Below are 55,902 nucleotides of genomic sequence, written 5' to 3' on the forward strand. Positions count from 1 at the left end.
AACTCGTAAAACAGTGCCGCCTGGTCGACCTGCCGAGGACCCATCATCGATTCAAATCTCCACCCACTAAGGGGAAATGAATCAGCGATCTCCTTCGGCTTCAACAGCCGAGTTTTTCAACAAAATCCGCCAGAAGCAGTCGTTAGCCGATTGTCTTTTGACTGAAGCGGATTTCAGTGATCGAATTCCAATGGATAGGGCCGTGATCTTGTGCTGCCGGGCAATTCGGAAGGACGGCCGGGTTGGGTCGAGCGGCCGCCCATGCGAGGTATGATCATCGCCATCAAACCTTCGCAATAAGTGCTATCCGTTAATCGAACCCCGACGACCCTTCTATCGGCATAGACTGCCCTCACATCCCTCAATTTCAGGCGCAAAGCGAGCAGCCGGATCCCATCGTATACTAACTAGCGTAGCCTCGCAGGAGTCGCTCTTCCAGGGAACATGAATTGACCGACTATGGCTTTCCTTCAGCGCGTGGGTCTCGCTTTATCAAGTCACGGGTGGGCTCCAGGGTTGCGGAGCGCTGCTGTTTCCACATTCCGTATGGTGCAAGAATGTAGCCGCCAATCGCCCAGCCAAACATCCACGACAATGCAAGCCAATCCGGCAACTGAACGAAGGTTCGTGCTCCGGCCGGAACGAACATGCCAGCCACCCAGAGAAGGGCGAATCCCAACGCCTTCATCCAACCATGCTTCCGGACATGAACCAGGTAGGCTCGCAGATAGTCACGAAAATCCTGCATTTTTCCACCCTAGCAGGCTCGCACACATCCGTCACGAGCAGCGATCTGTTCTCAAAGCACGGCATGATGACGCTTCAGGCAGGGAGCGGTTCGGCTCTTGCATTTTAGTATCCGGCTCGGCGAATGCGGTGTCGACCAGCTGCTCCGAGACGTTACCGTTCGGGCTCTTGGTGTGGCTGCCGATGCTCAATTGCGAGCTTTTTGCGATACTCCAGGACAGGAAGCCCTCCCCAGCCCCAATTGCTTGGATCGATTTCGTCGATGACCACGAATGTCGCTTCAAGAGGCTTGTTGAGCACATCGAGCAGCAGCTGACTTGCGCCCTTGATCAGAGCGGCTTTTTCAGTCGCAGTAAGCGATTCGAATCCGCTGAGCGTGCCCTCACGTGTAACCTGTATAGTCACGATAGGCATGATAGTGTCCTCTTAGCAGCTTTGCCGGTTTAGGTATGCTAATGACCGGCGCTCTGACCGCCGTCGACGTGCAGAATCTCGCCGGTGACGAAAGGCGCGTTCTCCAGGTACAGTACGGCGTCAACGATGTCCCGCGGCTCTCCCATCCTGCCGACCGGATGCAGTTTCGACAGGAACTCGTGCGTTTCCGCCGCATGCATCGGCGTCCTGATGACACCCGGCGAGACAGCGTTGACCCTGATCTTGCGCGAGGCGTACTCAATCGCGAGCGACCGCGTTGCGGCATTGAGGCCACCCTTGGTCATTGCGGCAAGGCCTGCGGGTACGCTGCTGTTGGGATGATCAACAAGAGAGGTCGTGATCTGCACGATGTGCCCTGAACCTTGCTTCAACATTTCGGCGGCCACGCGCTTCGTGAGGCGGAAAAAACCACCAAGATTGGTCGCAACGATGGCCGTATAATCCTCCTCCGTGTAATCGACGAAGGGTTTGGAGATGAAAATACCCGCATTGTTGATAAGGGTGTCAATGCGGCCAAAGCGAGCGAGCCCTTCCGAAACGATGCGATCCGCCGTCGCCGGATTGGCAATGTCACCGGCGATGTTCAAAACGTTCGCGTCCGACGACGGCTTGATCGAGCGCGAGTTCGCGATCACGCGGTAATTGTGATCGTGAAATGCCTTGATGAGTTCCGCACCGATGCCTTGGCTTGCGCCCGTGACGATGACGACCTTCTGTTGAGTACTCATGATATCCTCCGTTGTGTTTGAATGGACGGCTTTCCTAAGATCAATACGGTGGTTGCTTGCGCTGCCGCTGCGCCTTGCCGGCCTCGACCCACCACGTCAGGTCGTCGGCAAAGCGCGGGAAGGACTGGTCGAGCGCTTTGCCGCCCTCGCCGGTCGGCTGACTGTCGGCCGACAGAGCCTGTCCGATCGGTCCAACGGCGATCGTGCTCGAGATCACCACCATGCCCATCTCGGACAACGTGCCGTGCCAGGCGGTGGCGGCGCGCGCTCCGGACAGACGCCCGGCCGAATAGCTGACAATCGCGGCGGGCCGCCAGAACCACTCCTCGAGGAAGTGGTCGGTGAGGTTCTTCAGACCGGGCTGGACGCCCCAGTTGTATTCGCCGGTGACGAAGATGAACCCGTCCGCCGCCTTGATCTTGTGCGCCAGTTCCTCAAGCGCCGCGGGCGCCTGGCCCCTTGGGTACTCTTTGTACATGCGGTCGAGAATCGGAAGGTTGATCGCCTTGGCGTCGATCAGCTCGGCGTCGTCACCTCGGCGGCGCAGCTGGTCGACAACGTATTCGGCAAGCCGGATACCCGTCCGGTCAAAGCGATAGGAGCCGTAGAAGACGAGGATTCGGTTGCTCATGGGTGTTACTCCGCAGCTGGCTTGAAGGTGCGGTTCGCCGACGCCGGCGGACCGCACATGATGATGGTTACTTCGGCAGTGGCTTGCCCGCCTGCTCGTTGACGATGTACTCGGCGTACCAGTCCGGCCAGTTCACGTCGCGCTCGCCGGTCAGCTTCTCATGCTCGCCGTGGGCTGCCGCGGCGCGGCGAAGCGTCGCCGCGAGGTCGGGGACCGACGTGAAGGTCGTGTCACCCTCGACCCGGCCAGGCAGACGGTTGGTGACTTCCTGCAGCACCCAGCCATTGCCGTCCGGATCGCTGAAGGACGCGAACGAGTGGTAGGTGCGGCGCTGCGGATCCGGGCCGCTGACCCGGAGACTTCCGAACAGGTAGGGTTCGTCGGTGCCGGTGTGGACGTTGTCGCCGCCGTGGAAGACCTCGCTGACCTTGACGCCGCGCGCAAGCAGCTCCTTCCGGGCAGCCTCGATGTCGGACACGATCAGGTACAGGCCCTGGGAGGAGCCCGGCTTCGCCGGCGTGACGTTCTTGCCGAAGATCACCGACGCGCCGGAGCCCGGCGGCGTGAACTGGATCACGTGGAAGTCGTTGCCATTGGTGAATTCGGCGTCAAAACGCCAACCAAGGTTCGCGTAGAACTCCTTGGCACGCGCAACATCCGAGACCGGGATGACGGCGATCTCGAACTTCATGTCCGCCAAACGGACCTTGGCGGGATTGATTGCTACTGTCATGGTTTTCTCCTGTTGTGTGCTGGGTGTATACGGGCGCTGCGATCACACCTGCGCGGCGACGTCGAGAATGGCCCGTGCGAACGCGCTCGGCGCCTCCTGGGGGAGATTGTGGCCGATGCCGCCGGTGATGTGCCGGTGCTCGTACTTGCCAGTGAATTTTTTCGCGTAGATGGCGGGATCAGGATGCGGCGCGCCGTTGGCGTCGCTTTCCATAGTAATGGTCGGCACACCGATGGTCGGCGCCTCGGCCAGTTGCGCCTCGATCCCGTCGTAAGCCTCTTCGCCCTCGGCCAATCCAAGCCGCCAGCGATAATTGTGAATCACGATCGCGACGTGGTCGGGATTGTCGAAGGCCTGTGCGCTGCGCTCGAAAGTGGCATCGTCGAAATTCCACTTCGGCGATGCAAGCTTCCAGATCAGCTTTGCGAACTCGCGCCGGTTCTTTTCGTAGCCGATACGGCCGCGCTCGGTGGCGAAATAGTATTGATACCACCACTCAAGCTCGGCCTTCGGCGAAAGCGGCATCTTGCCGGCCTGTTGGTTGCCGATAAGGTAGCCGCTCACGGAGACCATCGCGCTGACACGCTGCGGCCAGAGCGCAGCCATGATGTTGGCGGTGCGCGCGCCCCAGTCGAAGCCTCCGACGACTGCCTTCTCGATCTTCAGTGCGTCCATCAGCGCGATGATGTCGACTGCAAGCGCCGACTGCTGACCATTTCGAAAGGTCTCGGTTGAAAGAAAGCGGGTCGTGCCGTAGCCGCGCAGATAGGGCACGATGACGCGGTAGCCTTGGGCGGTCAGGAGAGGCACGACTTCTGCAAAGCTGTCGATATCGTAGGGCCAGCCGTGCAGCAGCAGGACGGCTGGCCCGCTAACGGGTCCGCTTTCGGTGTATCCGACGTTCAGAAGGCCGGCATTGATTTGCTTCAGATGCTCAAGAGACGCACTGATCGCCAGCGTCCGTGTCGTCGCATCTGTAACCCCGGCCAGGCTCAGGTGCGCGGCTGCGGTGCCGGTCAATCCAATGCTGGTTGCGAGCGCAGCAGCAGATGCGCCGATGAACTCGCGGCGAGTCTGGTTGGCGTCCTTGTGCATGGTCTTGCTCCCGTTGAGGCGTCGTCTCTCGAAGGACATCGGCCTCGTGTGGAAGCGATATGCACCGGATCAGCGATGTTGGCTCGTTAAGCGTTGTTAGACGTTGTCAGCGCGACTTCGCAGCGACGGAAAATGCGCGCCGGCAATGCGGCCCGATGGTTCGCCCAGGCGACCCGAAAGCTCGGGCGTCGACGGCCAGCCAAGACATTGAGACAAAAGGATTTTGTTACCCTCTCTGCCCTCCAACAGCGATTAACAACACCTAACGGGCCAATTAGGGGCTTTTGCGCGATTGTCTGAGCTATCAGGGCGAACGCCGAAAGGACCCGACATGATTCCGCTGCTCACCGATGCAATCGAGGCCCATGGGGGCCTGGACCGCTGGAAATCTCACCACACGCTCACCGCGACCATCGTCAGCGGCGGCGACCTTTGGGCACTCAAGGGCGTCCCGCAGGACCCTGTCGCGCGAACAATGCGGGTCGAGCTGCATCGGCAATGGGCCTCGGTAGCGCCGTTCGGAAGTGGCCGGCATACCGACTTCACATCCGATCGCATCGCCGTTCTTGCGGCTGACGGCAGCGTGGTCGCCGAACGGTCCAACCCCCGCTCTTCGTTTGCGCGGCACGACCTGCGGACGAGTTGGGACCCGCTGCATCGCGCTTATTTCAACGGATATGCGCTCTGGACTTACCTCACCACTCCGTTCCTGCTCGCCATGGACGGTTTCAAGGTCGAGGAAATCGAGCCCTGGCGCGAGGGAGCGGAAACCTGGCGCGGCTTGAGGGCCACTTTTCCTGCAGAGATCGCCAGCCACAGCTCTGAGCAGGACTTCTATTTCGGCGAGGACATGCTGATCCGCCGGCACGACTACCACGTGGATATTGCCGGCAGCTTCCCGGCGGCGCAGTACGTCTCCGACCCCGTGAACGTGAACGGCATCTGGATTCCGACCCGACGCAGGGCTTATTTGCGCGCCGACGACCTGAGGCCGATGCTCGATACGCTGATGGTGTCGATCGACCTCCACGACTTCCGCTTCGGCTGACGCAGCGGCTACTTTGAAGCCTCGCCCAGCAGTTCGCGTGCAGCCTTCAGATCGGCCGTTTCGAACCCTTCCGTGAAGCGGGCATAGGTCTCGGCCAGTCCGTCCTGCGGCTTCGCCCTGCGTTGCTTGCGTCGAAATCGGGCCAGCGACGTTTCCGTTCGCAGCCGCCACGACAGCGCGTCCTGTTTTTCGGCCAGCGCGATCGAGGCCGCAAAGCTTGCTTCCGCCGCCTTCAGGTCTCCGCCGCGCGCCTCGAGTTCACCGCGCAGGCGCAGAAGCTCCGGTCCGTCGAAAGCTTCGCCGGCCGGCTCGATGCGGGCAATCGCCTCGTGCAGGATGCGCAGCCCCGCCACCAATTGGCCCAGTTCAGCCAACCCCTGCGAAAGGTCGGAAATGAAGGCGGAGGCATACAGTTCGTAACGGTCCGCATGCAGCCGCGGCAGCACGGCGTGCAGCAACTCGATCCCTTCCTTGAGCTCTCCGCGCGCGATCATCGTCTGCGCGCGAAAGCCGGTGGCCACGGCCTGATAGGGCGCCAGCGCGTGGCTCGCCGCGTGAATAGAAAGACGACCGGACATCTGTTCGACCGTGGACCAGTCGCCGATCCAACCATAGAGCGACGCAGACCAGCACAGAGCAATGCAGTGCATCACCGCGTCCTGCGGCGCCGCCGCAGCGGTGAGCGGGCGGACACATTCGACCGCCTGATCGGGAAACCCGCGCAGCCACAACACGCGCGCGAGCGGAATCTGCGGCGTTCTCGCGTAGGCAAAATGACCTGGCTGAGCGCCGTGGAGCGAACCTGCGCCCGAAACGGCATCATCCAGATGAAGTTGCGCAGCAGCCTGATCACCAATGAGATGATAGGAAACACCGACCAGCGCTTTCGCTCCTGCAAGACCCGCCTTGTCGCCGATCTCGCGCGCGACACGTTCGGCTTCAAAAGCAATCGGCAGCAGTTCGCGAAAGTCTCCGGTGCGCCGATAGAACATGTTCAAGCGAGCCAGCAGCCGGAATTGGTTGGGACGATCGCCCAGGGCATTGGCGATTTCCAAGCCACGGCGCAGCGCCGCTTCGGCCAGATCGCTGTTGCGCTCGGTGAACATGAATGCGTGTCCGAGGGTTGCCTGCAGCTCCAGTTCCCATGCGCTGCCGCGGGTCGAACTGTCGAGCATCGTAAGCGCGCGGCTCGACCATAGGCGTCCCTCGTCCAGCAGATTGAGCTCGACGAACAGCCTGGCGCAGGCACCAGCCAGCGGCACGCGCAGTCCAGCGCCCTCATCATTAGCGAAAGCCCACTTCAGCGCGGCACGCGCGTCGGAAAACAGCAACGTCCGAGTTCGCGAACGTGAAGCCTGGTCGCCACCGCCTGCATCTGCCGCCGTCGTCTCCAGCACGTGCTGGACATAGCGGGCATGCCGGCGTGCGATACTCGTCGCTTCACCGCTGTCGGCGAGCTTTTGCGTCGCATAGGCCCTGGTGGTGTCAAGAAGCCGATAGCGCGTCACGGCGCTGTCAGGTCGCACCGAAATCAATGACTTGGCAACGAGTTGCTCCAACGACTCCACAATGCGCTCGGCCGGATCCGTCTCCTCGCCCGCGACCATGGCCGCGCCCTGCAACGTGAAGGGAGCGGCGAAGATGGCAAGACGACGGAGAACAATCCTTTCGCTCTCGCTGATCAGACCATAGCTCCAGTCCAGCGTTGAACCGAGTGTTTGGTGGCGCGGAGGCGCTGTCCGCCGGCCGCGCCACTCCAGCTTTAGCCGGCCGTCGAGCAGCGTCGCCATCTCGCGCAATCCATGCGTGCCGACCCGCGCGGCGGCGAGTTCGATCGCGAGCGCAATGCCATCGAGCTTGCTGCATATTTCCGCGAGGACCTCGGCGTCTTCGTCGGCAATTTCCGCGCGATGGCCCGCCGCGGCAGCCCGCTCCGTGAACAGGCGCGCAGCCGGATAGGTAAGCATCTCGCTTGCGCTCAACCCTGCACCCTGCGGCGGCCCCTCTAGCGGGACGAGCTCGAAGATCTGCTCGCCTTCCACAAGCAACGACTCGCGGCTCGTGACAAGGATGCTGACACCGGGCGCCTGCTCGTGGATACGCTCCGCCAGCCTGGCGATGGCCTCGACTACATGCTCGCAACTGTCGAGCACCAGCAGTAGGCGACGGTTGCGCAGGTGAGCGACGATGCTGTCGGTCGGATCAGAATGGTGCACCACGAGCCCGAGTGCCCAGGCAATCGTGCCGGCGACCAGCGACGCATCCTTCACCATGCTGAAGTCGAGGAACCGAACCTGGCCGTCGAATTGCGCGGAGAGTTCGTGGGCCAGCGCAACCGCAACGGTGGTCTTGCCGATTCCACCAGGCCCCCTGAGCGTGATGAAGCGCTCGCTCAGCAAACGCTGCGACACTTCCCGCACAACGTCATCCCGTCCGATCATCCGCTCCAGGCGGTGAGGCAGGACAGGCACAGGCGTCTCAGGGATGCCCGACCCCTGCACAGGAAGCGCAACCACCGGATGCGCGTCTGCAATGCGCTGCACCGGTGCGACGAAGCAATAACCGCGGCTGGGTATGTTCGTGATGTACCGCGCACCCTCTTTGCCATCTCCGAGCGCCTTGCGGACCTCGGCGATATGCACCCGCAAATTGATCTCTTCGACGACAAGGCCCGGCCACCCGTGGGCCAAAAGCTCATTCTTCGATACGACATCGCCGGCACGGCTGACCAACAGCCGTAGGATATCCAACGCGCGGCTGCCCAGCTTGACGGGCACGCCATCCCTTTCAAGCAGCCGCGCCTTGTCGTGAAGGGAGAACGGTCCGAAGGAGGCGACTTCTGCATCGTGCAGCGCCTTCACGGGACTCGCGCGAGAAGCGCTCGTTGTTTCAAGCCCGGTCACTGCGCTCACCCTTGTCGATGGCTGGCCGGCGAGAATTACTGTACCGCGTTCGCCGCCATCCAGTTTTTTTTCGAGCAGAACTGCAGAAAATCCGCGGTCTGTGCCGTTGCAACGTCGTTATCCGGAAGGCTTTGCAGTCCGAGAAGTAGCCGCACTTATTGCGACGTGTAAAGACCGTAGTGGAGGAATAAGGCGTTTCGAAAACCCCTGATCCGGGCAAATTGCCATCTTCAACTTTGCCCTATTTCGCCACCTGACCCCGGCCATGGATCCTCCGCGCACACGGGGTTCGGGCGCAACAATTTCTCCAACGTTAGCAATAGGTAACAGCGCTTAACAACACCTAACGAGCAATTTTCCGGTTCTCCGGCGACATTCAAGCCACAGGCGGTGCGCGAACCAGATTGGTCGATGCCCGCTCAGGCAACGGAGAGCAAGATGCACAGGCCGCAGGTTTCCGAAGTTATCGACCAGGATCGGCGCGCTCTGCTGGGCAGCGTGGCGATGGGCATCGCGATTGCCGGCACGGCTGTCCTGTTTCCTCTTCACCGCGCTCTCGCTGAACCGAATGAGGTTATTCGCCCGTTTCGGGTCAACGTCCCCAAAGAGGCACTGGTTGACCTTCGCCGACGCGTCGCTGCGACACGCTTGCCGGACCGGGAGACGGTTGATGACGGATCGCAAGGGCTGCAGCTCGCCGCGTTCAGCGAACTTATGCGCTACTGGGCCACTGAATATGACTGGCGCAATGCCGAAGCCAGGCTCAACGCCCTGCCGCAGTTCACAACGACGATAGATGGCATCGACATCCACTTTATCCATGTCCGCTCCCGTCATGCCAACGCGCTGCCGCTGATCATGACGCACGGCTGGCCGGGCTCTGTGTTCGAGCTGCTCAAGACCGTGGGTCCTCTGACCGATCCGACCGGCCACGGTGGACGCGCAGAAGACGCATTTGATCTTGTCCTGCCGTCGATCCCCGGCTTCGGCTTTTCCGGCAAACCCAAAGGCACGGGATGGGGGCCGGAGCGCATCGCGCGAGCCTGGGCCGAATTGATGAATCGCCTCGGCTACAGCCGCTACGTCGCCCAGGGCGGCGACTGGGGCGCGCCGATCTCGAGCGCAATGGCGCGACAGGCTCCTGCAGGTTTGCTCGGCATTCACGTCAACCTGCCGGCGGCCGTGCCGTCCGAAATCGCGGCGCTGCTCGCCACCGGCGCGCCTGCTCCGCAAAATCTCTCGTCGAAGGAACGTGCAGCGTTCGACGCACTCTCCATCTTCTACAAGAGGTACCGGGCCTACGCGGCAATGATGGGAACGCGGCCGCAGACCATTGGCTACGCGCTGACCGACTCTCCCGCCGGGCTGGCGGCGTGGATGTTCGACTATAACAACGCCGAACCGCTTCGCCTGCTCACCCGCGACGAGATGCTGGACGACGTCACGCTGTACTGGCTGACGAACACGGCTGTTTCATCCGCACGCATTTACTGGGAGACGGCGGGTCAGAGCGTCATTCTCTCCGCCGCGCAGAAGACAGCGGAAATCTCGCTTCCCGTCGCGATCTCCGTCTTCCCGGAGGAAGTGTATCGCGCTCCGGAGAGTTGGGCCCGCCGCGCCTATCGAAACCTCATCTACTTCAATGAGACCGACAAGGGCGGACACTTCGCGGCATGGGAACAGCCCGCACTTTTCTCCCGGGAAGTCGTCGCGGCGTTTCGGCCGCTACGTCAACACTGACCTGAACCAGACATCTCAATCGCTGCAAGACACCAACCTGAACGAGGACAAACTAAAATGAAAACACTCCGCATTATCGCCGCAGCTGTGGCACTGTTCGTCGCCACCGCCTCGACCTTGCCCGTGGCAAAGGCCCAGGAAGTCAGTCTGGGCAACATCAAGCGCACCAATCTGCTCCGCAACGATCTCCGTGCTGCCGGACGCGAGGTCATCCAGGTGCTCGTTGAGTTCGGTCCGGGCGTGAGTGCCGTCAGGCACACGCATCCCGGTGAAGAACTCGTCTACGTCACTGAAGGCGCGCTGGAGTATCAGCTCGATGGCAGGCCGCCGCTGACCGTCAAGGCCGGCGAAGCGCTCTTCATTCCGCACGGAACTCCGCATGCGGTGAAGAACGTCGGCTCTGTCAAGGCCGCCGAGCTTGCCACCTACATCGTCGAGAAAGGCAAACCGCTTCTGAAGCTGAGCGAGTGAGCAGTTCGAGAACGCAAGCAGCGGCACCGCAACTGCGAAGCACGTAACATTCGAATCTGGGAGACAAGCCATGAGCAATAGCTCGGAGAAAATCAACATTCGTCGCCGATGTCACGGCGGCGTCGCGATAGCAATCGCTGCTGCCACGGCGCTCGCCGCTCCAGTATCCGGCTCTTTCGGTGCGCCGGCACACGCCCAAACGCTATCCGCGCAAGAGCATAAGGCCGACGTCAGCTTCCTTGAGATCGACAAGGACATCACGCTACGGAGAATGGTGCTCCGCAACGCGACACCCAAGGGGACCGTTCTCTTCCTGCATGGATTTCCGGAGACGCTGTACGCCTGGAAGGATATCGCTCTTACCCTAGCCAGCGACTACGAAGTCCACGCCTTCGACTGGCCAGGCTTCGGTCTTTCGTCTCGGCCGACGGTCGACAGATTTTCGTACGCCCCAAGGGACTTCGCGCGCGTTCTGAACGACTACATACGCAGGGCGGGCATCGAAACGTCGAAGCTCACGATCTACGCAACCGACATCGGCGCTCTGCCGGCTCTTCTCCTGGCCCAGGAGAAGCCCGGCATCGCGACGTCGATCATCGTCGGCGATTTCGCTCCCTTCGACAGGCCTCAGTATATGTACGAGAGCCTGCAGAGCCTGAAGGCCGGACCTTCGATGGATCAGGCCCGCGACCATCTGAACAAAAATCGCGACGATATCCTCGAAAACGCGTTCAGAAGAGGCCTGCCCAAGGAAGCGCAATTCGATGTGCCGCGCGAATTCAAGGACGACATGTCACGCGCCTGGGGTCACGGCGCAATAACCACGGCAGATGCCTTCTCGCACTACTACGCGCACTTTACGCGGGACCAGAACCACTTCGAATCAAATCTGGAGCGGCTCGCAATCCCGGTGAAAGTCGTGTGGGGCGAGAAGGATCTCTACATCAAGAAGGAGATGGGGATCGAACTCGCCGATAAAATTGGCGCCGAGCTGAGGCTCCTTCCCGGTATCGGTCATTACCCTCACCTACAGAATCCCAAGCCGACCATCGACGAGGTTCGCGCCGCATTTCGGTGACCAGCCAAAGCATCCACCCCCCGCGCCAGTGGCGCAATAAAAGGAGAAGTGCCATGTCCCTCTCTCTCAAAGGTGTCGCAGTCATCACAGGTGCCTCCGCCGGAATCGGTGCCGTTTATGCCGACCGGCTGGCTCGCCGAGGCTACGACCTTATCCTCGTCGCACGCAACCAGGCCCGGCTCAACCAGCTGGCGACGCGCATCGCTGGCGCCACGGGCCGTATGGTCAAGACTGCTGCCGCGGACCTGAACAACAAGGCGGACCTGAAGCGGATCGAGACGATCGTCGCCACGGACCCCGGCATCACCATGCTGGTCAACAACGCAGGCGTCGGCGGACTCGAGCCGCTGTTACAGTCCGACGTCGATGCCATGGAGGAGATGGTCAATCTCAACGTGACGGCGTTGATGCGGCTCACCTACGCCGCGGCTCCCGCGCTCGTCGCCCGCGGAGGCGGAGCAATCATCAACATTGCCTCGGTGGTCGCCATCGCGCCGGAAGTCCTGAACGGCGTTTATGGCGGAACGAAAGCCTTTGTGCTCGCCCTGGGCCAGTCGCTTCACAAGGAACTGGCTGACAAGAACGTGCGGATCCAGACCGTCCTGCCCGGCGCGACAGCCACTAACTTCTGGGACGCAGCCGGTGGCGCCGTCGACAATCTGCCGTCCAACATCGTCATGAGGTCGGATGACCTCGTCGACGCGGCGCTCGCCGGCTTCGATCAGGGTGAAGCCGTCACCATCCCCTCGCTTCCAGATGCATCGGATTGGGCCAACTACGAAGCGGCGCGGCAGAAGCTCATGCCAAACCTTTCCCTCAGCTCAATTCCGGCGCGATACCGAGCCGCGGCTGCTGCGTAACCCATGTCCAACAATACGGAGGCTACCATGTCACTCTTCAATATCTCGGTCTCAACGCCTGTCCCTGGGCCGGTTGCCACTTCCGGTTGGCGCGATCACGCGGGGCAAGTGCTCGTTTACGCCGAACCACTCAGCCGGTATGGATTCTACGCCTCGCTCGCGATCATCTACGCCTGGTTCGGCGGCATGAAGTTCACCGACTACGAGGCACAAGGCCTGGTGCCGCTCGTGGAGAACAGCCCGCTTCTGAGCTGGTTTTATGCGCTGTTCTCGGTACGCGGCTTCTCGAGCTTCCTTGGCTTTGTTGAGCTTGGCATCGGGCTACTGATCGCTCTTAGACTGGCGAACCCGATATTCTCCGCAGCCGGCGGTCTGCTTTCGGCGGGGCTCTTCGTCACGACCATCAGCTTCATGATCTCGACTCCAGGCGTCTTCGTGGCCGAACTCGGACCACCAGCCATTACCGTGGCGCCCGGTCAGTTCCTTCTGAAGGACGTCGGCCTTCTCGCTCTCTCCTTCTGGATCTTCGTCGACTCGCTGAAGGCCGTCGTCCGCAGTTGAGGCGATCTTCGACGTGCAACCGTGCGCCCCGCATCAAGTGACGCGGGCGCACTTCCCTCCTCTGGAAGGAGTCCATCATGAGCATCCGCAAACGACTGACAACCGCAGTTCTCGCCATCGCGATCGCGGCCCCAATCGCCGACTTCTTCTGGAGCAAGTCCATGCCGCAGGCAACAACATCGTGGTTTCAGTGGGCGTCGGCCCGGGCGACCGCCGGCCAGTCGCAACTGACTTCGCTCAAGGGAGCGAACGAATGGCTGAATTCGGAGCCGCTGACGCCGGAGGCGCTACGCGGCAAGGTCGTCCTGATCGATTTCTGGACCTACACCTGCATCAACTGGCTGCGGACCGCGCCCTACGTCCGGGCGTGGGCACAGACGTACAAGGATCAGGGACTCGTGGTGATCGGCGTCCATTCGCCGGAGTTCACGTTCGAAAAGGACATCGACAACGTGCGACGGGCCGTGAAAGGACTGGGGATCACCTATCCCGTCGCCGTGGACAGCGAGCACGCGATCTGGCGCGGCTTCGACAACAACTACTGGCCGGCGCTCTACTTCGTCGATGCTCAGGGACGCGTCCGCCATCATCATTTCGGCGAAGGCTCGTACGACGAGTCCGAGAGGTTCATTCAGAAGCTCCTGGCCGAGGCCGGAGCCGCCAGCATCGATCGCAATCTCGTCGCGGTCGATCCCCGCGGCTTCGAAGTCGCAGCCGACTGGGCAACGCTCAAATCAGTTGAGAACTATCTTGGATACGTTCGCACGGAAAACTTCGCTTCACCGGGCGGCGCCATCCGCAACGAGCCTAAAGCGTATGAGCAGCCCGCTCGTCTGCGGCCAAATGAGTGGGCGCTCGCCGGAGACTGGACGGTGCGCGACGACGCCTCGGTGCTGAACGCATCGGGGGGCGTGCTTGCGACCCGATTTCACGCCCGCGACGTCAATCTCGTCATGAGCCCGCCAGCCTCAGCAACTCCGGTGCGCTTCCGCGTGACGATCGACGGCAAACCGCCGGGCGACGCGCACGGCCTCGACGTGGATGAGCAAGGTTACGGCGCGGTGACCGAACAGCGCCTTTATCAATTGATCCGACAGCCAGGCGCCATTGTCGAGCGAACGGTGGAAGTCGAGTTCCTCAACTTAGGCGTCGAGGCCTTCGCGTTTACGTTTGGCTAAGGCGGCGCCGCACTGGACCTCGCAGACGTTAGCCACTCATTTAGCTAGAATGTCCGGCCAAGCCGAAACAGCCTTTGTGTCGTGAAAGTGACCGGCACTACCGATGCCTGCGCTCGCCACAAGCGTGGCGTTTTCCGCAGCAAGGAAGGTCGCCTCGAACTGGGGCTTGCGGACTATACCGCCTTTCGAAGTGACCATGGGGCGGTCAGAACGACGCTCGCCGCCAGAACCGGACCTTCGTGATAGTTGCCGTTTGATTCCAAGCGTACATGGCGCTTCCTCTTGCCTGCCAGGTTCAAGAAGCTCTCTCGAGTAGCACCCGATTCGCGAAGCCATTTCTTGAGGCGCTTAACTTCACCTTGAACGAAAGACGGATCATTCTGCGCATAAGCCAGTGTTATTGAGCCGTGATAGCCGGCCATCAAGGCGCAGGAATTTTCCTTCGCAACTGCCATCGATAGGCCCGCAAGCCTGAATTGATGCGCCAGCCACTGATATTGCCGAATAAACTTTTGCGACATCGGTTTTGAGTGCGTCACTTTCCTGACGCAGATCACGGGTCTATCCCACCAGCGGACAGCCCAGCGCCACATACACTTCGCTCAGGGTATGGGCTTGCTCGACGAAAGCGTGGAGACGTCGCCAAGGGTCGTCGGTCTGGTCCTCAAGGACGGTGAGAGATCGGGCGAGACGGGAGCACCATTCGTCAATTACTGCCCTGGCCAGATCGTCCTTTGCTTTGAAGTAATAGAAGACATTTCCGGCCGACAGGTCCGCGGCCTTCGCTACGTCAACAAGGGAGGTCCGTGCGTAGCCGTTCCGGTGAAATTGTTCGATCGCCGAGAAAACGAGTCTTTCACGCTTGTCGCTGGCCGGACGGCCCATAGTGTGCGGCCCTCCATATAGTGTGTTGACCAACAAGCTATCATTCGACTGGGGGTAGTGCCACCACTAATTGTGCCGATGGTTGAGCGCCAGAAGACTCGACCCAACCAACGGGATTGATCCGCATAATTCGGCCGCCTGACGATGCAGACTCTGTTAGTTGGACGACCTACCCGCACATGAAACGTTGAGTCAGCTTCCTGGACCGGGAGAATCGCTGAAGAATCTATCGAACTTTCCCTCGGCGCCCTGAAACTCTTCAGCGTCGACAGGCGGCTCTTTTTTGTCAGAGATATTTGGCCAAACCGCAGCAAACTTGGCATTCAACATAAGCCATCTTTCCACGCCTGGTTCCGTGTCAGCCTTGATGGCGTCGGCGGGACACTCGGGTTCGCAGACGCCGCAATCGATGCATTCGTCTGGGTGGATAACAATCATGTTGTCCCCTTCGTAAAAGCAATCGACGGGGCACACCTCGACGCAGTCGGTATATTTGCACTTGATGCAGGCTTCGGTGACGACATACGTCATCTGAGGCTCCGAACTATCTCGCCACTCTTACTGGCTACCCAGGTTATCCGCAGTTCAGAGCGCTAAGTACTCGTCTTCGCTTTCCTGGCAACGATCTGCTGGAGCGCCCAGCGCGAGTTCTTTCTGACTTCAGGATCAGGATCATTTGCGACAAGGACGAGAAAAGGCTCCGCGGCTGGATCGCCGATCTCTCCCAACGCTGCCGCCGCCTCCTTACGCAGATTTGCTTGCTCGTGCGTGATACATTTTCCGATCGGACGAACCGCCCGGTCGATTTTCATCTTGCCAAGGCTTCTGATCGCCTTGAGCCGTACCTGCCAGAAATCGTCCGTCAATGCGGCAATCAATTGATCCGCCGCAACGGAGCCATTGGCGTTCAGGCCCAGCGTCTCCGCCGCCATCTCGCGGACCATCCAGTCGTCATCCCCTAGCGACCGGGTGATCGATTCTGCCGCAGGCTTCATCTGCGAAAACGCCAGCGCGCTAACCGCCGCTCGTCTGACGTGGGCGTCCGGATCGTTGGTCGATGCAGTGAGCGCAGGTATGGACTCCTCGAGCTTCAAAAAGCCGATAACGCCGATCGCCTGCACGCGGACCGCGGCATCGCTGTCCCTGAGCGCTTCCAGCGCCGGCTTGAGTGTGTCCTTGCGCCGTAGTTCCTTCAGCGCACGGAGCGCGCCCATGCGGACGAACGCGTGCCCATGCCTGACCAGGGGCAGTATCGCGTCGGCGCATGCCGGGTCCTTGAATTCAGCCATGCTGTCAGCCGCTGCCGAAGCGACCGCCTGCTCCGGATCGACCAGCAGCTTCGCCAGGGCCGCTGCCGAATCCGGGCCGTCGAACTCCCCGAGCGCCATCGCCACCTGCTGACGCACCCCGGCGTCGGGGTCCGCAACCATGCCGCTCAGATGTCCGACGGCCGCAGGATCTCCGGAATGGCCAAGCGCAATGATGGCGACGCGACGCTCACCCGGATCGGCAGCCCCGAGGCGCTCGTCGGCGTCCTCAAGATCGTCGTAAGATTCGAAAGGACCCGACATGATTACCTCAGAAGGTAGGGAATGTTGACGGTAACGGCGCCGGTCGGGCAATCGGCTTCGCATGGCATGCAGTACCAGCACTCGTCGTAGGCCATGAAGGCCTTTCCGGTCATGTCACTTATGCGAAGCACGTCGAGCGGACAGACATCGACACACACGGTGCACCCCTTGTCTGCGATACACTTGGCATCGTCGACGACGACCGGCACGGAGGTCTGATAACTGGCGAGAGGCATTGCTAAATCTCCTGTTGCTTCGTGACGGGGCCGTTACGCGCTGGCGCGGATACGTTGCTTGTCGTAGAGATCCTTCTCTTCATCGGCGATCGGGACGACGTATGGCTCTACATCCCGCTTCTCGCTGGTCATCTTGCCGTCCTTCTTGCTTAGAAGCGTGTGGCAGAACCAGTTCTCGTTGTCCTTCTCCGGGAAATCGGTGCGAAGGTGATAGAGGCCCCAGCGGCTTTCCTCGCGGAAAAGCGAGGCGTGCGCGGCCATGTCGGCACAGTCTAATATCGACTGGGTCTCGAGCGCGCGAAGGAGTTCGTGCGAATTCCGCGCGATCATCTGCTGTTCCATATCCTCACGAACCTCCGCCAGCCGACGCCGACCGAGTTCGAACTTGCGCGTGACCTTCGGCGGTTGCAGATAATCGTTCACAAGGCGACGGGCCTTGTATTCGATCTGGTTCGGCGGGATGCCGTCTTCCCGCTTGGTCGGCGCCATCACCCGGTCGCGCTCCTTGGCGACGTCGGCGGCATCGAACGCGGCGAAGTCGTGGTTGTCCGCAAACTCCATCGCGTCAGTGCCCGCGACCGAGCCGTTGGTAAAAGCGCCGAGCATGTAATTGTGAGGCACGCTTGCCATATCGCCGGCGGCGTAAAGACCGGGAACGGTCGTCCGCGCAAAATCATCGACGAACACGCCAGATGCGCTATGTCCTGAACAGAACCCGATCTCGGAAATGTGCATCTCGATCGATTCGGTCCGGTAGTCGGTACCGCGTCCCTTCTGGAATAGCCCGCGAGTCGGGCGTTCGACCTTGTGAAGCGTGGATTCGATTTCCTCGATCGTTTTCTCGTGAAGATGCGAGAGCTGAAGAAACACCGGTCCTTTGCCCGACGACAATTCGTTGTAGAATTCGAGCATCATCTGGCCCGACCAGTAATCGCATTCGATGAAGCGCGACCCTTCGTTGTTGGCGGTGAACGCACCGAAGGGACCGGCGACATAGGCGCAGGCCGGTCCGTTGTAATCCTTGATCAGCGGATTGATCTGGAAGCATTCGAGGTTCGCGAGTGCCGCGCCGGCATGATAGGCCATCGCATAGCCGTCACCTGAATTGGCGGCATTCTCGTAGGTACCGAACATGTAGCCTGAGGTCGGAAGGCCGAGGCGTCCCGCCGCACCCATGCAGAGGATGACGGCCTTGGCCTTGATGACCAACATCTCGGCTGTGCGGGTATTGACGCTGATGGCCCCCGCCACACGTCCGTCACTCGACGTCAGCAGGCGCGTGGCCATATATCGGTTCGAGATCAGGATTCTCGCGCGCCGGAGCTGCCGGTAGATCGCCTTCTTCACCGTCTCGCCGTTCGGCATCGGCAGCACGTAGGTGCCGATGTGGTGCACTTTCTTGACCGCGTAATCGCCATTCTCGTTCTTCAGAAATCGGATGCCGAAGCTGTCGAGTTCCTCGATGATCTTGTAGCAATTTTGCGCGTATTTATAGACGGCCTTCTGGTCGACAATGCCGTCGTTGGCGATGGTTATTTCCTTAGTGTATTGCTCCGGCGTCGCGTAGCTGGGAATGACGGCGTTGTTCAGCCCGTCCATTCCCATCGAAATCGCACCCGACCGCTTGACGTTCGCCTTTTCCAGCAGAACGACATTAGCCTTTGGATTTTTCAGTTTCGCTTTGAGTGCAGCCATCGGCCCGGCCGTGCCGCCGCCGATAACGAGCACATCGCAGGAAACTTCCGAAAGCCCGTCGACGATCTCATCCATTGCCATTATTCGCTCCTGGTTCGGCGTGTTCGCCGTCTTGATGCTAGATTTGTTCGGCTGGCCCTCCGGCGATAGCAATTAGTTGTCGCCGGCGAGAGAAAACCCAATGTTTGGGCCTGCTGCCGAAATCGAAGCCAGCCTTTGAACAACAAATAGGCATGGCGTAGCCATCATCGTTCAACGAAAGCTTTCTCGATGACGAAGTGCCCAGGCTCGCTGTGATTGCCTTCGACAAAACCGCGCTCCGTGAAGATCACACGGAGTTCCTCCAGCATGCCGGGGCTGCCGCACAACATGACGCGGTCGGTCTCCCAGTCCAGCACGGTTAGCCCGACATCGTTGAAGAGCTGACCCGATTCGATCAGGTCGGTGATGCGACCGCGATTGCGGAACGGCTCGCGGGTCACGGTCGGATAATAGATGAGCTTGTCGGCGAGTAGCGGCCCGAACAACTCGTCCTGTCGAAGCTTCTCGACGAGGCGTTCGCCGTAGGCCAATTCGGAGACCTGGCGGCAGCCATGAGCGAGAATGATCGTCTCGTAGGACTCATAGACATCGGGATCCTTGATGAGGCTTGCGAACGGCGCGACGCCGGTACCGGTGGAAAGCAGCAGCAGCCGCTTTCCCGGTATGAGATTTGCGGTGACGAGCGTGCCGGTTGGCTTGCGGCCGACGAGAATGATGTCGCCCTCCTTTATCTTCTGCAAGCGCGAGGTCAGCGGTCCATCGGCAACCTTGATGCTGAAGAATTCGAGGGCGTCCTCATGGTTGGCGCTGGCCATACTATAGGCGCGGACAAGTGGACGCCCTTCGACCTCCAGCCCGATCATCGCGAACTGCCCATTCTGAAAGCGAAAACCCGGATCGCGCGTGGCTGTAAAGCTGAACAGGGAATCGGTCCAGTGCTTCACTGAGAGAACCGTTTCCTTCTGAAAAGCGCTCATCGTCCTTCTCCTCCGTCGATCGCCATAACGCGCATGAGAGCGCGATGATGGAACGTTGGGTGAGAAGCGAAAATCTCGCAACGATGGACTTCAATTCTTGGTCGATTAGTTTCCAATTTTTCGCGGTCAGAACGAATGATTTTTAACGTATGTTAACGACAACCCGATCAGCACCACGGAAAGAATCAACAGAAGTACGATGGGTTTTATGCCGAAGGCGCGGATGCTCCTCCAAGGCAACGTCAATCCGATTGCCGCCATCGACGTGACGAGGCAGAAGCGCGAAAGCGGCGTGGTCACCTGAGATAGTTCGCGCGGGACAAGCCCCGAAGCATTGAGCAACGCCGCCACGACAAAGCCGATCAAAAAGACTGGCGGCAACGGCAAAAGGGGCTTTTGCGAAACTTCCCTGCCCGTTGCGATGAAGGATACAGCGATGCACGCTGGCGCAAGGAGCGCCACACGTAGAAGCTTTGCCACCGTGGCCATATCGCCGGTCTCGGGATCGACGCTGTAGCCGGCGGCAATCGCGTGGGCCACTTCGTGAATACTCCCACCGAGAAAGATGCCGCCTGCAGCCGAGCCCAGTCCGGCCATGTGAACCAGGAGCGGATACAGGATCATCGCAACGGACGAAATGATGCTGACAGCGCCGACAGTGCAGGCAACATCTCTGTTAGCCGAATCATTGCGCATGACGACGCAGGCAACCGCGGCGGCGGCCGAAGCGCCGCAAACGGCGACGGAAGCAGCGGCGACCAGCGACAGTTCCCTTGTGATTCCGAGCATCGGGCCCAGGAACCAGCCTACCATCAGAACGATTGCCACGTTGATCGCGAGCGCAGCGACGTCAGCTACGTCCAAAATCTGCAAGGTCGCGAGCGAGATTTGAAATCCAAGCAGCGCGACGCCGATGCGCATCACCTGTCTTGCAGCAAACGAGATACCCGTTTGAAACAGTGCCGGGGGCGACCAGGTCGCGGCGAGAACGAGACCGAAGATCAAGCCCCAGATGACAGCAGACCCGGCCAGAACCGTCATCCAGGTCGCAGCGCAGGCGACAAGCGCGCAGAGGGCAATACCCGGAACATCCCTCCAAAGCCAGTTCGGTTCAATGACCCCTCCCGACCGGTGCAGCATTGTCCTACCCCGCGCGATGCTCGCGAGGTGGTGTTCGCGATACTGACACGGGACAAGCAAGTAATTTCCAAAACCGGGATTCGGCGCCGGCCGGCAATTAGTTGCTATCTGTGCGATCACTCGGAACGTAGCCTGTCCGAGGATGGATTTGCCGATGCCGATATCGCCACCGATTGCAGAAGGAACGAGTTGCGAGGTAAGCGCCGATCTCGCCTCGCTATCCATGATTGCAAGCGACGAATCTCGGGTGACTCTTACGGCGGAGAAGCTTCGGCTATTCTGCAAATGCGCGCATTGCACCCGCGCGCGCTTCGACGAGCGCTTCCCGGAACGTTTTCCCGGGATCGCCATCGTCGAGGTCGCTGACCTCGGCTACGGGCTAAATATTTCGTTCTCGGACGGGCACAACCGGGGCATCTACCCCAAAAGCTATTTGGCCCAATTGGCTGAGCCTTGATTCTGTTTGGATTTTTCGCCCGCGTCTTTGGCCGCAACGATCAATCTGGCACGAAGATTGCTGCTTTTTAGATCAGTTCTTAAATGGTCTGGAGACCGGCAATGTCGCTGCAGGCTGGAAATGTGGTGAGCGGACGCGCGCCTTCGGCCGCGGCTGCGGCGACTAAATCAACCTCATCCCTGCTTCTTTCCGAGAACCAGCAATTGATGGGCGGTCCACCGTCCCTGATGGAAAAGCTGACGATACGCGAGCGGGAGATCGTCCTGAAACAAGGGCGCCGAAAGGTCCTTAGTCGTGGGCAGACTATCTTCAGTCAGGGCGCGAAACATGACGGTATTTTCCTGATCGAAAGCGGCCGCATACGCGTATTCTATTCCTCTCCGCTAGGTCGCGAAATTACTCTCGCTTATTGGCATGCGGGCAATTTTGTGGGCGGGCCGGAGGTCTTCGACACCGGCATTCATCAGTGGTCCGGCGTCGCCTCCAGCAATTGCAGCATCGTGCAGCTTCCGGGGAAGGAACTGCGAACACTCGCAACTGAAATTCCCAATCTCGCGATTGGGCTGATCGAGGGGCTCGCGTTCAAAGGCAAATGCTATTCGGCGCTCGCCCAGATGCTGGGGACGCGCTCGATTACGCAACGGCTCGCGCATCTCCTGTTGCACCTCATGGATCTGTACGGCGTCGAGGATCCCGATGGAGTCGTTATCGCCGCAGCTTTCACCCACGCCGACCTGGCGCACATGGTAGGGGCGACCCGACAATGGGTGACGATCAGTCTCAAGCGAATGCAAAAAAAACGGATTGTGCTGACGAAACGGTCCCAGATCGTCGTCTGCCTGCCAAATATTCTGGAAGAAATGCGCGGCCAGGCATCGGATTGAGCCTGAATGCACACGTAAGCGGCTTTGCACGGTGAAACTGCCCAACGAGTATGCAACCGGCCTTTAGCGGCAACTAATCTACTCCGATGGCAAGTCCGCATTTGCCTGGAACGCTGGCCCAACCAATCATGCGTGCAGTGCTTCCAACCGAATGGGGATGAACATGGTCCGCCAAGTCCAATCAATCTCGATAGCGATATCCATAGCGTCCGTGGCATTGGCTCTTGCGCAGCCGGCCAGAGGCGAAACGGTCACAATCGGCATCGGCACTCAGGATACCACGACCAACACCGTGACGACCGGCATCGTCATCCGCCAACTGCGCCTCCTCGAGAAGTACCTTCCGACGGACGGCAAGTATGCCAAAATCAAGTTCGAGCTCGAATGGCAGAACTTCACCTCGGGTCCTCCCGTCACCAACGGCATGATGGCCAACAAGCTGCAATTCGGTGCCATGGGAGACTATCCGCTCGTCGTCAACGGTTTCACGTTTGAGAAAAACCCTGAAAGCAAAAGCCGCCTGATCGCCGTTGCGGCTTACAGCCTGTCCGGCTCTGGCAATGGTCTCGTCGTCCATAAAGACTCGCCGTATTACGAGTTCGCGGACCTCAAGGGTAAGTTGGTCAGCGTCCCCTTTGGGTCGGCCGCCCATGGCATGATGCTGAAAGCGATGCAGGATCGGGGCTATCCAGCGGATTTCTTCCAGTTGGTCAGTCAAAGTCCTGAAGTTGGTTCGACGAATCTTCAGGAGAAGAAGATCGACGCCCACGCTGACTTTGTCCCGTTCGCAGAACTGCTGCCGTTTCGCGGATTTGCCCGCAAGATCTTCGACGGCGTGGAGACGAACCTGCCGACCTGGCACGGCGTCGTGGTCCGGACCGACTTCGCTGAGAAGTATCCCGAGGTCGTCGTCGCCTACATGAAAGCGATCATCGCCGCTAACCAGTGGCTGCGCGCCGATCCCAAACTGGCGGCGGAAAAAATTGCGGAATGGACCGGCATCAGCAAGGAAGTCGTCTACATCTTCCTCGGTCCGAGCGGCAACATGACTACCGACCCCACCATCAAACCAGCCCTGATCGACGCGGCGGAAGTCGATGTCAAGGTGCTGCAAAACCTTGGACGAATGAAGGAGTTCGATCCGAAGAAATGGGTCGACGACACTTTCATCCGCAAGGCCTATGCCGACATGAAGCTGGACTATGACGCCCAGCTCGCCAGCACCAGGAACTACGAGATTTCCGGCGACGACAAGTTCTGCAAAAAGCCGATTTCTGATCCCCGCAAGTCCGGCGAAGTGTGGGTCGATGACGCAGGCATTCTTCCGTTCAGCAGCGCCACCTGCACGCTCGGTGCTTACGCGGATTTCAAGGCCAAGGGAAAGAAGATCAACGTCACTTATGTCTTCGACACCATGCGCGGCATCAAATTGTTCGCGGACCAGGCCTTCTATGCAGTCGCCGGCGGCGATATTGCGCCGTTCCTGCTGAAGAAGGACGCCGAAGCTCACGCCGCCAAGAACAGCGGCAAAGTTCTTGGTTTTGAAGAGGCGGTGAAGTCGGCGGTGGGCGGAGGCAAGACATGAGCAGCAGTCCTGCGCATGCCCTGCATCCGACGGAACGCCAAACACCCGCGATCGCTGCCGAACCGGCTCCCGCCGTGGAGCCGGTCCACAGTCCAGTCACGATCGGTGCCCTGGCCGCGCGCTGGTTCCGGCTCAACAAGGGTCGTCTGCGCGCGACGCTGATCGGCGCCCTTTCCCTGGTCGCGTTTCTCATTCTCTGGCACCTCTTGACTAAATATCGCGTCGTGTTTTTCGTGCGATTCACCAACGTCCCTTCTCCACTTGCCGTCTACGAGAGCTTCACGACCGCGATCCACGACCCCAAATTCCTGATGCATGTCCTGCTGAGCTGCCGCAGAATTATATTCGGCTTCTCGCTGGCGGCGCTTGTCGCGGTGCCGCTCGGTCTCGTCATGGGGCGCTTCAAGCTGATCCACGAAGCAGTTTTCCCGGTTGCCGAAGTCCTTCGTCCGATTCCTGCGATCGCGTGGGTACCGATGGCGATCATGCTGTGGCCGACCAACGAACAGAGCATTGTGTTCATCACTTTCCTGGGTTCGTTCTTTCCGATCCTGGTGAATACGCTGCATGGCATGGTTCTGGTCGATCCGGTTCTGGTCCGGGCCGCGCGGTGCCTCGGGGCCAGGGAAGCCTCGATCTTTCGCGAAGTCTATTTTCCGGCTTCGCTTCCGCACATCTTCACCGGGCTTACCGTCGGAATGGGCGTTGCGTGGGTTTCGCTGATTGCAGCCGAAATGATCTCCGGCCAGTACGGCATCGGCTATTTCACCTGGGAAGCCTATTCGCTGGTCCAGTATGCCGACATCGCACTCGGCATGATCGCGATCGGCGTCCTCGGCCTGACGTCCAGCCTGCTGATCCGGTCCGCCGGCCGGCTCGCAATGCCTTGGGGGCGCACATGAATCTGATCGAGGCGAAGGCAGCCGAAGGCCATATCGAGGTCACGAACTTCGCGCTGAACTACGAGACGATCGACGGGTCCGTCGTCGCCGTTACGGACACACAGATCCACGTCAAGCCTGGCGAATTCGTCTCGATCGTCGGCCCATCAGGTTGCGGAAAATCCACGCTGCTGAACGCGGTCGCGGGCTTCCTGAAGCCTACCGCGGGAACGGTCACGGTCGACGGCGAAGAAGTAAAGGGTCCGAGTGCCGAACGCGGGATGGTCTTCCAGCAATATTCTCTTTTCCCTTGGAAAACCGTCCAGGAGAACGTCGAATTCGGACTGAAAATGCGCGGCATGGACCGTTCCCGTCGCGATAGAGCTGCTCGCACCCTGCTCGGACTGGCTGGCCTTGAAGCGTTCGGAAAGCATTACCCAGACCGCCTTTCCGGAGGGATGAAGCAACGCGTTGGTATTGTGCGGGCCCTGGCGACAGGACCGAAAGTTCTCCTGCTCGATGAGCCCTTCGGCGCCCTGGATGCGCAGACTCGGGTCATCATGCAGCAAATCCTCAATAACATGTGGCAGCGGCTGAAAATCTCAGTCCTGTTCGTGACCCACGATATCGACGAGGCGATCTTTCTTTCCGACCGCGTCTATTGCATGACGGCTCGCCCCGGCTCAATCAAGGCGGAAATTCCCATTCCGCTGGAACGGCCCCGCCAGCAATCGATGATGATGTCGTCGGAATTCCTTGCCTTGAGACGCGGCCTGATGTCGTTGATCCGCGAGGAAAGCCTAAAAGCAATGGGAGGCGAAATCAGCGACCAAGGTTTGCAGGGTCTCAATATAGACTTGCACGGGCAGTCGTTGGCTGACGTACTTTGAATAGCAGTTCCTAGAGAACCGGTCAGCGACCGAAATTTCGGCCGCTCGCTCAACGGCTTTGTGTCCGGTGAGGATGCCATGACATACGCCATTCACGCATCAAGAGACGGGCAAAGCGTCGTCACTATTCGCATCAGCCCCGTTGCTGCCGTCGACAAGGCTCATCTGCTCGAACGCCTTGGCTGGCGGGGTTCACATTACAGATTCGGCTGGGCACCAGTTCGGCCCATCTGACTTTCGTCTGCTGCTTATGGTTGATCGAGAGACGGCCTGAGGGCCTATAGCTCCCTACCCTCGCATGCTTAAATCCCGAAGCAGAGAGTTCGCGCGAGAACCGCGGCGTGCCGCAAAAAAGGCGACGGCCGGGTTTTGGCGACCGCCAACCTCCCAACTGGCTTGCTCGCCGGCGGCCAAGAGTCAGGCGGCACAAATCCGCCTCCCGACCATTGTCAGTGCGCCAGCTTCTGACTCGCATTGGGCTTATGGTGAGTGCCGAACCGCTCCACCATGGTCGCGCTCGCCTCGTTCAGGCCAATCACTTCAACATGAGCACCGTGGCGACGAAGCTTCACCTTTGATGGATGATTTCGATCGGTTCTGGGAATGGGCAAACAAGCTGCTCGACAGTCTGACGATCCTGGCCGACATTCATCGTCATGTCGCTACCGCCGGAAGCGCGGCGCGACCGCGCCAAGGTCAATGAGGCCCTGGTACAAGAGACCGGCCGTAACTCAGACAGACGAGTACGCCTGAGCCCGACGTCGGGCCACTGGGGACGAGTGGTGAAACGATCGCAAAAAATCACCTTCAGCGAAATGCACGAATCGGGTTCGTCGCGTCTTGGTCTATTGTTCCGATTACAAATGCGGCCGCTCAATAGAGGTGGACGCTGCTATGTGGCCGGTGGCCGCAACATTGGCGCGGAACATCAGCGAGCGCCGGCCATTGTCCTGTTCGCTTCGCCGGGGCGCTACCAGAGGAACGAATTCATGGCATACCAACCCAATCCAAACGATCTCCATCGTGCGGGCCGTAGTAAAGAGGAAATGCGGCGTCGCGATAATGAGCTGCAAGCCGATCCCCAGCTCGCCGAAGGTCCCGCCAGCGGCACCAAGGTCGCAATGTACGCCATCGCCATCGCAGTTGTGCTGGGTGTCGTGTTCTACGGCCTGAACAACAACAGCGTGGACCAGGCGGGCACCACGCCGCCCAGCGAGACCGCGCAGCAGACCCAGCCGGCCAACCCTGCGGGGCCTTCGGGCAAGACCAACACCGAGCCCGGCACGACCACGGGCGCGGCGACAACCAACCGTCCGACGCCGCCGTCTCCGAACCCCACAGGTACGCAAGTCGATCGCAGCAAACAGTAAAGGTCGACCGTCCGAATTGACGTGCAGCGGGCCTATCGGCCCGCTGCTTTTGTGGCTAGCTGTAAGGCCCACGCAAGGCAGCGCTGACTTATTCGCCTAGGCTTGGTAGGTCGATCACGAAATTGCTAGGGTCCAGTTTGGCGCTAGCCAACGACTCGGCCTGGCGGGCTTTTTTTTGCAACTCCCTGGTCGCGCCCCGGCGTGATTAGAAGCGCGGAGGAGCCGGCCCGCTCGGTAGTAAGCGCTCCAGAGATGCTTTCGTGCTCGTACGTACGATTTAACCCTGGGTTGAGTCAGCGAAGAAAGACGAAGATCCGATGAGAAAGCACCCTAGCCAAAATCACGGCGTCCGTAGCCGCTGCTAAAGGGATGGCTCAAAAGGCGCTGGCGAGCACCCCAACCGCCCCCCAAGACAACAGCCACGCGGGCGTTACACCGCATGGCCTGATGCCGGGACTGTCCCGCTCCTCGCAAGATTCCGTCGCCGCTAACACAACCGCGGACCGGCAGAGACGTTCCGGCCGACGCTGGCAAAAAGTAACCCGCCGGGATGAGCTGGGGGGATTACTTAGAAGCCGGCGAGCCACTGACCGAGCATGGCGAGCCACGTACTCACACGGAAAGAAACAGGCCCGCGCCAGGGGCGGTCGCCCGCGCACGGCCGCCATCCCCTTCGGGGGTCCCGATAATGCCGACGTGGGAATACGGCAGCAATGGCTCAGCCAGTAACCGATGGGGTTTTCGAAACCTCAATCGTCTGTCTCAAGACCTGGCACTGCTTGTCCGAGGTCAGAAACGCGATATCCGACGCATCCCGGCCACTGCCGATGCGGATAATCCCTTCAATCGGCGCAAGCTGCGTCGCGTCAATCAGCCACCAACTATTTTCGAGATAAACTTCGAAGACTGCGTGGAAGTCAGGCGGGTCCAGTTGAAGCGCATACGCGCTGACGGCGCGGGCCGGAATGCCGAGTGCGCGAGCCAGCGTGATGCCCAAATGCGCGAAATCGCGGCAGACGCCCGCGCGGTCTATAAACGTCCGCTCCGCGGTCGTCTCAGCGTTGCTGACGCCCGACACATAGTCAACGTTGCGATGAATCCAATCCAAGATCGACATAACTCGCGCCACGCCGTCGCCGGCTCCGCCGAACTCGCGTTGCGCAAATCGCATGAACTTGTCCGACGGGCAAAAGCGGCTGGGCAGGAGAAACGGGAGCACGTCGGTGGGAAGGTCCGACCATAGATGCTGGTGACCGGCCGGCGGCAGGAGCTGCCGAAGATTGTTTTCCACCACGGCCTGATAACGGATCGCCACTTCGCCAGAGAACGAGGCGCGTATGCTCCGGTCACCGTATGGTGTCTTGTCGAAGAGCAATAGCGCCGGTGGCTGAATGTCGAGCGATTCCGAGAGGATTTTTTGATCGCTCGTATGTGAAGCCTCAATGATAGCGATAACCTGCGTTGCTTGCGCGAAAGCATAGACGAGTTCGGCCTTGATCAAGAGTTTCATGCGGCCCTCAAGCCAAACCAACAGGGCACCCTGGCGTGAATTATGATCAGGTGTTCCAAGTGCGAACGCGGTGACGAGCAGTAAAACACTCGCGAGGCTCGTTCCGGTTTCACTACGCAGAACGCGCTTGGCCTGATCCGACGTATAGCCATTGACCCGAGTTGGCGCTAGATTTTAGTGCTGCTGTACGCCTACTGAGGAGAACCGAAGTTCAAGACCGGTGCTGCGCACCCGTTTGCCCTCTTCGGCCGTTCGTAAATCGGCTATCGCGGCCGCCTACGCGACGAAGCATGCCCCCGAACATCGTTCAAAAGCTGCTGAAAATCGGGCCTCGGGGCACGGCACATGGCCCATTTCGCTGACTGTTGCCACGCGCGGCGCAGATGCCGGAGATAGGCAACTTGTTGACGGGCCACGACGTCGAGCTATGGCAATTGGATGGACAGATCCGGACGTTCAAGGCACACATCTTGGGGTTAGCGCGATAGCTTCACACTTGCCGTTCGGCCGTATTTCAGACTCGGCTTGAAGCCAGAACTCCAGGTCGCGGTCTGCTGGCCGTCCGTTCTGTCCCAAAGTTCGTGGGCGCGCTCTAATCTCTTCCCTGGTCCGCTGGGCGGCCAGACGTTGTCCAAGCCTCTGTCTAAGTTCCTCGACCCACGCCCTAAGCCGCTCATAGGTCATCTGGTCAGTGATGCGCGAAGAAATGCGACTCGCTTGTGCAACCTTGCGGTGGCCGGCGTCCGCCTGAACCCTGGAGTTGGCGCTTACTGAGGCACCTCCTGCCCGACCGCTGCCGATGAGGTAGCAGGTGCAGATTTCTCTGGCGCTTCTTCATCCGCATCACTCGTGGTAATGGTGGCTACAACATCAGCAGCCATCGTTTCAAGCAATGCGACTTCGTCTCCTTCCAGGGTGCGGGGTTCGGAGTCGAGAATGCATAGCGCTCCGATTATCAGACCGTCAGCTGCGCGTAGCGGCGCCCCAGCGTAGAAGCGCACGTTCCATTGCTCGATCGTCTCGTTATCGGCAAAGCGCGGGTCGCGCTCGATATCCGAGACCACTAGCGTCTCGTCGTTGGCTACTACGTAGTTGCAGATCGCATGTTCGCGGTCCATCGGCAGCAGCGTACCTGTATCGTCGGTGATGGCATCCGGCAATTTTCCACTTTGTCCGACGAAGTATTCGCGGTCCTTATCGATAGTGGTGATCACGGCAACGCTGGTGTTGAATACGTCGGCCGCACGCTTGGCGAGAGCATCCAGCGCTTCACGTTTGTCACCCTCTAAGACCCCGGTCGCTTTCAGCGCGTCGACACGCTCTGCGTCGTTGTCAGGCACGGGGGCTTGTTGGACCACCTTGGCTTCTTCAGGGTCGACGATGCGGTGAATACGACGGACCGCCTCCTCGACCGAAGTCACGACAGCATCGGCTTTGAGCGCTGCGAGGGATTCGTCGGTCAACAGTTCCGGGGGCGCCCTCCATAGCGCTAGAACGATGCGCAGATCCGGCCATCGTCTTCGCAGACGCCGGCAGGCGTGGCGGGCGGGGATGGCTGGGTTCGGCGTAAAGTAGCTGAGGCAGACAATGTCCGCGCCCTTCAGGTCGAGTTTAGCCAGATAGTCGGCATTGACGCTTGCAGCGGGTTGGGAAGCTGCGGCGATCCCTTCGAAACCAAGCGCGTGGGCTAGCATCTCGCCGGCGAGGGCATCGATCTCCCATTTTCCTCCGATGCACAGGACCGTTGGCTTTGCCTCCGGACTTAGGGAGGCTGGGTATTGATCTCTGAGATCGTCGAGCAGTGTATCCATTCCGCTTGCCAGACGCAGGCGGTGCTCAGCGCTTGCGTTCTGGAGATACTCCTCGCTTGCCAGACGAAGGACCTCAATGCCGATTGCATCGTAGAATGATATAACCGAAGACTCTTCGATTTCGGCGCTTGCGATCTCGACAGCTTCGTCGGCATCATCTGCAATCAGTCGCTGATAGATGCGGGCGGGTACATCCAGTGCAGGCGTCGAACCGAGCATAGTGTCGAGGAAGCGCAGCTGCGGCAGATTACGCCCGAGGACTAGTAGACAAACCGTGAGAGGGGTGGAGAGGATCAGCCCCACGGGACCCCAAAGCGCTGTCCACAATATCGCCGCGGCGATCAGCGATATGGCCGACAGGCCGGTGCTCGAACCATATAGCAGGGGCTCGACAATGTTGTTGCTTATCAACTCGAGGATGACGATCACCGCAACGGTCCATAGCAACATGCTCCAGCCACTGTCGACGGCAAAAGCGATCGAGACTGGAAAGATCGCAGCAATCAGTGGGCCGACATAGGGGATGAAGCGCATGACCGCGCCCACGGCGCCCCACAGAAGCGCGCCTGGTACGCCGATGATCCAGAGGCCGGCAGCGAGCGGCACGCCGTAACTGACGTTTACGAGTAGCTGCATCAGAAGATACCTGCTGATACGCGCACCAGCCTCCTGGATCGCATCGGTCGAACGATGGAAGTTGCCACCCAATAGTCGTAGAAACCGGTCGCGAAGGTCGCCGATATCAAGCAGCGCCAGAAAGACGAAGATCAAGACGATGCCGGCCGTAGCCAGCGGCTCCGCTGACCGCACAAGCCAGGCAAATGCCTGCTCGAACGGCGTTTGCGGCATGGGAACGATTTCGACACGCTGTGGCACCGGGCCTTCCGCGGGTTTGTCGTCCTTTGACTCGACCTCCTTCTGTACGCGTTCGACTGTCTTCAGCACGCCGTCGAACAATCCGGGTGCCTTAAGATTCTGGCGTAGATCCGCCAACTTCGTCAGTATCGTCGATTGATAGGCCGGCAATTCGACAGCGATCGAACGGACCTGTGCGCCGAGAATGACGCCTAGTCCAACCAGGGCGCATCCGACGGTTACCATGACGAGGCTCGTCGCGAGCAGTCTGGGCAGGCCGAGCCGGGCAAGCCATGTGACGGGCGGGTTCAGCGCGAATGTGATCAGGAACGCGATCGCGAGTGGTATGAGTATTTCACGGCCGAAATACAGGCCAGCAAGGATGACCGCGCCCGACACCAGGGCGGCCGCAACTCTTACAATATCCAGTTCGCGAGACGTGACCGCATCCGCGCGGACCTGGCTTGATGATGGAAGCCCTGAGGCTGTAGGCAAATTATGCATTGTGCTGCGCCTCACACGAAAACGCGAACGGACCCAGCAAGTTCCCTTCATGCAATTCGTGTCGCGAGCTTGCATGGGCAATAAATCGTCGGCTTCACAGACGACGGGACATGCACACGTTCCGCGAGGAAGCGATCGAGATGATCCGCGCCTAGGTAACGGCAGGCTGATCAGCGGTCACTCAGGCGGTGTCAATTTCGAGGTCCCAGCGGTCTTGATCCACCATCGGTGCCCTCGGCAGCGTCATGGCACCTTTGAGACATGCCGACACGGTAACGGTGTCTGTTTATAGGGTGTTCATTCCGAAACGGCCAGCCTCCAGTCGCGCTTGCTTGGCAAACCCACCTGTAAGAAGCTCGTCGGCTGCAGGTGCCTGCTCCGCTCGCAGCCTTGACGTTCATAAGGAGCATCCCCGATTATGCTGAGATCCCCAGCTTTCCAAGCGCTAGCCCGACTAATCGTGGATCCGGCTAGCCATGTTCGACGTCGTCCCCGCATGCCATGGCATCATTGACGTTCAGTAGCGAGCGGAGCGCAAGTTTGCCCGCCGCCTCCCTTAGTGTCTCGACACGTCCCGCAAACCGGTGAATGCCCTAACGCTTCCCAGATATTTGGTTTCGTACATTTCTCTTTGGGCTTCCAGTACCTCCTGCCGCTCCCGCGCGTGCAGATCTGGGGCTACGAGCTGGAGGGGTTCGCCGTCCCAGAGCGGGAATAGACCGGTTGGGCTGTCTCGGATCGCTCATGCTCCCGGCCCTGATCACGATCGCTCTACTTTTCATGTTCGGAAATGCTGCGCTTCTGAACCCAGGCGACTTAGTGTCTGATCTGCGCAAGGGAAAGTGGTTTCGGCTAGGAACAACTCAACGGCAATCTTGTTTGGTACCAGCAATTAACCTGGAGGGTTCTATGGCTAGAGAGAAAGAACTGAAAGATCTGTTTCTTGATACACTGAAGGATATCTACTTCGCCGAGAAGAAGATCCTGTCCGCCCTGCCGAAAATGGCCAAAGCCGCGCAGTCGCCGAAGCTTAAGGCTGCGTTTGAAAAGCACATGGCCGAAACCGACGGCCAGGTCGAGCGGTTGGAGCAGGTATTCGCGTCGATCGACGAAACGCCGAAGGGCAAGACCTGCGATGCCATCGTGGGAATCATCGAAGAAGGCAAGGAAGTTATGGACGAGTACAAGGGTATGCCGGCCCTTGACGCTGGTCTGCTCGCTGCCGCACAGGCCGTCGAGCATTACGAGATTTCGCGTTATGGCACCCTCAAGACCTGGGCAAACGAATTGGGTTACGCCGATGCAGTGAAGTTGCTCGATGCAACCCTTAAGGAAGAGAAGGCAACGGACAGTGCCCTGAGTCAGCTCGCGGAATCCGAGGTCAACCAGCACGCCGAGACCGCGAAAGCCGCATAACCAAGCGACCCGATACCACCTACAAATGGCCCCAGCGCTACTGCGCTGGGGCCATTCTACCGAATACCGGACCGGGCTGAACATCCTCCGAAATTACGACGAGCCCTATTATCCCGTGGTTCGTTACCGTCGCGTGGTTCGCCCGGCATTCGCCTACTATGGCGGTCCGCGATTCTATGGTCCGCGGTATTACGGCGGCTGGCGTCGCTGGTGATCCGGCAGGCGGCGACAACAGAGTGTTCTTACGATCCTACTTTCTCTCGGGCCGCCTCCATCGCATCCTGGCCCGCCTGTTTGACGCGATCGACGTATTCGGCGCCGGCATCTTCGAATTCGGCTTTGAGCGTATCGGCCCCCTCTCGGACGCTTTGCGACACGGCCCCGGCACGCACCTTCAGATCTGCCTTGAGGCTTTCACTCAAGTCCCCGACCCACTCTTTTTCGAGACCCGACTTGGCCAGGGCGCCCGCCACCGTGGCGCCGATCGCAAGGCCTACGGCACCAAGCACCAGCGGTTGCCTTTCCAGGAGATCGGACAGCGAGGACTGCGCCTGCCTCAGAGTTTCCTTCCTCGGCAAGGCCCGGCCCACCCGGTCAAACATTTCCCGGGCGCCGGCCACGCCTTCGTCGAATCGCTCGCTCATCGTTTCCGCCGCGCCGGACATCGCATCGGAAGTGGCCATTCTGGCGTTGCGGACCGTTTCATTGATATCGCGCGAGGCTTCGTCCTGCATTCGGGAGGCGCGATTCCGCATGGAACCGTAAGTATCGTCCCAGCTGGAGGCGGCCGACCTTTGGGCACGCGCGCCGAGATCGGCGAGCGGCGCGGCCGCTGACGTGACCGAACCGGCGGCGTTCTTCAGCTTGTCGCTGCCGATAAGCAGCCACAGCGCGCCACCTCCGATCAGGGCTGCGGCGAGCGGGTTTTCCCGGGCAGCCGCGGCCAGACCATCTATGAAACTCCCTTGTGAACCGATCATCGCACCATTCCCTTCACGGTGTCCTTGTCCTTTTCGAGCTGACGCAACGTTTCTCGCGGCGCCAGATGACGTGTGTCGAGCCGATTCATACCGACCGCAAGCAAGATGCCTGCGAGCACCGCGGCAACAATCGCGGAGATCAGATAAGAGACCGGCTGCGACCAGCCGCCCGCGATCAAGGCCGCGGAAAGCGCAAACAGCGCCATGACGATCGCGGGAATAACCAGGACGGCACCGGCCGCAATGAGGCCGACGGCGCCACCGATTTGCTGAACCTTCTCGCCGAGTTCGGCCTTGGCGAGATCAACCTCGTTCTGGAACAGTTTTGCGAATTGCGAAAGCGCGTCGCCGAAAAGGTGCGAGATCGTCCGAAGATCGGCTTTCGTGCTCATGACGCCTCACCTTTGTAGGATCCCGAGCTGTAGGATGATGACGGCTCGTAGGACGATGACGATGAGGAAGAGCCCTGGCGTGAAGAGCTCTCGCTTCCCGATGCCCTCAGGAAGCGGACAGCGGCGAAACCGGTCAGCACCGACAGACCCAAGAAGGCCGCAGGCTGCCGCTTGGCAAAATCCGTCGCGCCATCGACCAGATCGCGGAAGCTTCCGTTGCGGATTTTGTCGGCGGCTTCGTCGACATATTCGGCCGCCGAATTGATGCCGCGGGCTGCGAACGGCACGTCGTTTTCGAATGCGCGCGCCGCATCCCTGATGTTGCCGGCGAAGCGGCCGACAAAATCGGCACCCGAGCGCTGTTGTTCACGCGCCTGATCCTGGAAACGATCCGCAGTTCCGGCTGCAGCCTCCTTGGCGGCATCGGCCGCCTCCTTGAATTTGTCGCGTGCGGTGTCCGTCGACGCCCTCAGCACATCACCGGCGCGCTGTTTGATCTCAGCGCCGGCATCCGCCACCTGGTCCTTCGGGTTCTGGGACGAGCCCGTATTCTGGTTCTGGGAAGAATTCTTATCGCGGGTGTTAAGATCCGTATCGCTCATGGCGGCCTCTATTTGGCTGGCGGGTTTCGGGAAGGATCGAAGGCCGTTGTCACGACGTCGTCGGCCACCTCTTTGAGTCTCTCGGTCACCCCTTCGGTGATGCGGCTGGCGTGTCCGCCGAGGTCGGCTTCGGACAGGCTTCTTGCCGCGGCATCCGCCGCCGACAGCACCGTGTCCTTGGCCGCCTCAAATCCGGATTGAGCCGCCGTGCCGGCGGCGCGCTTGACGCGGTCGCTCGCTTCACCGGCCACGCTCGCCTCGACCCTGGTGCTCGGAAGGGAAGCAGCAAGGATCGCGCCGATCGCCACGCCGAGGCCGCCAATCAATGCGACGTTGTCCCGGATCACCTTGCTTGCAGTCGCGGGAGTAGCCGTCGCCGCGTTCGTCGCAGTCGAGCGAACGCGCTCCATCTTCTCCTTGGCTATCTCCGAAGCGGCATCCATGCCGGACCTGACCTTGTCGGCGACGGCATCGGCGGCCTGCGCCGCGCGATCCCTCAGGTCACCAGCCATTCCGCTCGCCGCATCTGCCATTCCGCCTGCGGTTTCACGAGCTTCACCGGCCATGCCGGCTGCCTGACGCTCAGCGTGGGACATCTCTTTCCGCATACCGTCACCCAGATACTGGGCGCGTTCCGCGGTCTCGTCGATAACCTCCCTCGCCTTGTCAATTCCCGGCGCTGCCGCTTCCGCGGCGCGATCGCGAACGGTCTTCGAACTTAGGGCAAGGCCGGCACCGATCATCAAGAGCGGTAGTGGGAAGCCGCGGGCCAGGCGCATCGCGGGCACGGCGATCGCGGTGCCCGCGGCGATTGCCTGCATCGGATTATCCATGGCTTGTTGCTTCAGCGCATCCATCCAGCCGTGGGTCTTGTGACTGATGAAGCCGCTCACCTCAGCCTTGAGGTTTTCCGGCGAGACCTTGTAGCGGATGTCTTCTGCGGTGTCGGCGATCTGCTCCCTCAGCCGGTCGACGGTTGCCGCAAGCTGCGCGCGGCTTTGCTCGGAGTCCCGTCGTAGCTCCTCCACGGATCGTGTCATGTCGTCACCGCCTGTGCGTTCGTGTTGTTTTGAGAACGAACTCAGGCACTATTGAATCGTTCCTAACGCTCGTTGCGCGCCGCTGGATCGCGCGCGTCATCGATCGCCTTCGTTAATTCCGCGCCGAACAGGAATATCTGCGCGGAGTAGTAGACCCAGAACATCAGGACGATCAGCGCGCCCGCGGCGCCATAGGTCGAGTTCGGGGCTGCCTGACCGAGGTACCATCCGATCAGCGATTTCCCGACGGTGAACAGCAGGGCTGTGACAAAAGCGCCCAGCAGAAGATGGCGCCAGTAGATCGTCGTGTCCGGCAGTACCCTGTAGATCGCTGTGAACAATAGCGTGAAGATGCCAAGTGACACGACCGCGTTGAGCGCGCTGAGCACGGCCTTGCCGGTCGACCAGTGCCCCAGGGCGGATAGCCCGGCACTCGCGGCCAGCGAGACGATCAGCATGAAGCCCAGTGCGGCGACAAGGCCAAGGCTGGCTGCCCGGCTCCGGATCAAGGAGAAAATTGGCTCGTCCGTCGGCTCGGCCTTGAACGTTGCGTTCAGTGCCGTGCGCATCTCGCCGAACACACCGGATGCCGTTACCAGCACCGTGACGACGCCCACGACGGTTGCGGTCGCGCCTGACGTCGGATCGCTTGATCGGGCCAGGATGGATTTAATGAAGTCGCCGCCGGTTGGTCCCAACAACCGGCCGAGCTCATCACTGATCGCGGCGCGAGCGGCATCCTGCCCGAACGCCAAGCCGGCGATAGCCACGACGATAAGGAGTACGGGCGCCAGGGACGTGGCGGCATAGAAGGCGATGGAAGCTCCGCGGCTTAGGGCATCATTAGCGATAAAGCCGGATGCCGCCGCCTTCAGGACCCGCCACAAAAGTCCCATTGGTTTTCCCTCGCCTCCCTCGAACGCGCCACCAAACGATTAGCAGGGCGCTGAGTTCGTAGTGAACATCTCCGGGTTGCTGGCAACATACTCTTCCCAAAGTTCTCCATAATTCTCAGAACGTCTTCCGCGCGGTATCCCCGCCCGTTGGCCCGCTGGTTGACTAGCTGACCTAGCCGCATCGTTCCTGAAAGTGGGTCGCCACGACTGGGGATGAAAGCAGCCTCCGCCGGCTTATGCACCACCCTTGCGACGTGACATTGAATTGGTTGCGCGTGACTAGAGTCGCCATGGCGGTTGCACACTCGTGTGATCGGACGGACACTCTCAACGTTGGAATACTAGGCAATGTTCCTAATGCGCTCGGGATCGCGCGGCCTTGCGACCGCTCCGAAATCGAATGACAACGCCGCGTTGCGGTCTCGCCGTTTATCGCTCCTCCGGATTCATCCCATTTGTGGGGCGTGATCTCGCGCGGTCAGCTTGATCACGGGCACCGGCCAGGACAACCGGCATTTCAGCGACGCCTCCAGCTCCCAGAGCGTGTCGCGCGGTCACGGAGGGCGTCAGGCGGCAGGCTCGCCCGCCTTGCAGCGGTTGCATTCGACCAGCGAGCCCAACCGGCGTGACGCCGCATCGTTGAATTCCGGTCTCTGCGTCTGGAGTAACGCAGTCAGTAAGGATGTCTCATGGTCTGTTAGGAACTATGCAAGCAGCGACACGTTTCGTCACGGGCACTAAATGGAGGACCGCATGGATTGGAGCCGCGTTGAAGGTAATTGGAAGGAGATGAAGGGCAAGGTCAAAGAACAGTGGGGGAAGCTTACCGATGATGACCTCAATGTCATAGACGGCAAGCAAGACCAACTCGAGGGCCGTCTGCAGCAGCGGTATGGCTATGCCAAAGACCAGGCCAAGAAAGAGATCGACGCCTGGTACGGAAGCCAGGGGTGGTAACAAAAGGCCCCGCTTTAGCGGGGCTTTTTATTTGGGCGAGGACAATTCTCTGCCGCGCTTATGCCGTTGCAGCGCGGGCGATCTACCCAACTCTTGCCCTACGGCACCATCGCCTCATGCCGTCGGCCGATCGCATCTGATCGAGCCATCCATTCCGGCACGAGAGCACCGTCGCGATGCCGTCCGCCGGCGCACGCGACCGCCCATGCAGCCACGGCGCCAAGCAAGACGGCGGTCGCGACCGAGAAGGCAAGGATGACTGTGCTGCGTAACAGCGGTCTTGGCGTTTACAATGACGCTGTCCACCCTTCGCTCTGCATCGGCCGCAGAGAGTCCCGTAAGCGCGCCAACCTGCTGAATGAGATAGGCGCGATCGTCCGTGCTCAGGCCGCTATGACTTGAGGTGGTGAGAAGGATGCGCCCGGTCTCAGCGCGCTCGGCGCAGAGATCAACATTGGGCGCACGACGGCTGGCACGAAACAGCCGGTCAAGCTCATAGCTCAGGAACGGCTTGGCCGCGCTGGCCTGCGCAGGGCTTCGCATCGAAGGCGTTCGATTGAGACTGGCCGCGCCGATCAACGAGGCGAGCGCCGCTCCCATAATGACGGCCAGCGCCCAGACGCCCAAGCCGTGGACGCCGTCAGGGTCCTCAGTTTTTGGCAAACGGCACGTTTCTCCGGCGCGCTGCCGGTAGGCAGTCCGTTTTTTTGGCGTCGCGTATGTCCCATATCGGACAAACCGAGCATTCCCGATGGTCTGTGGGCTTCCCTATTCCGCGACGGCAGCCTGCTCTCTTACGTGTCGGTTGGATCGCAAGGAAAGCCCCAGTTGATAGGCTTTGAATACGACGCCCCCGACGGTCCGATTGGTCAGTTCGGCAATCTGCGGTGCGGAATAATACTGGCCATGCGCTTTAGATCGTCGATATCTTGATCCGTCCAGCGTCTGCCGATCGCTCCCGGGGAGCTGCGCATGGAAAAGCGCTGCTATTTCGGCTACACGACTTCCTTAGAAAAAGGATTCGTTGCGTCCCCCTCATAGGGACGGACTTTGGTGAAGATAGCGGTCGTCGAATTGCGCCAGTTCCGCAAGCCTAGTTTCGTTGAGCACCCTCACCCGGCCCCTGTTGATATCGAGGATGTTCTCATCGCGCAGTTGTTTGATGATTCGGTTGGCGTGCACTGGCGTTATGCCCAGCGTCTCGCCAATCTGCTCCTGCGTGAGAGGCATCTCGAACGCGCCTGATTCCGTGTAGCCCGTGATGGCGAGACGTCTGCGCAACTCAACGACGATGTGAGCAAGCCGGCTCGCGGCCGGCCGTTGCCCAACATTGACAATCCATTCCCGGAACATCGCGGCATCGATCAGTGTGTCGCGCCAGAGCACCTCGGTGATGTTCGGATTCCCGCGCGTCATAGCCCGCAGCGCGGCGTGACTGATAAAGCCCAACCTGGACGGGACCAAGCTGATGAGATCGTGGTCCATGCGGTGCAGATATAGGCTCTGAAGGTCGGGGATGTCCCCGGAGATATGAATGGAAAGAATTTGCCGCTGGCCGTTCATTATCGTTTTGGAGCGCACGCAGAATCCCTCGATCACCAGACAGCATTCCGTCGGGCGGTCGCCGTCGGAAACGATGGCTCGTCCGGCCTCCCACGGACGAACGACAATCGGAAGCGCGCGGATGGCGGCGATGTCCGCCTCATCGAGCCCCGTGACCGCATCAAGCCGCCGTAATAGGGTCGCGACCATCGATTCTTTATCCAAACCAGATTCTCCTTCGCGGTCCACTTTCTCTGGAAAAACGGGCGCGGAAGGGCGCGGTTCCTAACAAAGGTTAAGGATGAGGCCGCTGCGATGTGGAAAGTTCAGATCTCGCAGGAGATCTAACATGAAGAAAAAGCGCAACCGCAGCCGCCCGGTCCTTTCGCTTCAGGAACGCTTGAAACAAGTCGCGTCTCTCGCGCGCGCAAAAGCCGACGGCTTACCGCCGGGCCAGGAACGCGACCGTCTGATACAGACAGCGGTCTCCAGTGATGCTGCAGCCGCGATAGACCGGTGGCTGGCATCCCCGGAATTGCGCAGCCCGAAATAGCCGGCCGTTCAGCCTTCAGCATTCGCCCAAGCCATCACTTTGGTTTTTCGGCGTAGAGGTGGATGACGTACAGCCCGTTCGCGAATTCGTCGGTCACTTCCAGTCGCTAATCCTTGCCGGGACGCAACCTCCCATCGAGGTCCTGAATGATCTGCCCCACCGTCACCGTTGCCTCGCGCCACGCGGCTTGCGCATCCGGCCAGTTCTTCTCCCTCCTCGTCCGGCTCAGGTCGGTCGTGGTACACACGGAAAAAGTATCTTGGCATGCTGGCATTTCTAGCGCCTACCTTCTTCTCGGCCCGCACGCCCTTGGACTTTCTTGGGCGCCATCTTTGCGGCCGGCTTTTCACCGCCATAAATTCGCTGGAGGCCCGGTCTCTCTTCGTCCATGCGCTCGCGCAAGCCTTGTAGCGACCAGAGCCCACGCCCGCCGCCATCAGCGGCCGCACTTGCTGTATCGATGAGTGACCTGCGAGGATGCGTCCGACAGCAGCCAGCGCAACCTCCTCCCGCGTTTGGCGGCCAAGCAGATGTGCCCTATCGCGAATTCCTGGCATGAATTTCGGTCTCGGAGCCGGACCCGCGTTTATACCGGAGCCTTGGGACCGGCCTCCCTCGCAAGTCCTATGATCGGCATCTAGTGCTTTCAACAGGCTTGCCGGCCGCCATCTCCTGGGCCATTTCGAGATGATGCCACAGGGTCGGCAGCGTCTTTTCTGCCCATTCCTTGAGGTTCGGGTCGTCGCCGCCTTCGCGTACCGTTCAAACAGCGAAACGGCATCTTTGTGGCCGCTGACCTGGTCAAGATTGTATCGGGAGCTTCCTCGCATTCCCCGCGCCCCTCGCCTGCCCGGCTCGCCAACGCAGGAGCGAACCTGCCAAGCGGATGTTAAGTAGAATTGAGATAAAAGAGAGCACAGGCTGAGCCATGCTGCATTATCCCTGCCCTCCCTTTCCGAACCAACACCAGCCGATGCCCGGCAAGACTGCCGCGATGAATCCGGTGCCCGACCATGGCGAAACGACATACAAGGGCAGCGGCCGCCTCAACGGCAAGAAGGCCGTCATCACCGGTGGCGATAGCGGGATCGGCCGCGCGGTTGCCATCGCCTACGCCCGAGAAGGAGCTGACGTTCTGATCTCCTATCTCGACGAGCATGACGATGCCCGGGAGACCGAGCGGATGGTGACGGAAGCCGGCAGAACGGCCGTTTTGCTTCCCGGCGACATCCAGGACCCCGGTCAATGCCGCGCCGTCATCGCGAAGGCCGTATCGGAACTGGGCGGTGTAGATATCCTCGTCAACAACGCGGCCCATCAGGCCAGCTTCAAATCGATCGACGACATCAGCGACGAGGAATGGAAACTGACGTTCAAGGTAAACATCCACGCGATGTTTTATCTTACCATGGCAGCGGTAAGCCACATGAAGGCGGGTAGCTGCATCATCAACACGACGTCGATCAATTCGGATGTACCGAACCCGACGCTGTTAGCCTATGCAACGACCAAGGGTGCTATCCACAATTTCACGGCGGGACTGGCGCAGATGCTGGCCGAGAAGGGCATTCGTGCCAATGCGGTTGCTCCGGGACCGATCTGACGCCACTCATCCCGTCCACCTTGCCTGAGGACTCCGTGAAGAACTTCGGCAAACAGGTCCCGATCAAGCGCCCCGGTCAGCCGGCTGAGTTGGCCACGGCCTATGTCGTGCTGGCCGATCCGCTTTTCGAGCTACGTATCCGTCGCGACGATCGCCGTCACTGGCGGAAAGCCGTTCCTGTAAAAGGTATCCCCACTGGCCCATAGGCATTGCCAAGGCCCCGTTTCTCGCCGGAGCCTTGGCTGCCAGTTCCGGGTCAGGCAGCGTTCGATGCCTTGGTGTTGACGCCCTTCCGAAGCGCGATGGTATTGAGCTTCGTGTTCGCAGCCTTTTCCTCGTTGAGGTTGGTAGTCAGGAAGCGAACCACCTCGTCATGACCGAGCTTTTCGGCCTAGGCAATCAGCGTGCCGTAGCGGCAAATCTCGTAGTGTTCGACGGCCTGCGCGCCGGCGACGATCGCCGCATCGAGCACGGCCTTGTCGGCTACCTCGCCGGTCAATTCATCGGCTTCCGTAATCAGACCATCGATGGCCGGGCATTGGGTGCCGCGAGGCTGCTGCTCGAGCTTCAGAAACACCTTGTCCAGCCGCTCGATCTGCTTGTTGGTCTCTTCCAGATGCGCCTTGAGGCCCGCGACGAGATCGCGGTTGGCCGCCTTATCGATCATCTTCGGCAACGCCTTCGTGATCTGTTGCTCTGCATAATAAATATCCTGCAGGCCGTGCAGGAACAGGTCGTCCATTGTCTTGATGTCTTCTGTGAATAGTCCCATGGCATCCTCCTTGATTGGATGCGCGCTTAACGTTGTTGCCGGGACCGTTGTTCCTAAGCGGCGCCGCTTCCTCGTCGTTTGCCCGAGCGATAGGAACAACTCGTGCTTCCAGGTCTTTCTCATCAACGACGCGGAGGATCCTGACGATGAAAGCACCGGCATGGCACGGTAGGGCGGCTGCATCGAGGTCGTCTTGAAGCCGTGACCTCATGGCGCGGTTTCTGATCGGTACATCGGGCTGGCACTACGATTCCTGGCGCGGGTCGTTCTTCCCGAATGGCCTGCCCCTCAAGGAGCAGTTGCTTATTACAGCAGCCAGTTTTCGACGACTGAGCTCAACGGCGTGTTTTGCAGAATACCCACTCCGAAGGCGGTGGTGAGCTGGCGTGATCAGACCGGGCGCGATTTGGTTTTTGCCTGGAAGGCATCCAAATTCATCACGCATTGGAAACGGCATTCCGACAATTCGGTCAACAGCCTTGAACTGCTGGAAGAGCGCCTGTCCCTACTCGGCAAGAAAGTCGGGCCGATCTTGTTTCAGCTTCCGCCCAACTTTAGGGCTGAGGCCGACCGACTCACTTCCTTCTTCAAGCTTCTTTCGAAGAAAACGCCGCTACAGTTTCGAGTTCCGCCATCCAAGCTGGTATTCACCAGAGATATCGCGATTGCTCCGGCAGCAAGCCATCTCGCTATGCATTTCCGACCATCATGACGCGCCGGCGCCTTGGACGCGCACGGCGGACTTCGTCTATGTGACGCTGGCACGGCCCACGGGCCGTTACAAGGGCCACTATAGTCCGCGAACCCTTTCGGAATGGGCTCGCCGCGTCGGGTCCTGGATGCGGCAAGGCTGCGACGTGTTCGTCTATTTCGACAACGACCAGAGCAGCGGGGCGCCGGCCGATGCCAGACGCTTGAGCGAGATTACGGGCCGGGCCCGATGACGGCGGAACTAATAGGAACCAGTCACCCGATCGGCCGTTTGATACTCATGGTCATTGTCGACTGATCGGGTTTTTAGAATGGATCCTTTCATCGATCGGCGTAGCCAATCGCTTTGGATGGACATTGCGGTTGCCCCAAACGCGACACGGCTCCAGGGCGGCAAAGAATGCGATGTTGTAATCATTGGCGCGGGTATTGCCGGAATTTCTACGGCCTATGAACTCGCCCTCGGAGGTTCGCGCGTCATCGTGCTCGATCGTGGGAAGATCGCGGGCGGCATAACGGCGCGCACCACTGCGCATCTGGCGCCGCTCTACGATGATCTGACGTCCGCGATGATCGGCCTGCGCGGCGAGGACACATCCCGCCTGTTCTACGAGAGCCAGGCCGCAGCGGTGGATCGCATCGAGGAAATCCAGCAGTGGGAATCCATCGACTGCGATTTCCGGCGCCTGGACGGTTTTCTGTTTCAGGCGCGCGACACCGATGCGAAGATCATTGAGGATGAATTGGATGCGGTCCGCAAGGTCGGCGCGCCTGTCCGTCGACTGGTCGGCGTTCCCCTCGCCCATTGCGCCCAGCGGCACGTATTATGCTATCCGCGCCAAGGCACGTTTCATCCTCTGAAATATCTCAGGGGTCTTGTCGCGGCCATCGAGACAAAGGATGGCAGCTTCCACTGTGACACAGCTTAGGCAAGTTAGGTTTTTCCAGCCGTGAGGGTGTGATGAGTATCGCCGAACAAGACGACATCGAATCGCTGCTGGTCTCCCTGCAGAAGCCGAACGTAGATCAAGGGGCGTGGGGATCCGACGAACTCTTGCAGGCACTGCCGGTAGCGCTCTATATGACGGACGCCGCCGGCCGTATCACCTTCTACAATGAAGCGGCGGCGCAATTGTGGGGATGCCGACCGACGCTAGGGACTGCCGAGTTTTGCGGATCATGGAAGCTCTATTGGCCGGACGGCACTTCCCTCCCGCACGCCGAATGTCCGATGGCGCTGGCGCTCAAGGAGCGGCGTCCTATCCGAGGCATGGAAGCGGTCGCCGAACGGCCGGACGGCACGCGCGTACCGTTCATTCCGTATCCAACGCCCCTGTTCGATGCTTCACGGGCTTTGATTGGCGCTGTCAACATGCTGGTCGACATCACCGAGCGCCGGGAGGCTGAACAGCGGCTTCGAGAGAGTGAGGCGCGCTATCGAGCCATCGCCGCGATCATCGAATCATCCGACGACGCGGTCGTTTCGAAGGACCTCAATAGCATCATCACAAGCTGGAATCAGGGCGCGGAGCGGCTGTTTGGCTATAGCGCTAAAGAGGCGATTGGGAAGTCGGTCATGATGCTAATCCCTCCCGACCGTCACGACGAGGAGCCGACCATTCTTGCCCGCATCCGGCGCGGTGAGCGCGTCGAGCACTACGAAAGCGTTCGCCAACGCAAGGATGGCCGCACCATCGACATTTCGCTGACGATCTCCCCGATCAGAGACAAGGACGGCAAGATCGTCGGCGCTTCGAAAATAGCCCGCGATATTTCATTTCGAAAGCGAGCAGAGGAGCAGCAGCGGCTAATCTTCCGAGAGATGGACCATCGCATCAAGAACCTCTTTGCTGTCGCTGGCGGCGTGGTCACGATGAGTGCCCGATCAGCGAAAACAGCGGAAGAACTCGCTACTGTGGTGCGAGACCGCTTGTTGTCCCTCGCGAAAGCCAACGACCTAACGTTGAAGCTGACTGCCGATGGCACTCATCGAATGCAACACTCAACGCTGCTGCATACGTTGATTGGGACGATTCTCTCGCCTTATGATGGCAGCACCGACAAAGGCGGGGCGCGTGTCACGATCAGCGGACCCGACATTCCAATCGCGGGCGACGTGGTGACCGGTTTTGCGTTGCTATTGCACGAGTTTGCAACCAACGCCACAAAGTACGGGGCACTTTCGAGCCAAAGTGGCTCCATCAATATCGCGTGCTCCGAAAACACTGACCAATTCGTGCTAACGTGGACGGAACGCGGAGGACCACCGGTTGGTCGTCAAGCAGAGGTAGAGGGCTTTGGTACGCTACTCTCCCGTGCAACGGTGCAGAGCCAATTTGGGGGCGGGATCGCGTGGGATTGGAACCCCGCAGGCCTGACAATAGACCTTTCTTTTCCAAAGGACCGCATAGTGGCGCATCGCTAGCGCTCAAGTCATTCTGGCGAAATCAAGTTGTGGACGATATACAAGAAATCACCGGACGGCTCAAAAGCCTAGCAAAATCAACCTCGCACGGCGGTGGTGATCCTATCCTTTCCTGGGCACCAAATCTCAACATCTGAGGAAGGCACCCGTTGGTCAGTCTCGCGCGCAGCGGGCATACGGATTCCTGTCCGCGTTGTACCACTACCGCCCGCATGCTGGAGGTCGCCTTCTGGACCCAACGCGGACATAGACATGGCACAACGAACCCTCACTGGGGCGCGCTACTCGCCGGTGGCGTCGCTATCCAGATGACCGGTAGGTCCGCGACTGAACACGCCATAGCTGCTGGATTTCATGCCATTGCCAGCGGTCGCAGTCGACGCGAGGCCCAGTTTAAGCAACTCGCGAACGGCCGCGGCTCGGGTCGGCATACGATGCTGAAATCTGAAGTCGTCAATCACCGATAGTTCTTCCGGCGAAAGCATGATCTGCAATCGCTCACCACGGAGATCGTTCATGGCGTCCCTCCACGCAGAGCATTTTCAGTGTTCAACGCGAAATTAGCAAATTACTCAATTCACTCAGTCAAACCAAGTTCCTTCAACAACCAAAAAATCCACAAATTAGTAAAAGTCCAATAATATCAATAACTTAGTGATTTACAGCCCCCATTCCGAGGAATACACTTTCCAACACGGTTGCCGAAAATGTCCGGTGCGCCTGTGCGATGAATGCCTCAAAGCCCCCCATCTGCCCGAAATGCCACAAGTCCATCGGGCTCACGCTCGTGAAGGTTAAGCGGATCGATTGTGGACCTCTTCGCTCGCGGGACAGCAAGTGGTGATGAGAACGCCGGTCCCGCCTTCCATGGAAATGGAGCAGCGCCATGCAGCGACGCCGTTTTAAACAAACCCTGTCGTTCCCTGATCGACTTGCGCAGGAAGCCGAACGCCTACGCGAAGAAGCCAAGAAAATGCCGCACGGAAAGGAGCGAGAAGAGCTCCTGAGAAAAGCCCGGCAGGCCGACACCGCATTGCGTATCAACGATTGGCTATCGTCTCCGGGGCTAAAGCAACCGGAATAAGCAGCGCAGCACCATGCCAGAATATCGCGGCGTGAGTGGATTCCGATGAGCAAAGCCGTCGAAGAGATTTTTGAATTCTATCCTTGAAGATTTTAAAGCCTGCAGACATGCCAAGGAAGAACTCGAAGCCAAGGCGCTGTTTAGGCTTTTGAACTATTGCCCACCACCTGCGGCCAACGTGCCGCTGCGGGAAAAGCCGGCAAATCTGAAGTGAGTTGTTGACGCTCCAACTTTACGCATGGTGCAAAGACATGCTGATGGCGGGCCTGATGGGATTGGTCGGGTTGGTGATGGTGATTGCAGTTTCCACCATCATAAGTCACTTCAACGTACGCGATCTGAGCAAGCGCCAGATGAACCTTTAGACAAGGCGGGCCTGATGCCGGGATGAACTTCGCTCACATCGGGATGAATCAATGTCTTGTAGCGGCGGAGATACTCCTGTGCCATTCGTCTTGCGGTAAACCTTTTCTCGAATTGCATTCGCACCTGACGTCGATCGAGCTCGGAAAGCCTTCCGATCGCTTCAACGGCTTCTGCCTTGTCGGATACGACAAAGCCGGTGATGCCGTCGTCGATGACCTCCGACACCGAGCCGGACTTGAACGCGATGACGGGCGTGCCGCACGCCATGGCCTCGATCATGACGAGGCCGAACGGTTCCGGCCAATCGATCGGAAACAACAGTGCTGCAGCGCCCGCCAGAAACTGCCGCTTCGCTTCATCATTGACCTCCCCGGTGAGCTGGACCTGTTTACCGCCGATCTGCGACTCGAGCTGTTCTTTGAAATAGCTCGTTTCGCCCCGTGGCACTTTTGCAGCGATACGAAGCGGCATCTTGGCAGCGCGCGCGATCCGGATGGCGGCTTCCGGTCCTTTCTCCGCTGTAAGCCGGCCGAGGAAGGCGAGGTAGGAGCCCGCTTCGAAGGACGGCTCGAACAGGTCGGCCGGCAAGCCATGATAAATGGTGCCGATCCAGTTGGCCTCGCTCAAGGGTGCGCGCTGGTTATCCGATATCGAGACGAACGGCGCATCGGGAAAGCAGCGGACCACGTTTGCAAAGCCCGGCAAGTCCATGCGCCCGTGGCAGGTGGTGAGAAACGGCACGCCAAGCCGGCTTAGGAGCGGCAGGTGCAGCCAATCAATATGGGCGTGGATGATATCGAACTCCGTCGCGTGCCGCGCCACCGCCTCCAGCAGGGCTGCCTGCGCCACCATCGGATCCGTCCTCGGCCGACCAAGGCGAAGCGCCCGCGGCCAAACGGCATGAAGCTTGGCAGTGGTATTCGAATCCCCGCTGGCAAACAGCGTCACCTCATGCCCAAGGCTCACCAGCTCGTCGACCAGCCACGCCACCACCCGCTCAGTGCCGCCGTAAAGCTTGGGAGGCACGCTTTCGACCAGAGGTGCTACCTGGGCAATTCGCATCGGCTTTCACCATCGAGATGAAACCCACCGTCAGATCACCGGTCGGTCGTACTTGGACAGCAGGTCGAGCCAATCCTCTAATAGCCGGCTCATCAGAAAGTTCTGTCGGACGCTTTCCTTTGCCCGCAAGCCGACCTGCTTCCGGAGCTCGGGTTCCTTCAGGAGCTGGACCATTCTTGCCGCCGCCTGATCGGGCGTGCTCACCAGAAATCCGTTCCATCCATCCTTGATCTGGCGCCGGATGCCTCCCACGTCGCCGCCGATGATGGCGGCGCCCTTCCACATCGCCTCGGTGACCGTGAGACCAAAACCTTCGCGGAGCGACTTCTGCAGGACGACCGCGGCCGAGCGCTGCAGCGCGTTCACCAGCGTTGGATCATCGACTGCAAGAACAATGATGTCTTCGTCGGCAACGCGCTCGATCGTCTCGAGAATATTGCTGCCTTCCGGATCGTCGGAGGCGTTGTTGCCGACGAGCACCAGCCTACAGTCGATCTGCTCTCTCGCCTTTCGGAAGGCGTCGATCACGCCCATCGGGTCCTTCCATCGATCGAACCTGGAAATCTGGGTCACCAATGGACGATCGGTCGGAATTTTGTAGTTGCTGAGGAATTCCCGTGTCTCCCGGTCCGATAGCTCCCGGTTCTTCGCAGAGAACGGATCGATCGCCGGGGTGACGAACTGCTGGTCGACCTGAAGATCCTGGCCGTATTCCGGTAGCGAGAAGATGGCTGCTTTATACTGCTCGATGAATTTGCGCAGATAAGTCCATACCTGGCCGTGCGGCGACGAAAGGTCGACGTGACATTGCCAGAACCAGGGCATCTCCAGATCGGAAAAATGCGTGATCAGCGGCAGAGGTTGCGGATCGTGCACGACGATCGCGTCGCAATCCTCAAGATGCAGCCGCGTGGCGTTTTCGAATACGACCTGTTCGTAGATCGTCTTTTCAGCGTCCGAAAAGTCGACGCTCTCGCCTTGCAGCGTATTGTGAAGCTTCTTCGTGCAGCCAAAGAAGCCCGGCGTTCCCTGAATCAAATGCCAGTCGGTTTCGATGCCCGTTGCGTTCATCATCAGGGTGAGCGGCGTGAGCAGTTCGGTGACGCCTCCGCCATAGAACGTCGAACTGACATGGCGACGCGCATCGTGCGCATCCGCTCGGCCTTGGCGGCTATGCGCTCGACTGTCGCACTGCCGATCAGCGGTTCGTACTGTTCGAGCGTATGAAGCCCGAGGGTGGATCGTTGAACGGCGGAGCTGAGCATAGACATCGAAGGGTCGCCCTTAAAGTTCTCGAGCGCGGGAGCGCGGCCTCGTCGGGGTTTTACAAACTCCGCAAACTTGCAACGGCACAGAAAAGTTGATCAGCGCCCCTCCAGGACGCTTCTTCCAGTTTTTCCCATGCAATAAGTCCGAAAGCGCCAAGAAAGTTTCTCCGGCTGAAGGTCGGTCGAGAAGTTGAACTAAATGAACATTTGTTCATCGTGCTTATTGGACGAGTAATGGAGTTGCTCGAAACGTATTGATCCGGGTCGCCTGATACTTTGGCGCTTTCAGCTACTGTGGCGATTGAGCTGTGACCCGACCAAATCGAGCTCCGCCGTGGGGTGCATTGCCGTTCGGCGAAACAATGCGCGTGCTCAAATGCGATTGGGTGCGACTTGATCGAAGCCATTGCCACCGCGCTTCCGAATTGGACGGCGAGAACGAGCAGAAGAGGAGAGGATTTTCCCGCAGCCATCGACGGGCAAGTCCTTTAGCTAAATTCTGCGGGCTACCCTGAACGTTTGTTTTCAGTCGATCCCGGAGCGTGCGAGCGCCGCCCCGACAGGTTCCAACGTGCGAAATCTGTTGCTGTCGAACCTCGGACGCTCCGGGAAAAATGGGAAACTTCCAAAGACAACGCGAGTTGCTGTCAAATCGGACGTGCCGATTTCCGGCATCCGGCTTTCCGACTTGACTCGCTGCATGGCACGCGGCAGTGGTCCAAGATGCGCGCGGCGATGCCGCAGCACGCCGAGGGTTCCCAGTGGTCACACTTGCTGGAGTTGGAGGATGGTCGATGAAGTTCTTCGAAAGGCGGTCGACACGGCTTGGACCGTCTATCTCGCGACGCATCGCGACGTCGACGTTACGGACGGTCGACGATGCCTACTGGAGCGCCATTTGCAAGGGAGGATGGAAGCCAGCCAAAGCGAGACTGAAGAACTTACGTGTTCTGGACTCGCCTATCTTGACCGGCTTCCTAAGGACGAATGATAAGGCGGATAGAACTACTGCTCGGACAGATAGCAGCAGGAAGCGCGAGACCGGATTGGACGTTGCTCGCCCTCTCGTCGCTGCTTTCAGCGACGCTGCTCTTGGCGATGCAATCCATTAGTAGGTGAGCCTTCGCTCGCGAGTTGCCGTACGAATTAGGCAGCTCACCGGCTTCATCGTCTCGCGCGATTGGATAGAAGAAAGTGCGCCAACGTTTCGAAGAGTTCTTCTCAGCGCACCGGATGGCGCGAGCGTACCGGCCGCTCGTGCAAGCGTGTGAGTGAGGATCGTCCCCTGCGGGGAAATCCGACCCCGGGCAGAACGTTCGAAATGCATTGGCTATTTATCTGCGCCCGACCAGAACACCGACCAAGAACGCTATAGTAACTGCGTGTAGGGGCGCTTCTTGAGCCCAACGCGCCAAGCGGTCGAGAGGTGCACCTGGGTGCCGGCCTGCTTCGACGGCATCGGCGACGGACTGAGTGGTTTCCTTGACCGTCTGGGTAGCCGCCTGAACAGCCTCCTTGGCCTGGTCGAGCTTGTTTGGGCCATCGATATCTTCGCCTATCATCTGAGTTCTCCACGGCAACGCGGAAGATCGACGCCTGGAACGGAGAATCGTTCCCAGACGCCTGTTCGCACTGCACTGCAGGGCGAAATATTTGAGAAGATTGAGCGGTCCGCCACAGCGTCGTTCCGCCCGCTGCGCATATAGGGGCTGGATGTACTCGCGCGCGCTAGTTCGGAGTTCTGAAAGCTCTGTGCTGAATTCAGGGCTTCTTTTCGTCCGCCCTAAACTGTTCTTCACCGGACGCACCCATTTCCCGATTGCACGCCACACCGCGGCTGCGACGAGTAGGAACGAGACGCTGCTCTAAGCGTTGCGGATTCACGTAAGCCGGAGGATTCATCATGGACTGGAACCGAATCGAAGGGAATTGGAACGAGGTCAAGGGCAAGGTCAAACAGAACTGGGCCAAACTGACGGACGATGACCTGACCGCCATCAACGGCCGGCGCGATGAGCTCGAAGGTCGGCTGCAAAAGCGCTACGGCTACGCCAAGGATCAAGCCCGTAAGGACGTTGATGATTGGTTTTCGACATTGCCCTGAACCTCACGTTTAGAACAAACGCAAACTCGCTCGGTGTCCTTAAACCGCCTTGCCCCTCTGCGAGGCGGTTTTTGCTGCGACCGGATTTGGCGGCCGGACAAAAGTATGCGCCAGGAACGACCGCAGCGGTCCTCGATGGTGCTAACCCGGACAAAACCTGTCTGTGCCGGTAAACTGCAACAGCTTGCCCGAAACGATTCAGATTCTGCCCAGCAGAATCAAAATCAGCAGGATAACAATTACGAGGCCCAGTCCACCGCCGCCGTAGTAGCCGGTCCCATAAAATGGGCCGCCGCCAATGCCACTAAAGCCACCCAACAAGGCAATCACCAAAATAATCAGGATGATCGTACTGATCGACATGACTCTCTCCATCTCGCATGTGCGCCAGACTGGAGAGATAAGCCAAGGCTGGAACTTTTGTTTCAAACATGAGAGAGGGATTCGAGCATAGGGACGCACCCAAGGAACGTCATAATCTCCTTTTCGTTAATCGCCGAGGGCAATGCAAACTGTGAGGAGAGGATTCTATGACTAAACGTTTTTTGATCTCGGTCGCCGCGGCGGCTCTGATCGCTGGAAGCGGTTTCGCCAATGCGCAGGGTACCGGGATGGGCCGTGAATCGCCGTCGGGCGGTGCCGCAACCCAGCAGGGTGGCGCGACAGAACAAAAGTCCGAGCAGAAGTCGATGGGCGCTGAAAAGAGCCAGCGCACCGAAGACCAGAAGGGCGGCAAGGACATGAAGGCGGAAGGCCGCGAAGACAAGGGCATGAAAGCCGAGGGCAAGGAGGACCGCGGCGGCATGAAGGCCGAACAAAAGGGTGATCGTGAGAAGACGACCGGCCAGGGCACGACCCAACGCGACCAAGGCCGTGATCAGAGCACGACGCAGCAGCGTGATCAGAGCACGACACAAGGCCGCGAGCAGACTACGCCTCAGAAGGACCAGAAGGCCCAGGGCAAGGAAGACCGTATGCAGACTCAGACGCAGGGCGGAGCCGCGGGCCAAGATACGACCACGACGGGCCAGGCCGGCGCGGCCGGGAAGCTCTCGACCGAGCAGCGCACCCAGATCACCAGCGCGATCAAGGAGACCCGCGTTCAACCGGCGACGAACGTGAACTTCTCGATCTCGGTCGGCACCAAGGTACCGCGCGACGTGACCTTCCACACGCTGCCGGAGCGCGTGGTGACGATCTATCCGGAATGGCGCAGGTACAAGTACATCCTCGTCAAGGAGCAGATCGTGATCGTGGATCCGAACACCTACGAGATCGTGGCGGTTCTGGAGGCCTAAATTCCGACGGTTAACTGCGAATTCAGGGCGGGCAGAAATGCCCGCCTTTCGCATGGGGGCATGCCTGCTCAAAACCCCGTATGCCGGCCCCCGCGGCTTCGATCGGAGGTTCATCCGTTGCGATCAACAGATTGAAATTGTTCTGGACGCTGCACTTGGCAAGCTCCAAGGCGATTCCCGTTGAAGCGCCCGTTACGATGGCTCCACGGGGCCACTATTGTCCGCGAACCCTTTCGGAATGAGCTCGCCGCGTCAGGCCCTGGAAGCGGCAGGGCTGCGACGTGTTCGTCTATTTCGTCAACGACCAGAGAAGTGGACGCCGGTCGATGCCAGACGCTTGAGCGAGATTACGGGCCGGGCCCGATGACGACGGAACTAATAGGAACCAGTCACCCGATCGGCCGTTTGACCTCCAGAAATCATTTGTCGACTGATCGGGCTTTAGGATGGATCCTTTCATCGATCGGCGTAGCCAATCGCTTTGGATGGACATTGCGGTCGCCCCCAACGCGACACCGCTGCAGGGCGGCAAGGAATGCGATGTTGTAATCATTGGCGCGGGTATTGCCGGGATTTCTACGGCCTATGAACTCGCCCTCGGAGGTTCGCGCGTCATCGTGCTCGATCGTGGGAAGATCGCGGGCGGCATAACGGCGCGCACCACTGCGCATCTGGCGCCGCTCTGCGATGATCTGATGTCCGCGATGATCGGCCTGCGCGGGGAGGACATATCCCGCCTGTTCTACGAGAGTCAGGCCGCAGCGGTGGATCGCATCGAGGAAATCCAGCAGCGGGAATCCATCGAGTGCGATTTCCGGCGCCTGGACGGTTATCTGTTTCAGGCGCGCGACACCGATGCGAAGATCATCGAGGATGAATTGGATGCGGTCCGCAAGGTCGGCGCGCCCGTCCATAGGCTGGTCGGCATTCCCCTCGCCCATTGCGCGCAGCAGCACGTACTGCGCTATCCGCGCCAAGGCACGTTTCATCCTCTGAAGTATCTCAGGGGTCTTGTCGCGGCCGTCGAGGCAAAGGGTGGCAGCTTCCACTGTGACACAGTCGTCGAACGGGTCGAGGAGCATGACAGCAAGGTTATTGTGACGGCCAGCGGCGGTACAGTAACTGCCCAGGGTGCGGTCGTGGCTACAAACGCTCCGATCGTCGATCGATTCGCCCTGCATACCAAAATGGCTCCCTATCGCACCTACGCGATGGCGTTTTCGATCAGGAAGGGAGCTATCCCGGATGCCCTCTATTGGGACACGCTGGATCCCTACCACTATGTACGGCTGCAGCCCGGTGATGATCGAACCGATTTCCTCATCGCAGGCGGTGGCGATCACAAGAGCGGCGAAGCCGATGACGCCGAGGTCCGCTTTCAGGCCCTCGAAACCTGGACGCGCAATCTCATTCCAGCCGCGCAAAATGTCACCCATCGCTGGTCGGGACAGGTCCTCGATACCATCGACTACGCTGGCTTCATCGGCAGAAATCCGGGAAGCAACAAAATCTACGAACATACCGGCGATTCTGGCCAAGGCATGACGCACGGCGTGGTGGGCGCCATGATCAACTCAGCACTGATCCTGGGGCGGGAAACCAAATGGGCCGACGTGTATGAGCCTTCGCGCAAGACGCCCGCCGCGATCGGCAAATTCCTGAGGGAGAATGTAACTGCCGTGAAGAACTTCGCCGAGTATCTCGCGCCGGGCGAGCTGGCCGATGTCAGCGACCTGAAAGCCGGACACGGCGCCATCATCCGGCAGGGTACGAGCAAGATCGCAGCCTATCGTGACCCTTCCGGCGCGATGTACGTCCGATCCGCAGCCTGTACGCATGTGGGCTGCCACCTGCACTGGAATTCCTTCGAGACCTGCTGGGATTGCCCCTGCCACGGATCTCACTTCGCCATCGATGGAACACCGCTCAACGCTCCCGCCATCGGCCCGTTGGCTGAGGTAAGCATCAGGCCGGAACAACGCGGTGACGAAAAGCTGCAGAGCGAACCTGGGAACCTCAATCCGTTCGGTAGTCTCAATCGCCTCACCTAGATCCAAGGGGTAGACAATCCACCCACCCGACGTTGTGCTATACGCTCCTCGGGACCCGCACGCGGGCGCTCAGATACTGAATGAGCACGACCGTTTTTGCATCGATGATCTCGCCAGTCGCAACCATGTTCGCAGCGTTCTCCAGGGTCGTCTCGACCACCTCGATATCTTCCCCCTCCTCCTTGATTCCGCCGCCTCCGGAAACTCTTTGTGCGGGCGAATAGGAGCAAGTGAAGAAGAAACTCTTCTCCATGATCGATGCAGGACTGACGTGGAGTTCGAACAATCGTTCGACCTCGACAATTCCATAACCAAGCTCCTCTTCAATCTCTTTCCGGATTCGCTCTTCAGCTGTGGCACCGTCAAGTTTCCCGGCGCAGGCTTCCAGCACGTTCTCCTGTCCATCTTGAAGGAATATGGGCAGCCTCAATTGCTGGGTCAGCAATACCGTCTTGCGAGCCGGATCATAGGGAAGAACGACAGCAGAATTTCCACTATCGTAAATCTCGCGCTTGCGCTGCTGATGTTCGCCATCGCGCCTGCGCTGGGTATAACTGACGCTCATCAGCTTGCCTTTTTTGCTTTGCACAAGCGTCTCGATTTTTCGGATATGCACTCTTTCGCCGACCGTTCTCATGGCCAATAAACGCCGACGAGCAGGTTTCGATCCAGGCGGTACCGGAACGAGCCGACGCTGCTCGCGTTGGCTCGGGAGCAAGGAGACCATCGCCATGGCATTGAATGCCCATATCGATCCAATGACCGAAGCTCAGCGCAAGGAACTCAAGCGCCTCTGCGACGAAGCGGACGTTCCCGATAAGTCCGGCGAGTTACTCACGCGCACGGGCGCGCAACAAATGATCGACGAACTTCGTCACAAGGCTGCCGAGCATCGATCCAAGATCTAAGTCGCACCTTGCTCGGCTTAGGAACCAAGCCCGGCCCTGCAAGTTCGTGTCAAGTGCCTGCCGCCCCGGCACGGTTCAGCGCGAGATGGTCTCAGTTCGCTCCCGCTGAGGCCCATCCGGATGGGGAGAAACCCACGCGACGCTGCGAAACAGTAAGTCATCAGATGCCTGCTCATAGAAATTCAAGCTGGGTTTCCTGAGCGGTCCAAAGAACCTTCATCGCGCATACTTTCCAGACTCGTTAGAAGCTCGGGGAGATCGTCTGCAACGATGGAGCATCCAGCCTCCAGCAGCGCTTCCTTGGCGAATCCGCCAGTAAGGAGACCGGCGGCTGCCACACCGGCTGACCTCGCGGCCTCGGCATCATATGG

Annotated in this window: 54 protein-coding genes and 5 pseudogenes (1 of these 59 only partly in view); 26 read left to right on the forward strand and 33 right to left on the reverse strand. The window is 59.7% G+C overall.

All coding sequences use genetic code 11. The features are described 5' to 3' along the window. Nucleotides 1-457: 457 nt before the first annotated feature. The 6 genes from C7G61_RS35170 to C7G61_RS35195 all read right to left on the reverse strand — a co-directional run bounded on the left by C7G61_RS35170 (nt 458) and on the right by C7G61_RS35195 (nt 4,369). Nucleotides 458-748, reverse strand: coding sequence for a hypothetical protein (locus C7G61_RS35170; protein WP_108522302.1), 291 nt, complete (start codon nt 746-748; stop codon nt 458-460). A gap of 152 nt (nt 749-900) precedes the next feature. Further along, nucleotides 901-1,161 (reverse strand): tautomerase family protein, encoded by a 261-nt coding sequence (locus tag C7G61_RS35175; RefSeq protein ID WP_108522303.1) that lies wholly within the window; start codon nt 1,159-1,161, stop codon nt 901-903. Nucleotides 1,162-1,199: 38 nt separating this feature from the next. Continuing rightward, complete coding sequence (locus C7G61_RS35180) at nt 1,200-1,910, reverse strand: SDR family NAD(P)-dependent oxidoreductase (RefSeq protein WP_108522304.1); 711 nt, start codon at nt 1,908-1,910, stop codon at nt 1,200-1,202. Between the two features lie 40 nt (nt 1,911-1,950). Next, nucleotides 1,951-2,541, reverse strand: coding sequence for an NADPH-dependent FMN reductase (locus C7G61_RS35185; RefSeq protein WP_108522305.1), 591 nt, complete (start codon nt 2,539-2,541; stop codon nt 1,951-1,953). A 67-nt stretch (nt 2,542-2,608) separates the two neighbouring features. Next, on the reverse strand, nt 2,609-3,274 hold the full coding sequence (locus C7G61_RS35190; RefSeq protein WP_108522306.1) for a VOC family protein: 666 nt from the start codon (nt 3,272-3,274) through the stop codon (nt 2,609-2,611). Nucleotides 3,275-3,316: 42 nt separating this feature from the next. Continuing rightward, entirely contained in the window at nt 3,317-4,369 is a 1,053-nt protein-coding gene (locus tag C7G61_RS35195) for an alpha/beta fold hydrolase (RefSeq protein WP_108522307.1), read from the reverse strand. Between the two features lie 331 nt (nt 4,370-4,700). On the opposite strand from C7G61_RS35195, the gene C7G61_RS35200 reads away from it, so the two are divergent. Further along, a complete protein-coding gene (locus C7G61_RS35200) occupies nt 4,701-5,417 on the forward strand; it encodes a hypothetical protein (protein WP_108522308.1) in 717 nt (238 codons plus the stop codon). Between the two features lie 8 nt (nt 5,418-5,425). Here the strand turns inward: C7G61_RS35200 and C7G61_RS35205 are convergent, their stop codons facing one another. Then, nucleotides 5,426-8,278 (reverse strand): ATP-binding protein, encoded by a 2,853-nt coding sequence (locus C7G61_RS35205; RefSeq protein ID WP_244608608.1) that lies wholly within the window; start codon nt 8,276-8,278, stop codon nt 5,426-5,428. 480 nt (nt 8,279-8,758) lie between these two features. Here C7G61_RS35205 and C7G61_RS35210 point away from each other — a divergent pair, with 480 nt between their 5' ends. The 6 genes from C7G61_RS35210 (at nt 8,759) to C7G61_RS35235 (ending at nt 14,208) form a co-directional block, all read left to right on the forward strand. After that, on the forward strand, nt 8,759-10,060 hold the full coding sequence (locus C7G61_RS35210) for an epoxide hydrolase family protein (RefSeq protein ID WP_108522310.1): 1,302 nt from the start codon (nt 8,759-8,761) through the stop codon (nt 10,058-10,060). 57 nt (nt 10,061-10,117) lie between these two features. Next, nucleotides 10,118-10,531 (forward strand): cupin domain-containing protein, encoded by a 414-nt coding sequence (locus tag C7G61_RS35215; protein ID WP_108522311.1) that lies wholly within the window; start codon nt 10,118-10,120, stop codon nt 10,529-10,531. Between the two features lie 70 nt (nt 10,532-10,601). Continuing rightward, nucleotides 10,602-11,609: an alpha/beta fold hydrolase gene (locus C7G61_RS35220; protein WP_108522312.1), complete on the forward strand. Its 1,008-nt coding sequence runs from the start codon at nt 10,602-10,604 to the stop codon at nt 11,607-11,609. A 53-nt stretch (nt 11,610-11,662) separates the two neighbouring features. Beyond that, nucleotides 11,663-12,469, forward strand: coding sequence for an SDR family NAD(P)-dependent oxidoreductase (locus C7G61_RS35225; protein ID WP_108522313.1), 807 nt, complete (start codon nt 11,663-11,665; stop codon nt 12,467-12,469). Nucleotides 12,470-12,496: 27 nt separating this feature from the next. Beyond that, nucleotides 12,497-13,030, forward strand: coding sequence for a YkgB family protein (locus C7G61_RS35230; RefSeq protein ID WP_108522314.1), 534 nt, complete (start codon nt 12,497-12,499; stop codon nt 13,028-13,030). A gap of 77 nt (nt 13,031-13,107) precedes the next feature. Next, entirely contained in the window at nt 13,108-14,208 is a 1,101-nt protein-coding gene (locus C7G61_RS35235; RefSeq protein ID WP_108522315.1) for a thioredoxin family protein, read from the forward strand. A 173-nt stretch (nt 14,209-14,381) separates the two neighbouring features. On the opposite strand, the gene C7G61_RS35240 is transcribed toward C7G61_RS35235, so the two are convergent. The 8 genes from C7G61_RS35240 to C7G61_RS35275 all read right to left on the reverse strand — a co-directional run bounded on the left by C7G61_RS35240 (nt 14,382) and on the right by C7G61_RS35275 (nt 20,754). Further along, nucleotides 14,382-14,765 (reverse strand): hypothetical protein, encoded by a 384-nt coding sequence (locus tag C7G61_RS35240; RefSeq protein ID WP_145963742.1) that lies wholly within the window; start codon nt 14,763-14,765, stop codon nt 14,382-14,384. 4 nt (nt 14,766-14,769) lie between these two features. Next, nucleotides 14,770-15,093 (reverse strand): TetR/AcrR family transcriptional regulator, encoded by a 324-nt coding sequence (locus C7G61_RS35245; protein WP_108522317.1) that lies wholly within the window; start codon nt 15,091-15,093, stop codon nt 14,770-14,772. A gap of 192 nt (nt 15,094-15,285) precedes the next feature. Then, complete coding sequence (gene fdxA, locus C7G61_RS35250; protein ID WP_108522318.1) at nt 15,286-15,624, reverse strand: ferredoxin FdxA; 339 nt, start codon at nt 15,622-15,624, stop codon at nt 15,286-15,288. Between the two features lie 62 nt (nt 15,625-15,686). Then, a complete protein-coding gene (locus tag C7G61_RS35255; RefSeq protein WP_108522319.1) occupies nt 15,687-16,664 on the reverse strand; it encodes a HEAT repeat domain-containing protein in 978 nt (325 codons plus the stop codon). Between the two features lie 2 nt (nt 16,665-16,666). Next, on the reverse strand, nt 16,667-16,900 hold the full coding sequence (locus C7G61_RS35260; protein ID WP_108522320.1) for a 4Fe-4S dicluster domain-containing protein: 234 nt from the start codon (nt 16,898-16,900) through the stop codon (nt 16,667-16,669). 33 nt (nt 16,901-16,933) lie between these two features. Continuing rightward, entirely contained in the window at nt 16,934-18,676 is a 1,743-nt protein-coding gene (locus C7G61_RS35265) for a fumarate reductase/succinate dehydrogenase flavoprotein subunit (protein WP_108522321.1), read from the reverse strand. Between the two features lie 164 nt (nt 18,677-18,840). Continuing rightward, entirely contained in the window at nt 18,841-19,614 is a 774-nt protein-coding gene (locus C7G61_RS35270) for a ferredoxin--NADP reductase (protein WP_108522322.1), read from the reverse strand. Between the two features lie 126 nt (nt 19,615-19,740). Beyond that, nucleotides 19,741-20,754 (reverse strand): YeiH family protein, encoded by a 1,014-nt coding sequence (locus C7G61_RS35275; RefSeq protein WP_190242113.1) that lies wholly within the window; start codon nt 20,752-20,754, stop codon nt 19,741-19,743. Between the two features lie 154 nt (nt 20,755-20,908). On the opposite strand from C7G61_RS35275, the gene C7G61_RS35280 reads away from it, so the two are divergent. The 5 genes from C7G61_RS35280 (at nt 20,909) to C7G61_RS35300 (ending at nt 25,451) form a co-directional block, all read left to right on the forward strand. Continuing rightward, on the forward strand, nt 20,909-21,211 hold the full coding sequence (locus C7G61_RS35280) for a gamma-butyrobetaine hydroxylase-like domain-containing protein (protein WP_420836819.1): 303 nt from the start codon (nt 20,909-20,911) through the stop codon (nt 21,209-21,211). 101 nt (nt 21,212-21,312) lie between these two features. Beyond that, a complete protein-coding gene (locus tag C7G61_RS35285) occupies nt 21,313-22,095 on the forward strand; it encodes a Crp/Fnr family transcriptional regulator (protein WP_108522325.1) in 783 nt (260 codons plus the stop codon). Nucleotides 22,096-22,258: 163 nt separating this feature from the next. Continuing rightward, nucleotides 22,259-23,680: an ABC transporter substrate-binding protein gene (locus tag C7G61_RS35290; protein WP_190242116.1), complete on the forward strand. Its 1,422-nt coding sequence runs from the start codon at nt 22,259-22,261 to the stop codon at nt 23,678-23,680. Then, on the forward strand, nt 23,677-24,582 hold the full coding sequence (locus C7G61_RS35295; protein WP_108522327.1) for an ABC transporter permease: 906 nt from the start codon (nt 23,677-23,679) through the stop codon (nt 24,580-24,582). The genes C7G61_RS35290 and C7G61_RS35295 overlap by 4 nt, the downstream gene beginning before the upstream one ends. After that, nucleotides 24,579-25,451: an ABC transporter ATP-binding protein gene (locus tag C7G61_RS35300; RefSeq protein ID WP_108522328.1), complete on the forward strand. Its 873-nt coding sequence runs from the start codon at nt 24,579-24,581 to the stop codon at nt 25,449-25,451. The genes C7G61_RS35295 and C7G61_RS35300 overlap by 4 nt, the downstream gene beginning before the upstream one ends. A gap of 449 nt (nt 25,452-25,900) precedes the next feature. Here C7G61_RS35300 and C7G61_RS47835 read toward each other — a convergent pair. Beyond that, nucleotides 25,901-26,023 (reverse strand): annotated as a pseudogene (locus tag C7G61_RS47835) (sodium-independent anion transporter); the annotation flags it as partial. Nucleotides 26,024-26,107: 84 nt separating this feature from the next. Here C7G61_RS47835 and C7G61_RS47290 point away from each other — a divergent pair. After that, nucleotides 26,108-26,821: a hypothetical protein gene (locus C7G61_RS47290; protein WP_338026160.1), complete on the forward strand. Its 714-nt coding sequence runs from the start codon at nt 26,108-26,110 to the stop codon at nt 26,819-26,821. A gap of 718 nt (nt 26,822-27,539) precedes the next feature. Here C7G61_RS47290 and C7G61_RS35310 read toward each other — a convergent pair. Next, nucleotides 27,540-28,331 (reverse strand): transglutaminase-like domain-containing protein, encoded by a 792-nt coding sequence (locus tag C7G61_RS35310; RefSeq protein ID WP_108522329.1) that lies wholly within the window; start codon nt 28,329-28,331, stop codon nt 27,540-27,542. Nucleotides 28,332-29,098: 767 nt separating this feature from the next. Continuing rightward, nucleotides 29,099-31,501, reverse strand: a complete 2,403-nt coding sequence (locus tag C7G61_RS35320) for an AI-2E family transporter (RefSeq protein ID WP_108522331.1) — start codon at nt 31,499-31,501, stop codon at nt 29,099-29,101. Nucleotides 31,502-32,410: 909 nt separating this feature from the next. On the opposite strand from C7G61_RS35320, the gene C7G61_RS35325 reads away from it, so the two are divergent. Both C7G61_RS35325 and C7G61_RS35330 read left to right on the forward strand, forming a co-directional pair. Beyond that, nucleotides 32,411-32,917: a YciE/YciF ferroxidase family protein gene (locus tag C7G61_RS35325; protein WP_108522332.1), complete on the forward strand. Its 507-nt coding sequence runs from the start codon at nt 32,411-32,413 to the stop codon at nt 32,915-32,917. A gap of 25 nt (nt 32,918-32,942) precedes the next feature. Further along, nucleotides 32,943-33,131 (forward strand): hypothetical protein, encoded by a 189-nt coding sequence (locus tag C7G61_RS35330; RefSeq protein WP_108522333.1) that lies wholly within the window; start codon nt 32,943-32,945, stop codon nt 33,129-33,131. A gap of 28 nt (nt 33,132-33,159) precedes the next feature. Here C7G61_RS35330 and C7G61_RS35335 read toward each other — a convergent pair whose 3' ends face one another. From C7G61_RS35335 to C7G61_RS35355, 5 genes are all read right to left on the reverse strand, one after another. Beyond that, entirely contained in the window at nt 33,160-33,897 is a 738-nt protein-coding gene (locus tag C7G61_RS35335) for a hypothetical protein (protein ID WP_108522334.1), read from the reverse strand. After that, on the reverse strand, nt 33,894-34,289 hold the full coding sequence (locus C7G61_RS35340; RefSeq protein ID WP_108522335.1) for a phage holin family protein: 396 nt from the start codon (nt 34,287-34,289) through the stop codon (nt 33,894-33,896). The genes C7G61_RS35335 and C7G61_RS35340 overlap by 4 nt, the downstream gene beginning before the upstream one ends. After that, nucleotides 34,286-34,891, reverse strand: coding sequence for a hypothetical protein (locus tag C7G61_RS35345; protein WP_244608609.1), 606 nt, complete (start codon nt 34,889-34,891; stop codon nt 34,286-34,288). The genes C7G61_RS35340 and C7G61_RS35345 overlap by 4 nt, the downstream gene beginning before the upstream one ends. Before the next feature lie 8 nt (nt 34,892-34,899). After that, a complete protein-coding gene (locus C7G61_RS35350) occupies nt 34,900-35,931 on the reverse strand; it encodes a DUF3618 domain-containing protein (RefSeq protein WP_108522336.1) in 1,032 nt (343 codons plus the stop codon). Nucleotides 35,932-35,993: 62 nt separating this feature from the next. Further along, entirely contained in the window at nt 35,994-36,827 is an 834-nt protein-coding gene (locus tag C7G61_RS35355; RefSeq protein ID WP_108522337.1) for a YihY/virulence factor BrkB family protein, read from the reverse strand. Nucleotides 36,828-37,580: 753 nt separating this feature from the next. Between C7G61_RS35355 and C7G61_RS35360 the strand changes: the two genes are divergently transcribed. Then, entirely contained in the window at nt 37,581-37,784 is a 204-nt protein-coding gene (locus tag C7G61_RS35360) for a CsbD family protein (protein ID WP_108522338.1), read from the forward strand. 1,035 nt (nt 37,785-38,819) lie between these two features. Here the strand turns inward: C7G61_RS35360 and C7G61_RS35370 are convergent. Next, nucleotides 38,820-39,551: a Crp/Fnr family transcriptional regulator gene (locus tag C7G61_RS35370; RefSeq protein ID WP_244608610.1), complete on the reverse strand. Its 732-nt coding sequence runs from the start codon at nt 39,549-39,551 to the stop codon at nt 38,820-38,822. A 124-nt stretch (nt 39,552-39,675) separates the two neighbouring features. On the opposite strand from C7G61_RS35370, the gene C7G61_RS35375 reads away from it, so the two are divergent. Beyond that, the gene (locus C7G61_RS35375; RefSeq protein WP_108522340.1) at nt 39,676-39,879 is read left to right on the forward strand and encodes a hypothetical protein; all 204 of its coding nucleotides are present in this window, start codon (nt 39,676-39,678) and stop codon (nt 39,877-39,879) included. Nucleotides 39,880-39,985: 106 nt separating this feature from the next. Here the strand turns inward: C7G61_RS35375 and C7G61_RS46315 are convergent, their stop codons facing one another. Both C7G61_RS46315 and C7G61_RS47600 read right to left on the reverse strand, forming a co-directional pair. After that, nucleotides 39,986-40,126, reverse strand: a complete 141-nt coding sequence (locus C7G61_RS46315) for a hypothetical protein (protein WP_244608611.1) — start codon at nt 40,124-40,126, stop codon at nt 39,986-39,988. 377 nt (nt 40,127-40,503) lie between these two features. Continuing rightward, nucleotides 40,504-40,593 (reverse strand): annotated as a pseudogene (locus tag C7G61_RS47600) (hypothetical protein); the annotation flags it as partial. Nucleotides 40,594-40,807: 214 nt separating this feature from the next. On the opposite strand from C7G61_RS47600, the pseudogene C7G61_RS35390 reads away from it, so the two are divergent. Further along, a pseudogene (locus tag C7G61_RS35390) lies at nt 40,808-41,665 on the forward strand (SDR family oxidoreductase). A 73-nt stretch (nt 41,666-41,738) separates the two neighbouring features. Here the strand turns inward: C7G61_RS35390 and C7G61_RS35395 are convergent. After that, a pseudogene (locus C7G61_RS35395) lies at nt 41,739-42,254 on the reverse strand (YciE/YciF ferroxidase family protein). Nucleotides 42,255-42,463: 209 nt separating this feature from the next. Between C7G61_RS35395 and C7G61_RS35400 the strand changes: the two are divergent. The 3 genes and pseudogenes from C7G61_RS35400 to C7G61_RS35410 all read left to right on the forward strand — a co-directional run bounded on the left by C7G61_RS35400 (nt 42,464) and on the right by C7G61_RS35410 (nt 45,390). Then, nucleotides 42,464-43,198: pseudogene (locus C7G61_RS35400) on the forward strand (DUF72 domain-containing protein). 117 nt (nt 43,199-43,315) lie between these two features. Continuing rightward, entirely contained in the window at nt 43,316-43,894 is a 579-nt protein-coding gene (locus C7G61_RS35405) for an NAD(P)/FAD-dependent oxidoreductase (RefSeq protein ID WP_244608612.1), read from the forward strand. Between the two features lie 32 nt (nt 43,895-43,926). Continuing rightward, complete coding sequence (locus tag C7G61_RS35410; protein WP_108522342.1) at nt 43,927-45,390, forward strand: PAS domain S-box protein; 1,464 nt, start codon at nt 43,927-43,929, stop codon at nt 45,388-45,390. Between the two features lie 281 nt (nt 45,391-45,671). Here C7G61_RS35410 and C7G61_RS35415 read toward each other — a convergent pair whose 3' ends face one another. After that, the gene (locus C7G61_RS35415; protein WP_108522343.1) at nt 45,672-45,908 is read right to left on the reverse strand and encodes a hypothetical protein; all 237 of its coding nucleotides are present in this window, start codon (nt 45,906-45,908) and stop codon (nt 45,672-45,674) included. Between the two features lie 368 nt (nt 45,909-46,276). Between C7G61_RS35415 and C7G61_RS35420 the strand changes: the two genes are divergently transcribed. Then, complete coding sequence (locus C7G61_RS35420; protein WP_108522344.1) at nt 46,277-46,474, forward strand: hypothetical protein; 198 nt, start codon at nt 46,277-46,279, stop codon at nt 46,472-46,474. 324 nt (nt 46,475-46,798) lie between these two features. On the opposite strand, the gene C7G61_RS35425 is transcribed toward C7G61_RS35420, so the two are convergent. Further along, nucleotides 46,799-47,902 carry a glycosyltransferase family 4 protein gene (locus C7G61_RS35425; protein WP_108522345.1) on the reverse strand — a complete coding sequence of 368 codons (1,104 nt, stop codon included), beginning with the start codon at nt 47,900-47,902 and terminating at the stop codon, nt 46,799-46,801. 30 nt (nt 47,903-47,932) lie between these two features. Next, nucleotides 47,933-49,144, reverse strand: a complete 1,212-nt coding sequence (locus tag C7G61_RS35430; protein WP_338026161.1) for a glycosyltransferase — start codon at nt 49,142-49,144, stop codon at nt 47,933-47,935. A 1,929-nt stretch (nt 49,145-51,073) separates the two neighbouring features. Here C7G61_RS35430 and C7G61_RS35445 point away from each other — a divergent pair. Continuing rightward, entirely contained in the window at nt 51,074-51,274 is a 201-nt protein-coding gene (locus C7G61_RS35445; protein WP_108522348.1) for a CsbD family protein, read from the forward strand. Between the two features lie 198 nt (nt 51,275-51,472). Here C7G61_RS35445 and C7G61_RS35450 read toward each other — a convergent pair whose 3' ends face one another. Then, on the reverse strand, nt 51,473-51,637 hold the full coding sequence (locus C7G61_RS35450) for a DUF3309 family protein (RefSeq protein ID WP_108522349.1): 165 nt from the start codon (nt 51,635-51,637) through the stop codon (nt 51,473-51,475). Nucleotides 51,638-51,804: 167 nt separating this feature from the next. Between C7G61_RS35450 and C7G61_RS35455 the strand changes: the two genes are divergently transcribed. Together C7G61_RS35455 and C7G61_RS35465 are read left to right on the forward strand one after the other, a co-directional pair. Next, entirely contained in the window at nt 51,805-52,572 is a 768-nt protein-coding gene (locus C7G61_RS35455; protein ID WP_108522350.1) for a DUF1236 domain-containing protein, read from the forward strand. 446 nt (nt 52,573-53,018) lie between these two features. Then, nucleotides 53,019-54,623 carry an FAD-dependent oxidoreductase gene (locus tag C7G61_RS35465; RefSeq protein ID WP_108522351.1) on the forward strand — a complete coding sequence of 535 codons (1,605 nt, stop codon included), beginning with the start codon at nt 53,019-53,021 and terminating at the stop codon, nt 54,621-54,623. A gap of 37 nt (nt 54,624-54,660) precedes the next feature. Here C7G61_RS35465 and C7G61_RS35470 read toward each other — a convergent pair whose 3' ends face one another. Further along, on the reverse strand, nt 54,661-55,356 hold the full coding sequence (locus C7G61_RS35470; RefSeq protein WP_108522364.1) for an NUDIX hydrolase: 696 nt from the start codon (nt 55,354-55,356) through the stop codon (nt 54,661-54,663). Between C7G61_RS35470 and C7G61_RS45080 the strand changes: the two genes are divergently transcribed. Next, nucleotides 55,355-55,531, forward strand: a complete 177-nt coding sequence (locus C7G61_RS45080) for a DUF3072 domain-containing protein (RefSeq protein ID WP_190242114.1) — start codon at nt 55,355-55,357, stop codon at nt 55,529-55,531. The genes C7G61_RS35470 and C7G61_RS45080 overlap by 2 nt on opposite strands. 182 nt (nt 55,532-55,713) lie before the next feature. Here C7G61_RS45080 and C7G61_RS35480 read toward each other — a convergent pair whose 3' ends face one another. Continuing rightward, nucleotides 55,714-55,902: the 3' end of an HAD family hydrolase gene (locus tag C7G61_RS35480; protein WP_190242115.1), read on the reverse strand. It continues 501 nt past the right edge of the window; the window shows 189 of its 690 coding nt (coding positions 502-690); its start codon lies off the right edge, out of view — the gene reads right to left on this strand; the stop codon is at nt 55,714-55,716.

Source organism: Bradyrhizobium algeriense (genome assembly GCF_003062295.1).
In the GTDB taxonomy this organism is placed as follows: Bacteria; Pseudomonadota; Alphaproteobacteria; order Rhizobiales; family Xanthobacteraceae; genus Bradyrhizobium; species Bradyrhizobium algeriense.

Coding starts and splice junctions, on each gene's coding strand:
- C7G61_RS35170 (WP_108522302.1), bottom strand. CDS start 748: ATGCAGGATTTTCGTGACTATCTGCGAGCCTACCTGGTTCATGTCCGG.
- C7G61_RS35175 (WP_108522303.1), bottom strand. CDS start 1,161: ATGCCTATCGTGACTATACAGGTTACACGTGAGGGCACGCTCAGCGGA.
- C7G61_RS35180 (WP_108522304.1), bottom strand. CDS start 1,910: ATGAGTACTCAACAGAAGGTCGTCATCGTCACGGGCGCAAGCCAAGGC.
- C7G61_RS35185 (WP_108522305.1), bottom strand. CDS start 2,541: ATGAGCAACCGAATCCTCGTCTTCTACGGCTCCTATCGCTTTGACCGG.
- C7G61_RS35190 (WP_108522306.1), bottom strand. CDS start 3,274: ATGACAGTAGCAATCAATCCCGCCAAGGTCCGTTTGGCGGACATGAAG.
- C7G61_RS35195 (WP_108522307.1), bottom strand. CDS start 4,369: ATGCACAAGGACGCCAACCAGACTCGCCGCGAGTTCATCGGCGCATCT.
- C7G61_RS35200 (WP_108522308.1), top strand. CDS start 4,701: ATGATTCCGCTGCTCACCGATGCAATCGAGGCCCATGGGGGCCTGGAC.
- C7G61_RS35210 (WP_108522310.1), top strand. CDS start 8,759: ATGCACAGGCCGCAGGTTTCCGAAGTTATCGACCAGGATCGGCGCGCT.
- C7G61_RS35215 (WP_108522311.1), top strand. CDS start 10,118: ATGAAAACACTCCGCATTATCGCCGCAGCTGTGGCACTGTTCGTCGCC.
- C7G61_RS35220 (WP_108522312.1), top strand. CDS start 10,602: ATGAGCAATAGCTCGGAGAAAATCAACATTCGTCGCCGATGTCACGGC.
- C7G61_RS35225 (WP_108522313.1), top strand. CDS start 11,663: ATGTCCCTCTCTCTCAAAGGTGTCGCAGTCATCACAGGTGCCTCCGCC.
- C7G61_RS35230 (WP_108522314.1), top strand. CDS start 12,497: ATGTCACTCTTCAATATCTCGGTCTCAACGCCTGTCCCTGGGCCGGTT.
- C7G61_RS35235 (WP_108522315.1), top strand. CDS start 13,108: ATGAGCATCCGCAAACGACTGACAACCGCAGTTCTCGCCATCGCGATC.
- C7G61_RS35245 (WP_108522317.1), bottom strand. CDS start 15,093: ATGGGCCGTCCGGCCAGCGACAAGCGTGAAAGACTCGTTTTCTCGGCG.
- fdxA (WP_108522318.1), bottom strand. CDS start 15,624: ATGACGTATGTCGTCACCGAAGCCTGCATCAAGTGCAAATATACCGAC.
- C7G61_RS35255 (WP_108522319.1), bottom strand. CDS start 16,664: ATGTCGGGTCCTTTCGAATCTTACGACGATCTTGAGGACGCCGACGAG.
- C7G61_RS35260 (WP_108522320.1), bottom strand. CDS start 16,900: ATGCCTCTCGCCAGTTATCAGACCTCCGTGCCGGTCGTCGTCGACGAT.
- C7G61_RS35265 (WP_108522321.1), bottom strand. CDS start 18,676: ATGGCAATGGATGAGATCGTCGACGGGCTTTCGGAAGTTTCCTGCGAT.
- C7G61_RS35270 (WP_108522322.1), bottom strand. CDS start 19,614: ATGAGCGCTTTTCAGAAGGAAACGGTTCTCTCAGTGAAGCACTGGACC.
- C7G61_RS35275 (WP_190242113.1), bottom strand. CDS start 20,754: ATGCTGCACCGGTCGGGAGGGGTCATTGAACCGAACTGGCTTTGGAGG.
- C7G61_RS35280 (WP_420836819.1), top strand. CDS start 20,909: ATGCCGATATCGCCACCGATTGCAGAAGGAACGAGTTGCGAGGTAAGC.
- C7G61_RS35285 (WP_108522325.1), top strand. CDS start 21,313: ATGTCGCTGCAGGCTGGAAATGTGGTGAGCGGACGCGCGCCTTCGGCC.
- C7G61_RS35290 (WP_190242116.1), top strand. CDS start 22,259: ATGGTCCGCCAAGTCCAATCAATCTCGATAGCGATATCCATAGCGTCC.
- C7G61_RS35295 (WP_108522327.1), top strand. CDS start 23,677: ATGAGCAGCAGTCCTGCGCATGCCCTGCATCCGACGGAACGCCAAACA.
- C7G61_RS35300 (WP_108522328.1), top strand. CDS start 24,579: ATGAATCTGATCGAGGCGAAGGCAGCCGAAGGCCATATCGAGGTCACG.
- C7G61_RS47290 (WP_338026160.1), top strand. CDS start 26,108: ATGTCGCTACCGCCGGAAGCGCGGCGCGACCGCGCCAAGGTCAATGAG.
- C7G61_RS35310 (WP_108522329.1), bottom strand. CDS start 28,331: ATGAAACTCTTGATCAAGGCCGAACTCGTCTATGCTTTCGCGCAAGCA.
- C7G61_RS35320 (WP_108522331.1), bottom strand. CDS start 31,501: ATGCATAATTTGCCTACAGCCTCAGGGCTTCCATCATCAAGCCAGGTC.
- C7G61_RS35325 (WP_108522332.1), top strand. CDS start 32,411: ATGGCTAGAGAGAAAGAACTGAAAGATCTGTTTCTTGATACACTGAAG.
- C7G61_RS35330 (WP_108522333.1), top strand. CDS start 32,943: ATGGCCCCAGCGCTACTGCGCTGGGGCCATTCTACCGAATACCGGACC.
- C7G61_RS35335 (WP_108522334.1), bottom strand. CDS start 33,897: ATGATCGGTTCACAAGGGAGTTTCATAGATGGTCTGGCCGCGGCTGCC.
- C7G61_RS35340 (WP_108522335.1), bottom strand. CDS start 34,289: ATGAGCACGAAAGCCGATCTTCGGACGATCTCGCACCTTTTCGGCGAC.
- C7G61_RS35345 (WP_244608609.1), bottom strand. CDS start 34,891: ATGAGCGATACGGATCTTAACACCCGCGATAAGAATTCTTCCCAGAAC.
- C7G61_RS35350 (WP_108522336.1), bottom strand. CDS start 35,931: ATGACACGATCCGTGGAGGAGCTACGACGGGACTCCGAGCAAAGCCGC.
- C7G61_RS35355 (WP_108522337.1), bottom strand. CDS start 36,827: ATGGGACTTTTGTGGCGGGTCCTGAAGGCGGCGGCATCCGGCTTTATC.
- C7G61_RS35360 (WP_108522338.1), top strand. CDS start 37,581: ATGGATTGGAGCCGCGTTGAAGGTAATTGGAAGGAGATGAAGGGCAAG.
- C7G61_RS35375 (WP_108522340.1), top strand. CDS start 39,676: ATGAAGAAAAAGCGCAACCGCAGCCGCCCGGTCCTTTCGCTTCAGGAA.
- C7G61_RS35405 (WP_244608612.1), top strand. CDS start 43,316: ATGGACATTGCGGTTGCCCCAAACGCGACACGGCTCCAGGGCGGCAAA.
- C7G61_RS35410 (WP_108522342.1), top strand. CDS start 43,927: ATGAGTATCGCCGAACAAGACGACATCGAATCGCTGCTGGTCTCCCTG.
- C7G61_RS35415 (WP_108522343.1), bottom strand. CDS start 45,908: ATGAACGATCTCCGTGGTGAGCGATTGCAGATCATGCTTTCGCCGGAA.
- C7G61_RS35420 (WP_108522344.1), top strand. CDS start 46,277: ATGCAGCGACGCCGTTTTAAACAAACCCTGTCGTTCCCTGATCGACTT.
- C7G61_RS35425 (WP_108522345.1), bottom strand. CDS start 47,902: ATGCGAATTGCCCAGGTAGCACCTCTGGTCGAAAGCGTGCCTCCCAAG.
- C7G61_RS35445 (WP_108522348.1), top strand. CDS start 51,074: ATGGACTGGAACCGAATCGAAGGGAATTGGAACGAGGTCAAGGGCAAG.
- C7G61_RS35450 (WP_108522349.1), bottom strand. CDS start 51,637: ATGTCGATCAGTACGATCATCCTGATTATTTTGGTGATTGCCTTGTTG.
- C7G61_RS35455 (WP_108522350.1), top strand. CDS start 51,805: ATGACTAAACGTTTTTTGATCTCGGTCGCCGCGGCGGCTCTGATCGCT.
- C7G61_RS35465 (WP_108522351.1), top strand. CDS start 53,019: ATGGATCCTTTCATCGATCGGCGTAGCCAATCGCTTTGGATGGACATT.
- C7G61_RS45080 (WP_190242114.1), top strand. CDS start 55,355: ATGGCATTGAATGCCCATATCGATCCAATGACCGAAGCTCAGCGCAAG.
- C7G61_RS35470 (WP_108522364.1), bottom strand. CDS start 55,356: ATGGCGATGGTCTCCTTGCTCCCGAGCCAACGCGAGCAGCGTCGGCTC.